Annotated in this window: 51 protein-coding genes (1 of these 51 running past the window's edge); 19 read left to right on the top strand and 32 right to left on the bottom strand. The window is 69.9% G+C overall.

What is annotated here, in order from left to right:
• Window positions 1-243: 243 nt before the first annotated feature.
• A complete protein-coding gene (gene secA, locus ABD808_RS21940; protein WP_344899590.1) occupies window positions 244-3,237 on the bottom strand; it encodes a preprotein translocase subunit SecA in 2,994 nt (997 codons plus the stop codon).
• A gap of 184 nt (window positions 3,238-3,421) precedes the next feature.
• On the opposite strand from secA, the gene ABD808_RS21935 reads away from it, so the two are divergent.
• Window positions 3,422-3,775 (top strand): HGxxPAAW family protein, encoded by a 354-nt coding sequence (locus ABD808_RS21935; protein WP_344899588.1) that lies wholly within the window; start codon window positions 3,422-3,424, stop codon window positions 3,773-3,775.
• A gap of 163 nt (window positions 3,776-3,938) precedes the next feature.
• Here ABD808_RS21935 and ABD808_RS21930 read toward each other — a convergent pair whose 3' ends face one another.
• From ABD808_RS21930 to mtrA, 7 genes are all read right to left on the bottom strand, one after another.
• Window positions 3,939-5,138 (bottom strand): winged helix-turn-helix domain-containing protein, encoded by a 1,200-nt coding sequence (locus tag ABD808_RS21930; protein ID WP_344899586.1) that lies wholly within the window; start codon window positions 5,136-5,138, stop codon window positions 3,939-3,941.
• Between the two features lie 92 nt (window positions 5,139-5,230).
• Complete coding sequence (locus tag ABD808_RS21925; protein ID WP_344900177.1) at window positions 5,231-5,887, bottom strand: response regulator; 657 nt, start codon at window positions 5,885-5,887, stop codon at window positions 5,231-5,233.
• Between the two features lie 502 nt (window positions 5,888-6,389).
• The gene (hpf, locus tag ABD808_RS21920) at window positions 6,390-7,040 is read right to left on the bottom strand and encodes a ribosome hibernation-promoting factor, HPF/YfiA family (RefSeq protein ID WP_344899584.1); all 651 of its coding nucleotides are present in this window, start codon (window positions 7,038-7,040) and stop codon (window positions 6,390-6,392) included.
• Window positions 7,041-7,639: 599 nt separating this feature from the next.
• Window positions 7,640-8,308: a ComF family protein gene (locus ABD808_RS21915; RefSeq protein ID WP_344899582.1), complete on the bottom strand. Its 669-nt coding sequence runs from the start codon at window positions 8,306-8,308 to the stop codon at window positions 7,640-7,642.
• Between the two features lie 63 nt (window positions 8,309-8,371).
• Window positions 8,372-10,162 carry an LpqB family beta-propeller domain-containing protein gene (locus tag ABD808_RS21910; RefSeq protein ID WP_344899580.1) on the bottom strand — a complete coding sequence of 597 codons (1,791 nt, stop codon included), beginning with the start codon at window positions 10,160-10,162 and terminating at the stop codon, window positions 8,372-8,374.
• Entirely contained in the window at window positions 10,159-11,772 is a 1,614-nt protein-coding gene (gene mtrB, locus ABD808_RS21905) for an MtrAB system histidine kinase MtrB (RefSeq protein WP_344899578.1), read from the bottom strand. The genes ABD808_RS21910 and mtrB overlap by 4 nt, the downstream gene beginning before the upstream one ends.
• Before the next feature lie 168 nt (window positions 11,773-11,940).
• Window positions 11,941-12,618, bottom strand: coding sequence for an MtrAB system response regulator MtrA (gene mtrA, locus ABD808_RS21900; protein WP_067453668.1), 678 nt, complete (start codon window positions 12,616-12,618; stop codon window positions 11,941-11,943).
• A 223-nt stretch (window positions 12,619-12,841) separates the two neighbouring features.
• On the opposite strand from mtrA, the gene ABD808_RS21895 reads away from it, so the two are divergent.
• From ABD808_RS21895 to ABD808_RS21875, 5 genes are all read left to right on the top strand, one after another.
• Window positions 12,842-13,975, top strand: a complete 1,134-nt coding sequence (locus ABD808_RS21895) for a hypothetical protein (RefSeq protein WP_344899573.1) — start codon at window positions 12,842-12,844, stop codon at window positions 13,973-13,975.
• A complete protein-coding gene (locus ABD808_RS21890; protein WP_344899571.1) occupies window positions 13,972-14,709 on the top strand; it encodes a DUF4129 domain-containing protein in 738 nt (245 codons plus the stop codon). The genes ABD808_RS21895 and ABD808_RS21890 overlap by 4 nt, the downstream gene beginning before the upstream one ends.
• Window positions 14,703-15,902 (top strand): DUF4350 domain-containing protein, encoded by a 1,200-nt coding sequence (locus ABD808_RS21885; protein WP_344899569.1) that lies wholly within the window; start codon window positions 14,703-14,705, stop codon window positions 15,900-15,902. Before ABD808_RS21890 ends, ABD808_RS21885 begins: the two co-directional genes overlap by 7 nt.
• A gap of 62 nt (window positions 15,903-15,964) precedes the next feature.
• On the top strand, window positions 15,965-16,957 hold the full coding sequence (locus tag ABD808_RS21880; protein ID WP_344900175.1) for an AAA family ATPase: 993 nt from the start codon (window positions 15,965-15,967) through the stop codon (window positions 16,955-16,957).
• 33 nt (window positions 16,958-16,990) lie between these two features.
• Window positions 16,991-18,283 carry a DUF58 domain-containing protein gene (locus tag ABD808_RS21875; protein WP_344899567.1) on the top strand — a complete coding sequence of 431 codons (1,293 nt, stop codon included), beginning with the start codon at window positions 16,991-16,993 and terminating at the stop codon, window positions 18,281-18,283.
• Window positions 18,284-18,310: 27 nt separating this feature from the next.
• Here the strand turns inward: ABD808_RS21875 and ABD808_RS21870 are convergent, their stop codons facing one another.
• The 8 genes from ABD808_RS21870 to ABD808_RS21835 all read right to left on the bottom strand — a co-directional run bounded on the left by ABD808_RS21870 (window position 18,311) and on the right by ABD808_RS21835 (window position 23,082).
• Window positions 18,311-19,096, bottom strand: a complete 786-nt coding sequence (locus ABD808_RS21870; protein WP_344899565.1) for a GNAT family N-acetyltransferase — start codon at window positions 19,094-19,096, stop codon at window positions 18,311-18,313.
• Between the two features lie 140 nt (window positions 19,097-19,236).
• A complete protein-coding gene (locus ABD808_RS21865) occupies window positions 19,237-19,422 on the bottom strand; it encodes a hypothetical protein (protein ID WP_344899563.1) in 186 nt (61 codons plus the stop codon).
• A gap of 190 nt (window positions 19,423-19,612) precedes the next feature.
• Complete coding sequence (locus tag ABD808_RS21860) at window positions 19,613-20,539, bottom strand: radical SAM protein (RefSeq protein WP_344899561.1); 927 nt, start codon at window positions 20,537-20,539, stop codon at window positions 19,613-19,615.
• 174 nt (window positions 20,540-20,713) lie between these two features.
• The gene (locus tag ABD808_RS21855) at window positions 20,714-21,544 is read right to left on the bottom strand and encodes a helix-turn-helix domain-containing protein (protein WP_344899559.1); all 831 of its coding nucleotides are present in this window, start codon (window positions 21,542-21,544) and stop codon (window positions 20,714-20,716) included.
• A 79-nt stretch (window positions 21,545-21,623) separates the two neighbouring features.
• Window positions 21,624-22,160 carry a DUF6879 family protein gene (locus tag ABD808_RS21850; RefSeq protein WP_344899557.1) on the bottom strand — a complete coding sequence of 179 codons (537 nt, stop codon included), beginning with the start codon at window positions 22,158-22,160 and terminating at the stop codon, window positions 21,624-21,626.
• The gene (locus tag ABD808_RS21845; protein ID WP_344899555.1) at window positions 22,123-22,395 is read right to left on the bottom strand and encodes a hypothetical protein; all 273 of its coding nucleotides are present in this window, start codon (window positions 22,393-22,395) and stop codon (window positions 22,123-22,125) included. The genes ABD808_RS21850 and ABD808_RS21845 overlap by 38 nt, the downstream gene beginning before the upstream one ends.
• Window positions 22,396-22,504: 109 nt before the next feature.
• A complete protein-coding gene (locus ABD808_RS21840) occupies window positions 22,505-22,723 on the bottom strand; it encodes a hypothetical protein (RefSeq protein ID WP_344899553.1) in 219 nt (72 codons plus the stop codon).
• Window positions 22,720-23,082 carry an ATP-binding protein gene (locus ABD808_RS21835; RefSeq protein WP_344899551.1) on the bottom strand — a complete coding sequence of 121 codons (363 nt, stop codon included), beginning with the start codon at window positions 23,080-23,082 and terminating at the stop codon, window positions 22,720-22,722. The genes ABD808_RS21840 and ABD808_RS21835 overlap by 4 nt, the downstream gene beginning before the upstream one ends.
• Window positions 23,083-23,298: 216 nt before the next feature.
• Here ABD808_RS21835 and ABD808_RS38565 point away from each other — a divergent pair, with 216 nt between their 5' ends.
• The 3 genes from ABD808_RS38565 to ABD808_RS21825 are packed head-to-tail and all read left to right on the top strand — an operon-like array spanning window position 23,299 to window position 24,363.
• A complete protein-coding gene (locus ABD808_RS38565; RefSeq protein WP_425548960.1) occupies window positions 23,299-23,790 on the top strand; it encodes a Scr1 family TA system antitoxin-like transcriptional regulator in 492 nt (163 codons plus the stop codon).
• On the top strand, window positions 23,726-24,178 hold the full coding sequence (locus tag ABD808_RS21830; protein ID WP_344899549.1) for a Scr1 family TA system antitoxin-like transcriptional regulator: 453 nt from the start codon (window positions 23,726-23,728) through the stop codon (window positions 24,176-24,178). The genes ABD808_RS38565 and ABD808_RS21830 overlap by 65 nt, the downstream gene beginning before the upstream one ends.
• Window positions 24,175-24,363, top strand: a complete 189-nt coding sequence (locus tag ABD808_RS21825; protein ID WP_344899547.1) for a DUF397 domain-containing protein — start codon at window positions 24,175-24,177, stop codon at window positions 24,361-24,363. The genes ABD808_RS21830 and ABD808_RS21825 overlap by 4 nt, the downstream gene beginning before the upstream one ends.
• A 221-nt stretch (window positions 24,364-24,584) precedes the next feature.
• Here ABD808_RS21825 and ABD808_RS21820 read toward each other — a convergent pair whose 3' ends face one another.
• A complete protein-coding gene (locus ABD808_RS21820) occupies window positions 24,585-25,580 on the bottom strand; it encodes a stage II sporulation protein M (RefSeq protein ID WP_344899545.1) in 996 nt (331 codons plus the stop codon).
• Between the two features lie 75 nt (window positions 25,581-25,655).
• Between ABD808_RS21820 and ABD808_RS21815 the strand changes: the two genes are divergently transcribed.
• The 4 genes from ABD808_RS21815 (at window position 25,656) to ABD808_RS21800 (ending at window position 29,243) form a co-directional block, all read left to right on the top strand.
• A complete protein-coding gene (locus ABD808_RS21815) occupies window positions 25,656-26,759 on the top strand; it encodes an RDD family protein (protein WP_344899543.1) in 1,104 nt (367 codons plus the stop codon).
• A gap of 523 nt (window positions 26,760-27,282) precedes the next feature.
• Entirely contained in the window at window positions 27,283-27,780 is a 498-nt protein-coding gene (gene bfr / locus ABD808_RS21810) for a bacterioferritin (protein WP_344899541.1), read from the top strand.
• A 147-nt stretch (window positions 27,781-27,927) separates the two neighbouring features.
• The gene (locus tag ABD808_RS21805) at window positions 27,928-28,599 is read left to right on the top strand and encodes a putative 2OG-Fe(II) oxygenase (protein WP_344899539.1); all 672 of its coding nucleotides are present in this window, start codon (window positions 27,928-27,930) and stop codon (window positions 28,597-28,599) included.
• Complete coding sequence (locus tag ABD808_RS21800; RefSeq protein ID WP_344899537.1) at window positions 28,596-29,243, top strand: hypothetical protein; 648 nt, start codon at window positions 28,596-28,598, stop codon at window positions 29,241-29,243. The genes ABD808_RS21805 and ABD808_RS21800 overlap by 4 nt, the downstream gene beginning before the upstream one ends.
• On the opposite strand, the gene ABD808_RS21795 is transcribed toward ABD808_RS21800, so the two are convergent.
• From ABD808_RS21795 to ahcY (ABD808_RS21785), 3 genes are all read right to left on the bottom strand, one after another.
• Window positions 29,206-29,784 (bottom strand): hypothetical protein, encoded by a 579-nt coding sequence (locus ABD808_RS21795; RefSeq protein ID WP_344899535.1) that lies wholly within the window; start codon window positions 29,782-29,784, stop codon window positions 29,206-29,208. The two genes, ABD808_RS21800 and ABD808_RS21795, sit on opposite strands and share 38 nt — an antisense overlap.
• A 3-nt stretch (window positions 29,785-29,787) precedes the next feature.
• Complete coding sequence (gene ahcY, locus ABD808_RS21790) at window positions 29,788-31,044, bottom strand: adenosylhomocysteinase (RefSeq protein ID WP_344899533.1); 1,257 nt, start codon at window positions 31,042-31,044, stop codon at window positions 29,788-29,790.
• 70 nt (window positions 31,045-31,114) lie between these two features.
• The gene (gene ahcY / locus ABD808_RS21785; RefSeq protein WP_344899531.1) at window positions 31,115-32,545 is read right to left on the bottom strand and encodes an adenosylhomocysteinase; all 1,431 of its coding nucleotides are present in this window, start codon (window positions 32,543-32,545) and stop codon (window positions 31,115-31,117) included.
• Between the two features lie 183 nt (window positions 32,546-32,728).
• Between ahcY (ABD808_RS21785) and ABD808_RS21780 the strand changes: the two genes are divergently transcribed.
• Together ABD808_RS21780 and ABD808_RS21775 are read left to right on the top strand one after the other, a co-directional pair.
• Window positions 32,729-33,082 (top strand): MerR family transcriptional regulator, encoded by a 354-nt coding sequence (locus tag ABD808_RS21780; protein WP_344899529.1) that lies wholly within the window; start codon window positions 32,729-32,731, stop codon window positions 33,080-33,082.
• A gap of 39 nt (window positions 33,083-33,121) precedes the next feature.
• On the top strand, window positions 33,122-33,706 hold the full coding sequence (locus ABD808_RS21775; RefSeq protein ID WP_344899527.1) for a hypothetical protein: 585 nt from the start codon (window positions 33,122-33,124) through the stop codon (window positions 33,704-33,706).
• 25 nt (window positions 33,707-33,731) lie between these two features.
• Here the strand turns inward: ABD808_RS21775 and ABD808_RS21770 are convergent, their stop codons facing one another.
• From ABD808_RS21770 to ABD808_RS21735, 8 genes are all read right to left on the bottom strand, one after another.
• Complete coding sequence (locus ABD808_RS21770) at window positions 33,732-34,406, bottom strand: response regulator transcription factor (RefSeq protein WP_344899525.1); 675 nt, start codon at window positions 34,404-34,406, stop codon at window positions 33,732-33,734.
• 18 nt (window positions 34,407-34,424) lie between these two features.
• Window positions 34,425-35,948: a sensor histidine kinase gene (locus tag ABD808_RS21765; protein WP_344899523.1), complete on the bottom strand. Its 1,524-nt coding sequence runs from the start codon at window positions 35,946-35,948 to the stop codon at window positions 34,425-34,427.
• A gap of 432 nt (window positions 35,949-36,380) precedes the next feature.
• Window positions 36,381-36,830 (bottom strand): enediyne antibiotic chromoprotein, encoded by a 450-nt coding sequence (locus ABD808_RS21760; RefSeq protein ID WP_344899521.1) that lies wholly within the window; start codon window positions 36,828-36,830, stop codon window positions 36,381-36,383.
• A gap of 434 nt (window positions 36,831-37,264) precedes the next feature.
• Entirely contained in the window at window positions 37,265-38,212 is a 948-nt protein-coding gene (locus tag ABD808_RS21755; protein ID WP_344899519.1) for a cation diffusion facilitator family transporter, read from the bottom strand.
• Window positions 38,209-39,366 (bottom strand): SIS domain-containing protein, encoded by a 1,158-nt coding sequence (locus tag ABD808_RS21750; protein ID WP_344899517.1) that lies wholly within the window; start codon window positions 39,364-39,366, stop codon window positions 38,209-38,211. The genes ABD808_RS21755 and ABD808_RS21750 overlap by 4 nt, the downstream gene beginning before the upstream one ends.
• Window positions 39,363-39,545 (bottom strand): Trm112 family protein, encoded by a 183-nt coding sequence (locus tag ABD808_RS21745; RefSeq protein WP_344900172.1) that lies wholly within the window; start codon window positions 39,543-39,545, stop codon window positions 39,363-39,365. The genes ABD808_RS21750 and ABD808_RS21745 overlap by 4 nt, the downstream gene beginning before the upstream one ends.
• A 23-nt stretch (window positions 39,546-39,568) precedes the next feature.
• On the bottom strand, window positions 39,569-40,924 hold the full coding sequence (locus ABD808_RS21740; RefSeq protein ID WP_344899515.1) for a phosphomannomutase/phosphoglucomutase: 1,356 nt from the start codon (window positions 40,922-40,924) through the stop codon (window positions 39,569-39,571).
• A 302-nt stretch (window positions 40,925-41,226) separates the two neighbouring features.
• A complete protein-coding gene (locus ABD808_RS21735) occupies window positions 41,227-41,580 on the bottom strand; it encodes a DUF3499 domain-containing protein (protein ID WP_344899513.1) in 354 nt (117 codons plus the stop codon).
• 238 nt (window positions 41,581-41,818) lie between these two features.
• Between ABD808_RS21735 and ABD808_RS21730 the strand changes: the two genes are divergently transcribed.
• Complete coding sequence (locus tag ABD808_RS21730) at window positions 41,819-42,169, top strand: metallopeptidase family protein (protein WP_425548959.1); 351 nt, start codon at window positions 41,819-41,821, stop codon at window positions 42,167-42,169.
• 1 nt (window position 42,170) lies between these two features.
• Here the strand turns inward: ABD808_RS21730 and ABD808_RS21725 are convergent, their stop codons facing one another.
• The 4 genes from ABD808_RS21725 to ABD808_RS21710 all read right to left on the bottom strand — a co-directional run bounded on the left by ABD808_RS21725 (window position 42,171) and on the right by ABD808_RS21710 (window position 48,401).
• Window positions 42,171-43,616 (bottom strand): DUF5719 family protein, encoded by a 1,446-nt coding sequence (locus ABD808_RS21725; protein ID WP_344899511.1) that lies wholly within the window; start codon window positions 43,614-43,616, stop codon window positions 42,171-42,173.
• The gene (locus tag ABD808_RS21720; RefSeq protein ID WP_344899510.1) at window positions 43,613-46,837 is read right to left on the bottom strand and encodes a glycosyltransferase; all 3,225 of its coding nucleotides are present in this window, start codon (window positions 46,835-46,837) and stop codon (window positions 43,613-43,615) included. Before ABD808_RS21720 ends, ABD808_RS21725 begins: the two co-directional genes overlap by 4 nt.
• 152 nt (window positions 46,838-46,989) lie before the next feature.
• Complete coding sequence (locus ABD808_RS21715; protein WP_021594342.1) at window positions 46,990-47,253, bottom strand: WhiB family transcriptional regulator; 264 nt, start codon at window positions 47,251-47,253, stop codon at window positions 46,990-46,992.
• Window positions 47,254-47,459: 206 nt separating this feature from the next.
• Complete coding sequence (locus tag ABD808_RS21710; protein WP_344899508.1) at window positions 47,460-48,401, bottom strand: hypothetical protein; 942 nt, start codon at window positions 48,399-48,401, stop codon at window positions 47,460-47,462.
• A 237-nt stretch (window positions 48,402-48,638) separates the two neighbouring features.
• Between ABD808_RS21710 and cofD the strand changes: the two genes are divergently transcribed.
• From cofD to ABD808_RS21695, 3 genes are all read left to right on the top strand, one after another.
• The gene (gene cofD / locus ABD808_RS21705; protein WP_344899506.1) at window positions 48,639-49,589 is read left to right on the top strand and encodes a 2-phospho-L-lactate transferase; all 951 of its coding nucleotides are present in this window, start codon (window positions 48,639-48,641) and stop codon (window positions 49,587-49,589) included.
• Window positions 49,589-50,884, top strand: coding sequence for a coenzyme F420-0:L-glutamate ligase (locus ABD808_RS21700; protein WP_344899504.1), 1,296 nt, complete (start codon window positions 49,589-49,591; stop codon window positions 50,882-50,884). Before cofD ends, ABD808_RS21700 begins: the two co-directional genes overlap by 1 nt.
• Window positions 50,885-50,988: 104 nt before the next feature.
• Window positions 50,989-53,035, top strand: the 5' portion of a protein-coding gene (locus ABD808_RS21695; protein ID WP_344899502.1) for a bifunctional FO biosynthesis protein CofGH. Its footprint extends 506 nt past the window's final position; the window shows 2,047 of its 2,553 coding nt (coding positions 1-2,047); the start codon lies at window positions 50,989-50,991; its stop codon lies beyond the right edge, outside the window.

The following is a 53,035-nucleotide window of genomic DNA, read 5'->3' as shown; positions in this document are numbered from 1 at the left end:
CTCCACCACCCGCGCGACGCGCCATGCGTCGAGTGCGGTCGAGCCCGGGGGATGAGACCCGCCCACCAGCCATCGCTCGTGGGCGGGTCTCGGTGTGTAAGGACCGCTCAGGGGTCGCGGCGCTCAGGCCCGGCACGGCGGTCGGGTCATCCCACGCCCCGGACCCGCCCGGGGACGGCGGCAATGGCCTGACATGCGAAAGCGGCCTCCCGGACGTCCGGGAGGCCGCTTTCGTGGTGGTGCCTACTTGCCCTTGCTGCGCGGGTCGCCGTGGCAGCGCTTGAACTTCTTGCCCGAGCCGCAGGGGCACGGGTCGTTGCGGTTCACGCCCGCGTACTCGTCGTCGGTCTTCTCGCTGTGGGTCTCGACGCCGCCCTCACCGTCGACGGACGGGGCCGAGTACTCCAGCTTCGTCGGACGCTGCGGCTTGTCCAGGCCCTTCGCCTTGATCGCCGGGACGTCCTCCGCCTCCTCCACGTCGTCGGCGGCCTCGTCGGCCTCCTCGTCGGTGTCGGTGGCCGACTTGGCGACCGACACGGGGGCGGCGCCGACCGTCGGCGTCGGCGGCTGCTCCTCCACCTCGACCTCAAGGTGGAACAGGTAGCCGACCGACTCCTCCTTGATGCCGTCGAGCATCGCGTTGAACATGTCGTAGCCCTCGCGCTGGTACTCGACCAGCGGGTCGCGCTGCGCCATGGCCCGCAGGCCGATGCCCTCCTGGAGGTAGTCCATCTCGTAGAGGTGCTCGCGCCACTTGCGGTCGAGGACGTTCAGCACGACGCGGCGTTCCAGCTCCCGCATCACCTCGCCGCCGAGCTCCTCGTCGCGCTTGGCGTAGCTCGTCTGGGCGTCGTCGCGGATCTTCTCGGCGAGCGTCTCGGCGTCCAGGCCGGAGATGTCGCCGTCCGCGGCGTCCTCGACCAGCTCGTCCACCGTGATCGAGATCGGGTAGAGCTGCTCGAACGCCTTCCACAGCTTGGCGAGGTCCCACTCCTCGGCGAAGCCCTCGCCGGTGGCGCCCGCGACATAGCCCGCGACGACCTCGTCGATCATGCTGCGGACCTGCTCGTGCAGGTCCTCGCCCTCCAGCACCTTGCGGCGCTCGCGGTAGATGACCTTGCGCTGCCGGTTCAGGACCTCGTCGTACTTCAGGACGTTCTTGCGGACCTCGAAGTTCTGCTGCTCGACCTGGCTCTGCGCCGACCGGATCGCGTTGGTGACGATCCTGGACTCGATCGGGACGTCGTCCGGGATGTTCAGCCGCGTCATGATCGACTCGACCCGGGCGGAGTTGAACAGCCGCATCAGGTCGTCCTCGAGCGACAGGTAGAACCGCGAGCCGCCCGGGTCGCCCTGACGGCCGGACCGGCCGCGGAGCTGGTTGTCGATGCGCCGCGACTCGTGCCGCTCGGTGCCGAGGACGTACAGGCCGCCGCTCTCGACGACCTCCTCGTGCTCGCCCTCCACGTCCGACTTGGCCTTCTCCAGCGCCTCCGGCCAGGCCGCCTCGTACTCCTCGGGAGTCTCCAGCGGGGACAGGCCGCGCTGGTGCAGCGCGAGGTCGGCGCGGAAGTCGGGGTTGCCGCCGAGCATGATGTCGGTGCCGCGGCCCGCCATGTTCGTCGCGACGGTGACGGCGCCCTTGCGGCCCGCCTCCGCGACGATCGCCGACTCCTGCTCGTGGTGCTTGGCGTTCAGCACCTGGTGGGGGATGCCGCGCCGCTTGAGCATCTTGCTCAGCCTCTCGGACTTCTCCACCGAGGTCGTGCCGACCAGGACCGGCTGGCCCTCCTCGTGCCGCTCGGCGATGTCGTCGACGACGGCCTCGAACTTGGCCTGCTCGGTCTTGTAGACGACATCGGCCCGGTCCTCGCGGACCATCGGCCTGTTCGTCGGGATCGGCACCACGCCGAGCTTGTACGTCTTGTTGAACTCCGCCGCCTCGGTCACGGCCGTACCGGTCATGCCGGACAGCTTGGTGTAGAGGCGGAAGTAGTTCTGGAGGGTGATCGTGGCGAGCGTCTGGTTCTCGTCCTTGATCGACACGCCCTCCTTGGCCTCGATGGCCTGGTGCATGCCCTCGTTGTAGCGACGGCCGTGCAGGATGCGGCCGGTGAACTCGTCCACGATCAGGACCTCGCCGTTCATGACGACGTAGTCCTTGTCGCGCTTGTAGAGCTCCTTGGCCTTGAGGGCGTTGTTGAGGAAGCTGACCAGGGGCGTGTTCACCGAGTCGTAGAGGTTGTCGATGCCGAGCCAGTCCTCGACCTTCTCGACGCCGGACTCGGTGATGCCGACCGTGCGCTTCTTCTCGTTGACCTCGTAGTCGCCGGGGCCGTACTCGTCGACCTGACCGGCGGTGCTGACCAGCTCGGCCCGCTTGAGACGTGGGGCGATCTTGGCGAACTCCGAGTACCACTTGGAGTTCTGCTCGGCCGGCCCCGAGATGATCAGCGGGGTGCGGGCCTCGTCGATCAGGATGGAGTCGACCTCGTCCACGATCGCGAAGTTGTGGCCGCGCTGCACGCACTCCTCAAGGCTCCACGCCATGTTGTCGCGCAGGTAGTCGAAGCCGAACTCGTTGTTCGTCCCGTAGGTGATGTCGGCGTTGTAGGCGGCGCGGCGTTCGTCCGGCGTCATCTGCGGGAGGATGACCCCGACCTCAAGGCCCAGGAACTGGTGGACGCGGCCCATCCACTCGGCGTCGCGCTTGGCGAGGTAGTCGTTGACCGTGATGACGTGGACGCCCTTGCCGGTCAACGCGTTCAGGTAGGCGGGTAGGACGCAGGTCAGGGTCTTGCCCTCACCGGTCCGCATCTCGGCGATGTAGCCGACGTGGCGGCTGCTGCGCTGACCTGCGTCGTCGGAGGCGCGCTTCTGGTCGTCGGCGGCCCGCTGCGTGGTCATGTGCAGGGCCGCGCCGCCCATGATCTGGACGTCGAAGTGGCGCTGGCCGAGGACCCGGCGGGCGGCCTCGCGGGCGGTCGCGAACGCGAAGGGCAGGAGCTCGTCGAGGACCTGACGCTCAGCGTCCTTCTCGTCCTTGCCCTTGTCGACGAGCTTCGCCACCTCCTCGGCGAACTCCTCCTTGAACTTGTCGGTCTGCTCGCGCAACTCGGCGTCGCTCATCTCGAGGTAGTCCTCCTCGATCGAGTTGACCTGATCCGCGAGCTTTTTGAGCTTGCGCAGGACTTTGCCCTCGCCCGCACGAAGGATTTTGTCGATGACTGGCGGCACTCTCAGAGGCTCCTTGCAGATCGTGGTTCGCCGCTCCAGCGGCGCGCACACCACATGTACGATGCCATCGTAGGCGAGACCCAGAATGGTCTACGTCACCCCGCAGCGCAATCCATAGCGGCCCTCGTTTGACGCTCGGCGCCACGGAGAGGATCTCTTCCACAGTATGTGGAGGGGAGACACGGTGTCCGAACACTCGCAGTCCGAGGAGTCGCACGGGTCCCACGCGGGTCGCCCCGGGTCATGGGTCGCCGTGGGCATCATCTTCGTCGGTTTCGTCGTCGGTGGCGTGGCGCTGTGCACCGGCCCGTTGTGGATCATGTTCTGGATCGGGGCCGGGATCATCGTCCTCGGCATGATCATCAGCGGTTTCGTGCATCTGTTCGCCGATGTCGTCGTGGACGCGCCCCGGGTCATGCCGGAGATCGTCGACTACTCCCTGTTCGGTTCCCGCTCCGCGCGGCGCCGGGGCGGTCCGGCGGGTGAGGCTTTGGACCGTCCCATCGCGACCGACCCGCAGCAGACGCCGCACGGCTGACGGGCGTCCCGGGGTCGGCGCGGACCCGTTCCGGCCACGCCGCCAACATAGGTCGATAACCGACAACCCTTACATTCATAACAACAAGCCCGAAACCCCCGCCCATTCCGGACGGCGCGCACCCACCTCCGTCCGCGCGCCCGGCTGAGCGGACTCGCTCGCGTCAGGCCGGGGTGGCCGCCTTCAGCGCGGACTCGACGAGGGGCGCCGCCAGATCGGTCCGCTCCACGCGGACGTCGTCGCAGCCGACCCAGGCGGCGGCGCGCCACAGGGCCGTCGCGAGCGCGGCGGCCGACGTCTCCGTCCTGGCCGCCGTGCGGACGGCCCACGGTTCCATCGACACCTGGCGGGCGATCAGGGTGCCGCCCTGTCTGGCGGGGTCGACCCGTCCGAGGATGCGGCCCCCGGCCAGGAGCGGCATCGCGAAGTAGCCGTGGACGCGCTTGCCCTTCGGGACGTACGCCTCAAGCCGATGGTCGAACCCGAAGACGCGTGACGTGCGGGCCCTGTCCCAGACCAGAGAGTCGAACGGGGACAGCAGCGTCGTGGCGTGCCGACCGCGCGGGGCGTCGGCGAGCGCGTCCGGGTCGGCCCAGGCGGGTTGCGACCAGCCCGCGACCGTGGCGGGGACGAGCCCCGTCGCGGCGACCACCCGCTCGACCTGGTCCTGCCTGACGCGGTAGTAGTCGGCGAGGTCGCCTCGGGTGGCGACGCCGAGGGACCGTCCGGCGCGGCCGACCAGCTCGGTCAGGCAGGCGTCGTCGTCGAGGTCGCGGTCGCGGAGCGCGGCCGGGACGGCGCGCTCGGCCAGGTCGTACACCCGGCGCCAGCCGACCCGCTCGACGCAGACGACCTCGCCGATGTCCAGCAGCCACTCGATGCCGATCTTGTGGTCGCTCCAGTCCCACCAGTCGGCGCTCGCCTTGGCGCCGCCCAGCTCCCTGGTGGTCAGCGGCCCGTCCGCCTCCAGCCGGGCGCGGATCTCGTCGCAGACGCCCTCGGGAACCTTGTGCCAGCGCCAGCCCCGCCGCAGGTAGGCGCGGCGGCGGAACGCGAACAGCGGCCAGTCGGCCATCGGCAGCACCGACGCGGCGTGCGCCCAGTACTCGAACGCCCGGTACGTGCTGGCGCCGTCCGGGGCCCAGTAGGCGGCCTCGACCGCGCCGCGCCCGACCGCCCCGAGCCGGGCGTACGGAACCAGCTCGTGGGACCGTGCAAGCACCGAGATCGTGTCGAGCTGGACGGCGCCGAGCCGCTCCAACATCGCCGGCACGCCGCCCTTGCGCCACGCCCCCAGAAATCCCTGGGCGCGCAGCTGGAGCCGCCGTGCCTCGTCCGCGCTGAGCCGTACCGTCTCCACCACGCCCGCGATGCTACGTCACAACACCGACAAAACCGGATGACCGGTCTCACCAGTCGGCGCGGTCGGGGTCGGGGTCGGGGTCTGGGGCGCGATCAGGTGATCTCCAGGAGCTTCTCGCGGACGGCGTAGACGACGGCCTCCATCCGCGAATGGAGTTGCAGCTTCTCCAGGATGTTGCGGACGTGGTTCTTCACGGTGTTCTCGGAGATGAACAGTTCGCGCGCGATCTCGCGGTTGCCGAGACCGCGGGCGACGAGCCGCAGCACCTCCATCTCGCGGTCGGTGAGCCGCGGCGCGGGCACCTGCTGGGTGCGCTCCTCGCTGCGCTTGGCGAGGGCCGCGAACTCGGTGATCAGCTTGGACGCCATCGACGGGCTGATCAGCGACTGCCCGCCGTGCACGGCGCGGACGGCCTGCGGGACCTCGTCAATCGAGATCTCCTTGAGCAGGTAGCCGCTGGCCCCCGCCTTGATCGCCTCGAAGAGGTCCTCCTCCTCGTCGCTGATGGTCAGCATGACGATCTTGGCGCTGGGCGCGGCGTCCTTGATGGCCGTGCACGCCTCGATGCCGCTGCGGCGCGGCATCCTGATGTCCATCAGGACGACGTCGGGCAGCAGGTCGCCCGCCATCTCGACGGCCTCGTGCCCGTCGCCGCCCTCGCCGATGACCTCGATGTCGTCCTCGCCTTGGAGGACCATTTCCAGACCCCTGCGGAACAGTGCGTGGTCGTCGACGATGAGCACGCCGATCGGGTCGGCCGTCCCGGCCGGCCGGGCCGCCTCCCGCCCGGCGGGGTCGGCGCCCGCCTGACGGGGTACCGCCGCGGCGTCGCGAGTCTCGGGATTCTCGCCCACCAGAGTCGCGGCGTGGAGGAACGCCGCTTCCCCCCTTCGGTATTCAGCGATGTGGACCACCGGAGTCGTTGTGCTCCGACGGGTCGTCCACGGGAACATACGGGTTCCCGGGGCCAACCCGGGGGATTTCGGGCCGGGGTGTCCCCCGGTGAACTGCCGTGCGTCCCGGGAGGTTCCCGCATGGCCCGCGGGTCCGGCGACCCGCGGCCGGTGACCGGGTGGGTCCGGCACGGTCGACGCCGTACCGGATCGTCCCCGAATCACCGCGTCCGCGGATCGGCTGGTACGCCTTTTCAGATCATGACATGGTTCGGACGGTCACGTGACGCGAGTGCGGCATCACTGAACACTCTTCGTCCCGGTAGGCGGCTTGGATCCCCCTCCGGACGCGGAACGCTCACTCCTCGACGAGCCTGATGACGCCGTAGTCCCAGCCTCTCCTTCGGTATACGACCGAGCTGTGCCCGGTGGCCTTGTCGCGGTACAGGAAGAAGTCGTGGCCAACGAGCTCCATCTCCAAGAGGGCCTGCTCGATGCCCATCGGCTCGGCCTGGTGGAACTTCTCGCGGACGATGACGGGGCCATCGCCGTCCATGGGGATCGGAACGAGATTCTCCTCGGGGAAGACCCGCACGGGCTCCCGCTCCGACAGGACCTCGGGTTCGGGTTCCGGCTCGGGGGGCGGCGGCGCGACGGCCTCGGGAGGCTCGGGAAGGGTCTCCGCGATCTTGGCGCGTCCCTTGCCGTGCCCCTTGCGCCGTTCGGAGTCGCGGCGCAGCCGTGACTCCAGCTTGTCCAGCGCCAGGTCGAGGGCGCCGTAGCGGTCGTCGGCGGCGGCCTCGGCCCGGATCACCGGGCCGCGGGAGCGGATCGTCAACTCGACCCGTTCGCGTTGGTCGGCCTGCCGTGGATTACGTTCCTCGGACACCTCCACATCAACGCGGATGACCTTCCGGTCGAGCCGCTCGATCTTGGCGAGCTTGTTGTCGACGTGCCGACGGAACCTGTCGTTGACGTCGGTGTGCCGGCCCCTCACGGTGATGTCCACGCGGGACCCCCCTTCTCCCGGTTCTACTCAGGGCCTTCCCGGGGTCCTGGACTGAACACCCCTCGTCCACGGTGGCCCGCACCACTGTGCGGACCGGACGAAGGGCGTTCGCCGCCCCGGATGGGCGCCACAGGACGGTGGGTCGCACCCGCCCGGCCGACCTGGTCTTCGTCCCCACATCCGCCTGCTGAGGGTCTCGCGGCGCTTTCGCCACTACTGCCCTTCTCCCTGCTCGGGGGATGTCGGATCCCTCGACGGGGCAGGACTTACCTCTAAGGCGCACCGTGATCGGTCGACGAGAAGTCGCCTTACGTGGGCCGTTTCGCCTGCGCCTGGCATCGGCTAGCCGGACCGCCTGTCGTGCATCTGGCGAGCACTGCGATCCGACGCAACCACGGACCCGGGCGGGTGCCATGCCACGAACGCTAACCCCTTACGCGACGAATGTCAGGGGGGTGGGCCAAGGAAATACTCACCGACCGTCATCGAAGCCCCGTCCGACGGTCACCTCACCACCCCAACGACTACACAAGGTAACTACCAACACGTCTCGCCCCCAACCCGAAGGATCTCCACCAACGACCCACCCGCCCCGGCCGTCAAGGGGGGCGGTGGCGGGGGGTGGTGGCGATCGTGGCGGTGGCGGTGACTTTCGCGCCCGCGGTGTGGAGGGCTCGGGCCGCTTCGGACAGGGAGGCGCCTGTGGTGATGATGTCGTCCACCAGGATCAGGGGACGGTCGGCGAGGTCGGGGCGGGTTGTCTGGAGGGCGTTGTGGAGGTTTGTTGTGCGTTGGGTGGCGGTCAGGCCCGCCTGGTCCATCACTCGCTTTCGGTGTTTCAGGGCGTTGAGGGCTGTGGCGGAGACGCCGTCTTCGCGGAGGCGTTGGAGGGCTATCGCGACCAGTGCGCGTAAGGGGTCGTGGCCCCGGCGTTTGGTGGCGGCACGGGCGGAGGGCACCCAGACGATCGTGTGCGGCGGGTCTACGTCTGCCACGGCCTTGTGGAGGGACGTGGCGAGCGCTTCGCCCAGAGGGACGGCGAGGGCTGTGCGCCCGTGGTCCTTGTAGGCGGGCAGGATCTTTCGTAAGGGGCCCTCGTACGCGGCGACGGTCCAGGGTGGCGGGAGGCCGTCCGGGGCCGTGCTCGCGGGTCTGGCGGGGCCTCGGAGGGGTGTCGCGCAGCCGTCGCAGAGGACGACGGGCTCATCGCCGCACGCCACGCAGCGCTCGGGGAGAAGCAGGTCGAGCAGGTCACCGAAAATGCTCATGGCACCGACGATGGCGGCTCTGCGCGGGAGCCCTCCCGGGATTCGGCGATTGTGGATAACCGGCTAGCCAGGGTAGTTGGGGTCCTTGGCGGCGGTGGGGCAGATCCACGGGCTGTAGGAGTTGCTCGGGGCGTGCTGGCGGCAGATCTGGTCCTTGCCGGACGAGCGGGTGCCGATGAGGATCGGGGCCCCGGGCGCGGCGGCGATCGTGCGGGGCTCGCCCAGGGAGCCGACGCCCAGCGGGGTGATGGCGCTGCCGCTGATCGGCATCAGGAACGGGAGGGTCTGCGAGTCGCGTTTGGCGCGGCCGAGGACCGCGAGGGTGTTGTAGTCGCGCCACGCGAAGTCGACGGCGTCCTGGAGGTCTGAGCTCACGGGCAGGAAGGAGCCGACGTCCAGGGAACCATCGGGGGCGTGCGCGATGCGGCCGATCTGGACCTGGGAGCGGCCGTCGATGTGCGCGATGACGGCGGCGCGGACGCCGTCGCGGGCGAGGCGGAAGGCGCGGACGTCGCGACCGCCAAGACCCCAGTGCGCGGAACGGACGGCACGGCTGCCGCGCGGACGCACCCACAGCCACGACTCGTCCTTCTTGCTCTCCACCACCCACAACGTCCCGTCGCGGCTCCAGGTCGGGGCTGTGAAGCGGGCGCCCGCGTGGGCGGTGAGCAGCACGCGGGGCGTCGGCGACCCGCTCACGGGCGCGGCGACGAGAACCTGGTCGGCCGCGGGGCTGAGCCCGGCCAACTCGCCGTAGTCGGGGGCGATGGCGGGACGGGACAGGCGACCGGCGGCACCGGTCACAAGGGCCTGCGCACGATCGCCCTCCAGAGGGCCGATGAAGCTGGACGGCCCGACGACATAGGCGTTCGGGTGGTTCTCGCCATGCGGCACCTGACCGTCGGGCGAGTTGGCGTCCCAGGCGTGCACCGGCTGGATGGGTTCCATGCCGTCGGCCGTGACGGTCTGGCCCTCGATCTGGAGCCGCCAGCTCTTGATCTCCGACAGCTGCCGCATCGTCCAACTGAGTTGCGCCGACATCTGTTCGATGCTTCCGGCGCGGGCCTCTTTGCTGAGGTCGACGGTGGCGATGTCCTTGTCGACGTGGACGCCGCGCAGCAACCGGGTCCCGGTGGGGAAGGCGTTGCTGACGGCGCCGTTCAACCAGGACGTCGGACCGTCCAGCAACGCTTGGACGAGCTGTGTCGGCAGGGTCTGCCGGTTCACCACCGGTAGGAAGATGCCGTTCGGCACGAGGGTCTGCTGGTCGGGCGCGAAGAAGAACAGGTTGACGGTGCGCAGAGCGCGATCGACGTCGTCCTTGGACAGGAGAAGCCCGGATTTGTCGTCGATGGGCAGGCCGGTGATGCGCCACACGCCCTGCGACGTCTTCGTGAGCTGGAAGGTGGCGACGAACTCGCGCGAGGACGCGGTGTACTGACCGTCGGACGTGATGGTGCCGAGTTCCTCACCAGTGACCTTGACCGTCGCCTGCGCGCCGGACGCCCGGACGATCTGCGGGTCGGTGATGCGGGTCGTCAGAACGGTCACCGACGGGCGCAGCCCCGGGTTCCAGGAGTTCCGCGCGCCGAGGTACATCTTGGCGACCTTGTGGTCGTCGTCGAAGCTCGCGGACGCGGCCAGGAACCCGGAGACGATCTGGGCCGGACCCCACTCGGGACGCGGTTTCACCGGAATCAGCCGCACGTACGGGTCGTCGACGCGCTCGTCGCGTTCGGCGGGCTTGCCGGTGACGACCTGGCCGCCGCTCGGCACGGTCGCGCACCCGGCACCGAGGAGGAGGACCGCCCCGGCGAGGAGGCACAGGATCCGCCCGTGCGCCGCGCCCGTCACTCCCCGGCCTCCAGTTCCGCGAACAACGGACGCGCGTCACCCGCCCCTGGAGGGACGAGCGGGAGGGGGGAGCCCCGGAGTTCGGCCCCGGCCACGCGAGGCAGCGAGAGACGGAACTGGGAGCCCGCACCGGGCTCTCCCCACGCCTGGAGCCACCCGCCGTGCAGCTGCGCGTCCTCCCGGGAGATCGCCAGGCCGAGCCCGGTGCCGCCGGTGGTGCGGGCGCGGGCGGGGTCGGCGCGCCAGAACCGGTCGAAGACCAGCTGGCCCTCGCCCGGTTTGAGGCCGACGCCGTGGTCGCGGACGGAGACGGCGACGGCGTCGCGGTCGGCGCCGACGGACACCACGATGTCCTCGCCCTCACCGTGCTCGACGGCGTTGACGAGCAGGTTCCGCAGGATGCGCTCGACCCGCCGCCGGTCGACCTCCGCCATGCACGGTTCGCCCGGCAGTTGCAGGACGACCTTGCTGCCCTTGCGTTCGGACAGCCCCTGGATGTCGCCCACGACGCGCAGGACGAGGTCGCGCATGTCGAGGGACTCGACGTCCAGCGTCGCGGCGCCCGCGTCGTGGCGGCTGATTTCCAGGAGGTCGGCCAGTAGGGACTCGAACCGCTCCAACTGGCTCTGCAACAGCTCCGCGGAACGTCCCACCGCCGGGTCGTCGAAGGTGTCGCGGTTCTCGTAGAGCATGTCGGCGGCGATCCTGATGGTGGTCAGGGGTGTGCGCAGCTCGTGGGACACGTCAGAGACGAACTGGCGTTGCACCTGCGACAGGTCTTCCAGCTCCCCGATCTTCTCCTGGAGGTTGGCGGCCATGTCGTTGAAGGACCGGGCCAGGCGCGCGAGGTCGTCCTCACCGCGCACCCTCATCCGTTCTTCCAACCGCCCGGCGGAGAGCCGCTGCGCGCCCTGCGCGGCCAGCCGCACCGGTATGACGACCTGGCGGGTCACCAGCGAGGCGATCGCCGCCAGAAGCAGCACCAGGACGACGCCCACACCGGCAAGGGACCGCCCCACGTTGGTGAGGGTTCGCTGTTCCTCCCCGAGCCGGAACAGGTAGTACAGCTCGAACTGGCCGGTCTTGCCACCGACGATGAGACCCCGCTCGGACGGACGGTCGTCGATGTAGGACAGCTCGCCATACGTGTAGGCACGCGAACCGGCGGGCGCGCTCTTCAGCTCCTTGCGGAGCCGCAGCGGGACGCTCTCCGGACGCAGTTCGTTGGTCGTGTACCCGTCGAAGTACTGCTCCGTGGTGTCGCGGATATAGACCTCGTACAACCCGGACGGGCCGCTGCGGGACTTCAGCCGCTCGATCGTGGAATTGAGCCTGCTGCCGTCCCCCGGTGTGTTGCCCAGGTCGCGCTGCACCTGCGCCAAGCCGTCGTCCAACTGGAGGCGCGCCGCCTTGACCTTGCCGTCCATCAGCGCCGACGACACCTGCTGCATCAGGAACATGCCGAGGATGGCCACGACGATCGCCGAGATGAACAGGGTGGACGTGACGATGCGTACCTGGATCGAGCTGCGCCACCGCGCGTACCCGCTCCCCACCGCGCCGCGCAGGACACGCCGGACCGCCCGCAGGACGCGCCTGACGAACCGCATCGCCCTCCTCACATAGGCGTTCATGAGAGGTCCGCGGTACGGCGTGGTCTCGGAGGCGTGGCTCCGGGAAGGTGCTGGACGGTCATCGGCGTGTCACGAGGGGAATACGGCCCCGGCGAATTACATCGGCGGCATGAATGACTACACGGTGGTTCGTGGTCGGGGAGGTCAGGCGGGACCGGCCTTGTAGCCGACGCCGCGCACGGTCACGACGATCTCGGGCCGCTCCGGGTCTTTCTCGATCTTGGCGCGGAGCCGCTGCACGTGCACGTTCACCAGGCGCGTGTCGGCGGCGTGCCGGTAGCCCCAGACCTGCTCCAACAGCACCTCGCGGGTGAACACCTGCCGGGGCTTGCGGGCCAGTGCCACCAGGAGGTCGAACTCCAGCGGCGTGAGCGGGATGTGCTTGTCGCCGCGCTTGACCGAGTGCCCGGCGACGTCGATGGTGATGTCGCCGATCTGGAGGGTCTCGGGCGCGGGTTCGTCGGTGCGGCGCAGGCGGGCGCGGACGCGCGCCACCAGCTCCTTGGGTTTGAACGGCTTGACGATGTAGTCGTCGGCCCCGGATTCCAGGCCGAGGACCACGTCCACCGTGTCGCTCTTGGCGGTCAGCATGACGATCGGCACGCCGGACTCGGCCCGGATCTGGCGGCACACGTCGATGCCGTCCGCCCCGGGCAGCATCAGGTCGAGCAGCACGAGGTCGGGCCGGGTCTCCCGGAACGCCTCGAGTGCCTTGTCACCGTCGTGGACGAACGAGGGCTCGAAACCCTCGCCCCTCAGTACGATGCCGAGCATCTCGGCGAGCGCGAGATCGTCGTCGACGACCAGTACACGTCCTCTCATGGCCCTCATCGTCACAAAGTCGGGGTTCGGTGGAGTGAATGCTCAGGCGGCGCGATGCTCCGGCCCCACCTCGCCAGGAAGAGACAAGCCTTGGCGTGCAAGGTTACCCGCGTTCGTGCCGTACTTGGCGACCCTCGATCAGGTACGCCGCACGGAATTGCATTCCCGGCGTCTCGCCCGTGACAGGATGACCTGACCGCCAGAGATCGCAGGGAGCCACCAGATGACGGGACCGGACGGCCGGGACGACGCCCCTGACGCTGCCGGTGACACCCTCGGTGAGGCTGCCGGTGACGCCGACGACATCGGTGTTCAGGGCGTTCCGTTCCGCCCCATGTCCATCTCGGAAATGCTGGACGGCGCCATCGCCGGAATCCGGCGCCGCCCGCGCACCTCACTGGGTCTCGCCGTGGGAATCAGCACGGTCATCCAGGTGATGAGCTCGGTCGCCGCGTATTTCTTCATCGGCGACGAGGCCCGCGACGAGGTCACCCCCGACGTGCTGATGGAGTCGCTGGGCGCGCAGCTCACGCTGACCGTCATGGGGCTGGTGCTGTCGGCCTGCGGGATCCTGCTGCTGTCGGGCCTGCTCGCGCCGATCCTCGGCCGCGAACTGGTGGGCATGCCGATCGCGCCGCGTCAGGCGTGGCGGGACGCCAGGCCACGGTTCGGTGGCCTGGTCGCGACCGTCGCGGCCGTCATGGGCATCTCGCTGCTGGCGCTGGTGGTGCCGACGCTGCCGTTCGCCCTACTGATCGTCACCGACGCGCACGCCGTGTTGGTCGTCCTCGCCGGGATCGTCGGGTTCCCCATCGGCATCGGGCTGATGGTGTGGCTGTATCTGCTGTTCGTCTTGGCCGTTCCCGTGGTCGTCCTGGAAGGGCGCACGGTGGGTGGTGCGTTGCGCCGCGCGGTGACACTGTCCAAGGGCCGCTGGTTCCGGACGTGCGGGACGCTACTGCTGGCCTTGCTCGTCACCGTGTTCATGGGCTTCTTCGCCTTGCGGATCCCGTTCGTGGTCGTGCAACTGGTCTTCTTCGGCGACTCCACGGGCAACGACTCGACGATCGGGGCCCTCGCCGTGGACACGGTCGGACGGATCGTCAGCTGGTCGGTCGTCCTGCCCTTCGACGCCGGTGTGATCGCACTGCTCTACATGGACCGTCGGATGCGCCGCGAAGGCTTCGACCTGGAGCTCCGCACCAGAGGACGCTCCACTACCGCGCCCACGACCGCGCTCACCACGCCGCCCACCGCGCCGACCGCTGAGAGCGACGGCGAACAGGCGGAAGGCTTCATCGACCTATGGCGGACGGGCCCATTGCCAGCCCGCCCAGGCACGGGAGCGAATCCATGACGCGCCTTTCCCCCCTCCTCCATTCGGCCCTGCCCCATTCCACGGGGCTCAATTCCGCCGTTCTCGACCCGGTCGGCCGGGACGAGGCCCGCGAGATGGCCCGCCGCGAGCTGGAGAAACAGATCTACCAGCGCGACAAGCCGTCCTGGCTCGAACGCCACTGGGACGAGTTCGCCGAATGGCTCCGGGACCTGTTCAGCAAGTCGCCCACCCCCGACTCGCAGAGCAGCGGCAGCGGCTGGATGTCGATCGTCGTCATCATCGCGGTCCTGGTCATCGCGGCGGCGCTGGTCGCGTGGCTGATGCGGGGCCGCCGCAACCTGCGCTCCCGCACCGACCCGCTGCTGGGCGACGAACCGTCCACCGCGCTCGACCACCGGACCACCGCCGAACAGCACGCGCAGGCCGGGCAGTGGGCGGAGGCGATCCGCGAACGGCTCCGCGCGATAGCCCGCGACCTGGAGGAACGAGCGGTTCTTCCGGCGCGTCCAGGACGCACCGCCGACGAGCTGGCGCAGGAGACGGGCGAGGCCGTCCCGCAGCTCGCCGACGACCTCCGCGCGGCCGTCCAGATCTTCGACGACGTCTGGTACGGCGACCGTCCGGGCACCGCCGACGGGTACGCGCGGGTCAAGGACGTGGACGAGAAGCTGCGCGCGGCGAAGCCGAAGCCGCTGGAGGCCGACGAGCTCACACCGGCCGGAGCCGGTGCGGACGGGGGCCCGCGATGGTGACGACCCAGGCGTCACCGCCGAGCGCCCAGACCGGCGAGCCGTCCGCGCGGCAGGTGGCGGGCCGCCGCTGGCGATCCGCGCGCGGCGTGGTCGCGGTGCTCCTCGCCATGGTCGTGGTCGCGGTGATCCTGGCCGCGCTGCGCCCCACGACGTCGCCGCAGGGGCTCGACCCGACGTCCCCGAAGCCGGACGGCAGCCGTGCCCTCGCCGAACTGCTCAAGCAACGCGGCACGCAGGTGACCGTCGCCAGGAACGCCGAGGACGCCGCCTACGGCGCCGACCCGGGATCGCTCGTGGTGGTGACCCGCACCGAACGGCTCACCAACGACGACCTGTTCATGTTGAGCAATCGGCAGGTCGACCTACTTCTCGTCCAGCCCACATCGTTCGCGCTAGACGAGTTGGCCCCGCAGGTGCGCAAAGATGGTTCGGTGTTCGGTGGCGCCGACCCAGGTTGCTCCCTGGACGCCGCGACCAGCGCGGGCAAGGTCGCGTTCCATGACTCCGACACCTACAAGGTGACCGGCGCCGCGACGCAGTGCTACGGCGTCGGGGACGGCAGCGCGAGGGTCGTCCAGGTGCGGAGCAGTTCCGGCACCGTCACCGTGCTCGGCTCGACGGCGCCGCTGACCAACCGCCGCCTCACCGAGGAGGGCAACGCGGCGCTGGGCATGAACCTGGCGGCGGGCACGGGCGCGTCGATCGTGTGGCTGATGCCCGACATGCCCGAGTCCGGGACCGGAGCGGGTCAGCAGTCGCTCAGCGATCTGCTGCCCTTCGGCGTCAAGCTTTTCTTCCTCGAACTGCTGGTCGCGGTGCTGCTGGTGGCGCTGTGGCGGGCCCGCCGCCTCGGCCCGGTCGTGGCGGAGGCGCTGCCCGTCGTCGTCCGGTCCGCCGAGACGGTCGAGGGCCGCGCCCGCCTCTACCGCGCCGGACGTGCCCGCGACCGGGCCTCCGACGCGTTGCGCTCCGGCGCCCGCGAACGACTCGTCCCGCTGCTCGGCCTCCCCCGCGGCCGCGCGCAGGATCCCGCCGCCGCGCACGAGATCGTCACGGCGGTGGCCCGCCGCACTCCCTACGACGAGACGTACGTGGGCGCGGCCCTGTACGGTCCTGAACCTTTGGACGACGCCGGGCTCATCGCCCTCAGCGACGTCCTCGACGACCTGGAAAGGCAGGTACGCCAGTCTTGAACCACCCAGTAGATCTCGGGAAGGACGACGTGCCCGGCGACAACTCCGAGAACGCGGAGAGCATGGTGAGCGACACTCCGCCGGGCCCGTCCGGCGAGGCCCGGCAGCAGAGCGACGTCGCCCGCGCCGCGCTGACGGCACTGCGCGGCGAGGTCGCCAAGACGGTCGTCGGTCAGGACTCCGTGGTGACCGGTCTGGTCATCGCGCTGCTGTGCCGGGGCCACGTGCTGCTGGAGGGCGTCCCGGGCACGGCGAAGACGCTGCTCATCAAGACGCTGTCGCGCGCCCTCGACCTGGACTTCAAGCGCGTCCAGTTCACCCCCGACCTGATGCCCGGCGACGTGACCGGCTCCCTGGTGTACGACAACCGGACGGCCGAGTTCGAGTACCGCGAGGGTCCCGTCTTCACCAACCTCCTGCTCGCCGACGAGATCAACCGGACGCCCCCCAAGACCCAGGCCTCGCTCCTGGAGGCCATGGAGGAACGTCAGGTCTCCGTGGAGGGCACCGCGCGTCCCCTGCCCGACCCGTTCGTCGTGTGCGCGACGCAGAACCCGATCGAGTACGAGGGCACCTATCCCCTGCCGGAGGCCCAGCTCGACCGGTTCCTGGTGAAGCTGACGGTGCCCGTCCCCACGCGGGACGAAGAGATTGCCATGCTGCAACGGCACGCGGCCGGTTTCGACCCGCGCGACCTGTCGGAAGTACAGCCCGTCGCGGGCGCCGCCGAACTGGCCGCCGGACGGGCCGCCGTCCGGGCCGTCCACCTCGGCCCCGAGGTCGCCGCCTACGTCGTGGACCTGTGCCGCGCGACGCGCCAGTCCCCGTCCCTCCAACTCGGCGTGTCACCGCGTGGCGCGACGGCGCTGCTGGCGACGTCCCGCGCCTGGGCGTGGCTGTCGGGCCGCGACTACGTCACGCCCGACGACGTGAAGGCGCTGGCCCGTCCGACGCTGCGGCACCGCGTCCAGCTCCGGCCCGAGGCCGAGCTGGAGGGCGCGACCGCCGACGGCGTGCTGGAGGGCATCCTCGCCCACGTCCCCGCGCCCCGCTGACGGCGCCGCGACCATGGCACTGACGGGACCGACATGGCACTGACGGGACGTCTCGGGCTCCTCGCGCTGCTCAGCGCGGTGATCCCGCTGTTCGCGCCGAGCTGGTGGACGCTGCTGATCGTGTGGGGCGTCCTGCTGCTCGGCGTGCTCGCCGACCTCACCCTCGCCGGGAACGTGCGCGCCCTGCGCTTCCACCGAACCGGCGACACGAGCGTCCGCCTGGGCGGCACGGCGCAGGTGTCACTGATCGTGGAGAACCTCGGCCGACGCCGCCTCAAGGCCCGGCTGCGGGACGTGTGGCCGCCGAGCGCCGGAGCGACGCCCCGCACCGTCCGGGTGGACGTGCCCGCCGGTGAGCGGCGGCGCGTCGAGATGAGCCTGACGCCGACGCGACGCGGCGACCGCAAGGCCGTCACCGTCGTCGTCCGCTCCGTCGGGCCGCTCGGGCTCGCCGCGCGGCAGCTCTCCCGCCGCGCGCCGTGGACGGTCCGCGCCCTCCCGGCGTTCCCGTCCCGCCGCCACCTGCCCGCCAAGCTGGCGCGGCTGCGCGAGCTGACCGGCGCGCACGTCGCGCTGATCCGCGGGCAGGGCACCGAGTTCGACTCGCTGCGCGAGTACGTCGACGGCGACGACGTCCGCTCCATCGACTGGCGGGCCACCGCCCGCCGGGGCGACGTCGTGGTCCGCACCTGGCGTCCCGAACGTGACCGCCGCATCTACCTGGTACTCGACACCGGCCGCACGTCCGCGGGCCGCGTAGGCGACATCCCCCGCCTCGACTGCTCGATGGACGCCGCGATGCTGCTCGGCGCCCTCGCGTCCCGCGCCGGTGACCGCGTCGACCTGCTCGCCTACGACCGCCGGGTCCGCGCCCGCGTCGAGGGCGCGTCCAGAACCGACCTGCTCCCCGCGATGGTCCACGCCATGGCCCCCCTGGAGCCGGAGCTGATCGAGTGCGACGCCGCCGGAATGGTGTCGACGCTGATGGCCCGCGTCCGCCAACGCTGCCTGGTGGTCCTCCTGACGGAACTGAACACGGCCGCGATCGAGGAGGGCCTCCTCCCCCTCCTCCCCCAGCTCACCGCCCGCCACCTCGTCATGATCGCCGCGGTGTCCGACCCGCGCGTCCAGGAGATGGCGGCCGCCCGAGGCGACCTGGCCTCCGTCTACGACGCCGCAGCCGCCGAACGCGCCCGCGCCGAACGCGGCCGCCTAACCGCCGAACTACGCGGCTACGGCGTGGAAGTCGTGGACGCGCCCCCAGGCGACATAGCCCCCGCCCTAGCCGACGCCTACCTCGCCCTCAAAGCCGCCGGACGCCTCTGAGTAACCCACAGTGCCCGGCGAGATTGTCTACGCCTGACACACGTATCCATACGTCTCCAGCCCCTCGGAAACGTAGAGCCCTTCGGCAGCACTACCCCGCGATGCCTGTAGAACCTTGACCTCGGCCTCTCGGGTGCGGCCCCAACTCATCGACGCCCGCCACAGGTTCCGGCCGTGGCCGAGTCCACGATAGGCCGGGTGGACGGCGAAATAGGCGGGTTGTTGAATGGTTCGACCGTCCGGACCCGCGACGGTCGACAGCGGTCCGACCGCGCCGACGACCCGATCATCGACAACTGAGACGAGAGTGGGCCCGTCTCGCTGTCCGGACTTCATCCGCTGATAGAGGAACTGGAAGCCCTCCGGTCCGATCTCGTCCGCGAAAGCACCGAAGGTGTCGGCCACAGGACAATCGGCGAGAACCTGGATCCCATTGCAGAGACGGTCATCGGCGGAGGAGAAACGCTTGACCATCACCCTGCCGCTTGCACCGTCGGAGCGATCGGAGAACCAGATCACCCTGTTGCCGGCTCCCACGCTGTGGCACTTCGCCAGCCGTTCCCCCAAGCACACCAGCTCGGGCAAGTCGGGTTCGGTCGCACCGTAGTAGTAGAGCTTCACCAGTCCGCCGCCACGCGTACTCAGCGCGGGCACGATCGTCTCCGCAGCCGTGTGAACGATGTCCCCGACGAGGACCCATTCATCCTTCGTGGCCGCCCACCGGCGGTCTTTGTCAAACGGGAGGAAGCGTCCGGAATGCGCGACATCAAGCACGGCATCGAACAGTTCGGCGCAGACCGCCTCGGGCGGCATGGGCCCAAGGGTCGGGACGAATGGGGCGTGCATCACGGGCTGAAGCCAGTCCCACCGAAACCGCATGTCCCGTAGGTTACCGAGGCCCGAACACACGAGACCCCGGATCGCGAAAGCGGTCCGGGGTCTCATCCGCGAGGCTAGAACGGGTTGTCGTCTCCAGCCGCGCAGGAGCAGAGATTGCCCTCCGACAGGTCGTCAACGTTGGCGATCAGGGTCAGGCCTGGCGGCTCGATCGCAACCGGCACGGCCGGAGGCGTGAGGGCCACGGTCGACGACTCGACCGTATCCGACAGGGCCGGGACGGTAAGAGTTTCGGCGGTCATGTAGGAGTCTCCTTCTCACGGTGCTGGCAATACGTGGCCAAGGGCGCCTTGGCCTTGCGGTAGAGCTGCACGAGCGGCATACAGGTACCGCAGGTTCCCTGGAGCTCACAGCCGGTGCAGCCGCCCTGCCGAAGCAACAGGGAGTCAGCGATCGCGCCGAGGCCACGCAGCCCCTCGACGCCTTCGGTGATCAGGTCGATGTTCGGTTCGCGCCCGACTTTGCAGATGGACGCCTTGCCGAACGGGTTGACATGGAAGAACGTGTGCCCGGCGTTGCAACCGGTGAAGGTCTTCCGCTTCCGCAAGAGTGGGCGGTGGACTGGGCCGGGAGCGTTTCGTCGCCGCCGTAGATCGTGGGCACCATGTTGGTGTACTCGTCCATCGGTGCGCCGATCCGCTCGGCCAGTCCGCGCATCAGCCCCACCTCGTCAGCGTTGTCCTGGGTCACGATCATCGACAGCGCGAGGGGCAGCCCGGCCCTGTGCGCGGCGGTGATGCCCTTCGTGAACAGCCGGTAGGCGCCCTGCCGGCCCGTCGTCCTGTCGTAGCTCTTCTCCGTCCCGCCGTAGACGCTGACGGTGATCCGGTCGGGCGGGCGCTTCGTCAGTAGCTCAAGCACCCTCGGTAGAGAGAGCCGTGAGCCGTTGGTGAGCAGAGTGATCATCATGCCCAGGTCGTACGCGGCCTCGTAGGTTTCGACGAACAGCCTGTCCACCATGGGCTCGCCGCCCGTCAACTGGAGCCAGAGCACCCCAGCGTCCCGAAGGGTGTGAAGGAGCTTGACCCGGTCCTCCATCTCCAACCCCTCGAACTTCTTGACGCCGAGGTAGCAGTGAGGGCACTCGTAATTGCATCCGAGGTTCACCTCCCACGACGCCCGCCCGTATCCCAGTCCCGGGTCGGCGCGGACCAGCACTGACGGAGCGATCGGCTTGCCGTCAAGCCGTACGCCCCACGCCTCGCGCGCGGCGGCGGTCAGCCAGATCGGAGCCGGTGCGTCGTGAGCGGCCCCGACAAGGTCCCTGTATCGGTGGGCGGGCATTGTCGCACCCGCCTTGCTGCCCGGCTTCACCATGACGTAGCGCCCCATGTAGGGACTAACGATGAACTCATGCATGGGAGTCCTCCGCTTGTAGCTCGCAGTAAGGAAGCCGACCTGACACCGCACGATGCTGATCATGATGTCGGGCCGGTCGCGCCGCACAACGTTGTTCTGTCACCTGGCTCGACCTTGACGCAGGGCAATGCGGAGAAACCACAATCGTGCAGAACCTTGCAGCGGTTTCTCGTTTTAGGAGTACCGCTCCGAGGCCACGCGGATCAGCACGCGGGACTCGTGACCGAACACCGCAAGGTCGGCGAGAACGTCGAAGGCCCTTTCGTAGGTCTCGATCTCGGACCGCTGAGCGACGGTCACTTCCGCCGTGAGGAGTTCGGTGATCACCCGTTCGGCATCGTAGATCCAGAAGGATTTGGGCACCCAGAGACGACCTGTCCGGTCTGTGGAGAAGGGAATAATGCCCACCAGAACGTTGGGCCACTCGGTGACGGCCGACAGGTGGTCGAGCTGCTCCCGCATCACACCTGGGCCACCGAAACCTACCCTGAGCGCGGCTTCTTCAATGAGGAAGACGAAGGTCCGAGCACCCGAGCGCAGAACACGCTGCCGGTCCAACCTGGCCGCAACAGCTTCGGGTAGGTCATTCCGGAGATTCTTGAACGCTATGATCGTTCGAAGCATGGCTGCGGCGTAGCCCTCAGTCTGAAGCAGCCCCGGTATAACGCTGGTCTCGTAGATCCTGAAGCGCTCGGTACGCTCCCAAAGCGGGACGTAGGAATCTTGAATGCTCCGCAGCCCTGCTCTCTCTCGCCGCCGCCATTCGATGTAGGCCGAGGAAACGCTCAGCATCTTCTGAATTAGGTCGTCCGCTCGCCCCGGAGCGCCGCAGTACGCGCACCAGATACGGATATCATCCACACTCGGGGAGGTGACGAGCGTCAAGATCTTAGACGGCTTCGAAACATCCCACCCGGCATGGCGCGCCAGCTCAGCCCCGGACGAACCCGACCGCTTGAGAAGCTCGCGCAGCTCGTCGGCGAGCGCTTTGCGCGCCTGCTGCACCGGCGAATCTGGCGGTGGCCGCCGAGGGTAAAGACGGCCAGGTTGTTTGGACGGCATGGCGGACGGAGTCAGGGGTAAATCAGATCGCGAATTCCTCGTGCGGCGTCGCCAGCTCCCATAGCGCTTCGAACGCCCCGCTGATGGCCTTTGCGACGAGGACCTCGTCGGTCAGGAACCTGCCGTTCGGACGGCCGTCGCCGTCGAACAGGTTGAACATGATCCGCTCGCTGTCAACCAGCCAAAAGTCATTCGACGGCGCGAGCAGACCGGCGGCTTCGTGCCGAGGCAGCCAACGAACGCTCTCGCCCGCTTCGACGGTCTGCCACGTGCCAGCGTGCTCGAACCGGATGTATTCGGTTGGGGGCAGCGATACGACCCGGAGCCGCCGAACGATCACACCACGCTGGACGGTATCGGCGATGAGGCCCTGCCAGTAGCTCTCGCGTGGAGGGCGCGGCCTGTCCTGGTTCTCACGCCAGAGGCGGTATGCCGGGCTTTCAGTGTCCACGTTGTAGCTGTCCCGGAGTTCGAGATGGTCAAGCCTCGAAGAGGCCGACTCGAAGAGCTCTGTCCAGCCTTCACGGTCCAGCAGTGGGGGAAGCTTCTCCAACTCCATCGCACCTTTCCAACTCGTCCAGTGCCCGGCGCAGCGCGGGGATCATTCGACCTGGCACGCGGATGACCGTTTCGTGACCGGGCACCGGCCGGAATAGTTTCTCGACTTCCTTCACGGTCTCACCGTCGGCAGCCCACGACTGCATCACGATCTCTCGTTTGACACGGTCGATGAACACGGTCGGCGACTGGCCCTCTTCGCTGTCCGGGTCGGTCCCTATGAACTCTAGAGGCATGTTCGTCTCCAAATTTTCACATCACCGCAGGGTCACACGAATCCCTCACGTCCGGCACCGGCCTCGAAGTATCCCCCGTTCCTTCCCGGCCGCCATACATGTCTGCTGCTCATCGGAAGGGTTCCTTGTCGTTGAAGGTGACCTCGGCAGGCACGTCTTGGGGAAGGAGGGTGCCGCGCATTGCCAGGACGAGCCTTGCATGCCGGACTCGCGCCAAGGCTCTGAGGCGTTCGGGACCGGGGATGATGTCCGACGTCAGCCACGAGCCGTACACGCGCAGGACGGCGCGCTGGTAGAGCGAGTCGGCGGCGATCTGCTCGGGAGTCATGGCACGGTCCACTCCGCAAAGACGGTCTTGCCGCCCTCTCGGTCGTCATGAACAACACCCCAGCGGGTGACGAGTTTCCCGACGATGATCAGTCCTCGGCCACCCAGCACCTCCAGGCCGGGACGGCACACCACCGGCAGCGTGGCATCGCCGTCCCAGACCTCCACCACGCATAGGTGACCGTCCAGGTAGGCGTCCACTCGGACTTCATCAGTGCCCGCGTGCCGGATCGCGTTGGTGATCAACTCCGAGGCCACCACCCGCACCAGATACTCATCCACCGGCCAGTCCGCCGCGATCCTGGCGACGTGATCCCGAGCCATCTTGATCTTTTCCATGTCCGGCTTGAACGCGATCATCGAGTGTTCCCTTCTCGGGGCGGAATCCCCTGGGAACGGTGGATTCGGGGCGCCACTCCGGCCAATTCCCTCCGCGCTCGTGCGTGCCTTGTGTGGTGGCCCCATGCCAGGTATCACCTCGCCGAACAGGTATTTATGCTGTCGGCCCAAGGATGCGCTCCAGAGGGTTAGTATTTCTACGTTCCTGGAACGTCGGTCAACAACAAGGATCATGGAATGCCACAACCTCGGGAGTCGGTCAACCAGCAGAAAGCCACCATCGGCCAGCAGGGATACAAGCGGCGGACCCTGGATCCAGCACGCTCACTCTGGGATCTAATCTCTGTGGAGTTGCGCAGGCAGATCTACGCGCAGAGCACGTCCCAAGCGCGCATATCGGAACATCTGGACTGCACACGCTCACACGTCACACGGCTAGTGAATGGGACACGCCGCCTATCTCCGACACATGCCACAATTCTCGATAATTTGTGGCAACTGCGAGGGCTTTTCACGCATCTGGTGGCCCACGCACTTGCGCGTCCTGACGACGATTGGCTCACGTCCCTGGCGGCATACGAAGCCACGGCGACCCGCATCCGCACGTGGGACCTCGGAGCCATCCCAGGACTGTGGCAAACACCGGACTACGCACGCGCGACGTTTGAAACGAGCGCACGCGGCGGGGCTGCTCGCGGATCTGGACACGGCACTTGCTGTCCGGCTTGAACGCCAGACCGCCGTGTGGGACCGTCCGAACCCTCCCCGCGTCTCCGCCGTCCTGTCGTGGATGACACTCGCAACCGCACCTGGCGACGGTCAGATCATGGCTGGGCAACTTGCGCATATCCTGACACTTGTTGAGCGCCCAGGCGTTAGCGTGCGGGTTGTCGGTCAACACATGGGATGGCACATCGGCCACGACGGGTCGTGTCAGCTTCTCACCGTGGGTGCCGACATGGCATTCGCGGAAGCCCCTGGCATGGTCGGGCACCTCGTCCTCGACCCGGATCGCGTGGAGCGCTACGCCCGACGCATGGAACAAATCAGTGATCTAGCCTCGAACACGGTGGACAGCCGTGAAATGATCGAAAAAGCGATGAGGTCCTACGCATGATCAAGTGGCGCAAGGCGAGCAGGAGCACATCCGAAGGTGGGGCGTGCGTGGAGGTGGCGAAGTTTCATGGGGCGGTAGCTGTGCGGGACAGCAAAGACCCGGACGGCCCTGCATTCGCACTCCCCATATCTGCCGCGCGGACACTGCTGGAGACTGTCAAGCGCGGAGAACACGACGCCCCCTGACGCACCGCACGCGACGAGTACGGCACCGGCTATGGCTGTGCTGTGTCGGGATCATCTCCGCGTAGGTCGAGGGCGCGCGCCGATCGGCGCGCGCCTTCGCGCGTGGTGGGCCGATGGATCCACCTCCGGGAGAGCGGGGACGCCCCACCGAACGTGACCGCCTTGCCAGCGCCTACCTAGCGCTCAAGGCCGCGTGCCGTCTGTGACCCTACCGATCACGGTCAGCCGGACACGGGGGCGAGGTCGGGGCGGAGGTCGGCGTCGCCGGTTTCGCCCTGGCGGGTGGCTCGGCGGCCGAGGACGATCACGTAGGTGAGGAACGCGGTCTCGGCGACGACGCCGATACCGATGCGCAGCCAGGTGGTGTGGACCCAGCCGGTGACGAAGCCCTCGATGAGGCCCGACACCAGCAGGACGGCGATGAGGCCGAGGGCGATGCTGACGGCGGCCCGGCCCTCCTCGGCGAGGGCCTGGCCGCGGCTGCGGCGGCCCGGGTCGATGACCGTCCAGCCGAGTTTGAGGCCGCCCGCGCACGCCAGGTAGACGGCGGTGAGTTCGAGGAGGCCGTGCGGGAGGATCAGGCCGAAGAACACGTCGCCCTTGCCGTAGGCGAACATGAGGCCGGCGCTCAGGCCGAGGTTGACCTGGTTCATCAGCAGGACGAACACGGTGGGGATGCCGAGCATGATGCCGAACATCAGCGCGGTCGCCGACACCCAGGCGTTGTTCACCCACACCTGGAACGCGAACGACGACGCCGAATGCTCGGTGTAGTAGTTGGCGAAGTCGTGGTCGACGAGTTCGCGGATCTCGTCCGGTGTCGCGATGCTCGCCTGTACCTCCGGACTGTGCACGATCCAGATCGCCAGGGCGAGCGCCAGCAGGTTTCCCAGGACGGCGTTGCCGAGCCACCACCATTTCATTCGGTACGCGGCCGCCGGAAACGATACGGTCGCGAAGCGGGTGACGTCGCGCCAGAGTGGAGCCTGCGCACCGGCCACGGCGGCTCTGGCTCGGGCCACCAGGGACGACAGACGACCCACGAGTTGGGGGTCAGGTGAGCTGGACCGGACGACGGACAGGTGTGTCGCCGTCCGCTGGTACAACTCGACCAGTTCGTCGGCTTCCGTGCCGCTCAGCTTGCGGCCGCGGTTGATGAGCCATTCCAGGCGCTGCCAGTCGGCGTTGTGCGCGGCCACATAGGCGTCGACGTCCACCCGAGGGAGACTAACGCGTCGGCCCGCCGAACCGGCAAAATGGACCGGACCCCAGCCCCATTGGAGGATCAGGACATGGCCGAACTCGTCACCGGCGAGGCCGTCGCGCTCGACATCAGGGTCGCGCGCCTGGCCAGCCGGGGCTGCGCCATTCTGCTCGACCTGCTCCTCCAGCTGGTGATGCTCAACGTGGCCGTCTACGTCACGGCGATGACGTCGCTCGTGGCGGACGACGCGTGGGCGGTCGGGTTGACGCTGCTCGCCGTCGTCGCCGTCCTCGTCGGGTATCCGTGCCTGTTCGAGACGCTGACGCGCGGGCGGACGCTGGGCAAGATGGCCCTCGGCCTGCGCGTCGTCGCCGACGACGGCGGGCCGATCAGGTTCCGGCAGGCGCTGGTGCGGGCGCTCGCGGGGTTCATCGAGTTCTGGACGTTCTACGGTTCCCCCGCCCTCATCACCTCGTTCTGCAACCGGCGCGGCAAGCGGCTCGGCGACCTGTTCGCGGGGACGATCGTCATCCAGGAGCGGGTCCCGGCGTCGGTGCTGTTCGGCCCCGTCGCGGTGATGCCGCCGCAGCTCGCCTGGTGGGCCCGGTCCCTGGAGCTGTCGATGCTGTCGGACGAGCTGGCGATGACGGCCCGGCAGTACCTGTCCCGGTTCTGGGAGCTGCTGCCGGAGGTGCGCGACTCGCTGGGGCAGCGGATCGCGGCGCAGGTCGTGGCCGTGGTGAGCCCGCCTCCGCCGCCGGGGATCCGTCCGGAGATCCTGCTGTCGGCCGTCCTCGCCGAGCGCCGCCACCGCGAGGAGTGGCGCCTCGCGCAGCGCCGCGCCCGCCGCATGCGCCGCCTCGGCTGGACGTCCTGGGCCCCGGCGATGCCCATGGGCGGGGCGCCCGCTCCGGCGATGGCCGGGCCGCCCATGGCTGGACCGCCCATGGTGGGGCCGCCCCGGCAGGGCCCTCCGGCGCCGCCGCCGTTCAGTCCGGCCGTTCCGGGGCGTCCGCAGTTCCTGCCGCCGCCGAACTACGGCTCGGGGCCGTACCAGAACGTTCTGAACGCGCCTCGTCCGCCCGCTCCCGGCCCGTACCCGCCCGGCCCGCACCCGGTCACGGGTCCGCCGCCCGCGGGCCCGTACCCGCCTCCTGGGACGACGCCGCCCGGCCCGCCGCCCCGCCGCTGACGGGACACCGGCCCCGGCTCGACCGACACGGGAAACACCGCCGCCACTCGCGGCCGCACGCTTCGAGAAAACCATGCGCGGCGGCCGCCCTATTGGCGATCCGGACACCGCGTCCGGGAAATAGGAATGCGTCAGAATGCCTTGACGATCCTGACTGTCCTGACAGTTTTCAGTCAATTCTTAGGGTAGCCTATCCTTAATTAGGAGAGCCTAGCCTAAAGGATGGGAATGGCCCTTCATTTACAGTAGAACTGTAGGTCACATAGAAGGAGCATGCGTCGGCGGATCAGCGAATATGGCATGAACATACGGTCTGACCTGCAAATCTAGCGGTCTCACCCATCTCGGGTGGCGAAGATCGACCCTTTGCTGAGAATCTCTTGAGCGATCATGAACGGCGTCTTTTCGGAAAGATCGTCCGGGGGTCGCCGCAGCACGGGCCGTGAATTCATCACGGCGCGGAGGTTCAACTCGAATTTTCTACTGTGGCCGGGTTCCGCCACGCCGTGTCAGCATGTGCCGCATGGAAGGCGACAGAGAGGTCATCGGGCTGCTCAACGAGCAGCTCACCGCGGAACTGACGGCGGTCAACCAGTTCTTCCTGCACGCGAAGATGCAGCAGGACTGGGGCTACGTACGACTCGCCAAACACACCCACTCCGAGGCCCACGACGAGCTGAAGCACGCCGCGCGCCTCACCGAGCGGATTCTTTTCCTGGAGGGTGCCCCCGACTACCAGACGCTCAACAGGCTCCAGATCGGACAGAACGTCCCCGACCAGCTCCGGTCCGACCTGGCCCTGGAGATGGAGGTCGTGACCAGGCTGCGGCCCGCCATCACGCTGATGCGCTCGCGCGGCGACATCACGTCCGCCCGCGTCTTCGAGGACATCCTCGCGGACGAGGAAGAGCACGTCGACTATCTGGAGACCGAGCTCGGCCTCGTCCAGTCCCTCGGCGAGCACAACTACCTGCAACGCCTGACGGACGCGCCCGGAGAGGACTTCACCGAGCCCGTCTAGAACACCCCGCCGATCGCTGGGCCCCCACGGCCTGCGTGACACCGGTGCCGGAGAAGCAGCTCCCACCCGGAAGGAGGCGCGACGCGCGCCTCCTTCCGGCCTCCGGTGACCGGTCGATCCCCCCGCTGCACACGAAGGAGCGCCCCCGTGACCGACACCGAGATCAGCCCTGCCGGCGACACTGTCGCCGCAGCCCCCCGCCACGCGGATCCAGCGGAAAGACTGGTTCTGGAGATGTGGCGGACCCCCGTCTACCAGGCCGACTGCACCGGAGCCGCCGAGCACCTCCCGGATCTTCGGAAACTCGTCCTCGACGCGGAGCACGCCGACGCGCGGACCGGCGCCCTGATCGGGTCGTCCCAGACGATGCTGAGCTGGGACGACCCGTCGATCGACTGGCTGCGGCACCAGATCGGCATCGCGGGCGACACGCTGGCCCGCGCGGTGCTGGGCGAGGCCGCCGAGGAGATCGACGACCGGGACGTCCACGCCGAGGCGTGGGCCCTGGTCTGCCACCCCGGCGAGTCCCTGCGCCCCCACACCCGCCACGACTCGGCCTGGTCGGGGCTGCTGTCGGTCGCCGCCGACCCGACCGGCGACCGCGACGCCGGAGACCTGTACCTGCTCGACCCGCGCCCGGCCGCGACGGGCCGGGCGAACTCCCCCGGAGCGGTCCGCTACTCCCCCGTGCCCGGCCGGATGATCGCGTTCCCCGGCTGGCAGGCGCACTGGATGCGGGCGACCGCCGCCGACTCCCGGCTGCGGATCGCCATCGCCTGGAACATCACCTACCACGGACCCTGGAGCCGGACGTCATGACGATCACCACCCCCGCCCCGGTCCCCTCGTCCGGCCAGGCGCGGCGCAGCTGCGGCAACGCCTGTCCGGCCGTCCGGCAACACTGGGGGACGCCCGTCGCCTTCGCCACGCTCGACCCGGCCGGGCTGCTGTCCCCCGCCGCCGCCCGCATCGGCCCCGAGGGGCCCGCGCTCCAGATCGTCCCGCCCGACGAGGTCTTCACCGATCCGGCGGCGGCGACCGCGCTGTTCCGGGCCTCGTTCGACGCATTGACCGCAGACTTCGGTCAGGACCTCGCGCCCCCGGCGGGGCGCGTCGACGTCGAGGTGCGGATCTGGCGGCACGGCTACGCGCTGCCCGCCGCCGCGCATCCCGCCGACCTCGTCGCGTGGTGGGTGCTGGCCGCCGGTTCCGCGCCCGAGCGCGGCGAGTCGGGCGCCCTGACCTTCGCCGACCCGCGGACGGGGTCCCCGCTGACCCCCATTCCCGGACGGCCGTGGGGACGGCACCTGATGATCCGGCCCATTCCCGGCGCGCACATCGCCGTCCCCGGGTGGCTCGCGTCGTCCGTCGTCCCCGTGGAACGCCGCCAGCACGTCCTGGTGGCGTTCGCGTCGACCGGCGGCACTAACCCAGAAGATTGGGAGGAGACTCCAGTTCGGTGAGCTCCACGCCGGGTGCGGCCACGACGACGTCACCCGCGATGTGCACGGCTTCGACTTCGCCCGTGGACAGGTCGGTGACCTCGTACTGCGAGACGGGGAGCGGTTCCGTCTCCGTCTCGTGGTACGAGGTTCCGGCCCGATGCCAACGCCACGTAGTGGTGAGTGGTGAAAGAGACGCGCCGCTCATCTGGACGAGACGGACGTCGGCCTGCGCCATGTCGTCCAGGCCAAGGGAACGGGCGATGGCGACAAGGAAACCGGGTGAGTCGCTGAGGAAACCGGACGCTCGTTCCGTGTGTTCGGTGCCCGTCTCCCCGGCGGCGCGCACCCAGGCGACCTCGGGACCGGTGACGCCGCCCCGCACCCACCAGGACGGGGTGACGAGTTCGACCCGGAGCTGACGCCAGCGCGCGTCCACCACCAGATCGGTGCGAACGCCGTCCGGGCGGTGGGACGTGTAACGCCAACCGCCCGGACCTGGCGCGCACTGGAAACGCTCCACCAGGCCCTCGTCCACATGCAGATACGTTCCGGACGGCACGGGTCAGGACCCGATGCGCCAGGAGTGCAGATAGTCCTCCTGGTCCTGGGTGAGGCCGTCGATGGCGATGGACATGGACGCCAGCTTCAGCCGCGCCACCTCCGTGTCGATCTCCTTCGGAACGTCGTGGACGGCCACGTCCAGCCCCGGATGGGCGGTCGCCAGCCACGCGCACGTGAGGGCCTGGTCGGCGAACGACATGTCCATCACGGCCGCCGGATGACCCTCCGCGGCCGCCAGGTTGACGAGCCGACCCTCGGCGAGCAGCACGAGACGCCGCCCATCGGCCAGCACGTATTCGTCGGCCAGCGGTCGGACCCCGCGGTGGACCTCAACCGCCATCTCACCCAGCACGCGGACGTCGATCTCGACGTCGAAATGCCCGGAGTTCGCGAGGATCGCACCGTCCTTCATGGCGGCGAGGTGCTCGCCGTTCACCACGTCGCGATTGCCGGTGACGGTGATGAAGACGTCGCCGTCCACAGCCGCCTCCGCCATGGGCAACACAGCGAAACCCTGCAACGCGGCGTCCAACGCCTTGACCGGGTCGATCTCAGTGATGACGACGCGCGCCCCCAGACCACGCGCCCGTTCCGCAAGGCCACGGCCACAGAAACCAAAACCCGCGATGACGACGGTCTTCCCCGCGAGAAGCGTGTTGGTGGCGCGGATGATGCCGTCCAGCGTGGACTGGCCCGTGCCGTAGCGGTTGTCGAACATGTGCTTGGTGTCGGTGTCGTTCACCGCGACCATGGGGAAACGCAACGCGCCCTCGCGCACCATCTGATGCAGACGGATGACACCCGTCGTGGTCTGCTCGCACCCCGCCTTCACCGTGTCGAGCAGGTCGGTGCGGTCGATGTGCAGCGTGTTGACGAGATCGCACCCGTCGTCCAGCACGATGTCCGGCCCGGTCTCCAACGCCTGATGAATGTGCGCGTAATAACCCTCGCGGTCAGTTCCGGCGCGGGCGAACACCTCCGCGCCGTACTCCTGGACGAGCGCCGCCGCCGTGTCGTCCTGCGTGGACAGCGGGTTCGACGACGCCAGCGCGACACTGGCACCGCCCGCCTGGAGCGTCCGGATGAGCCCCGCCGTCTCGGTCGTGATGTGCATGCACGCCGCGACCTTCAGACCGTCCAGAGGGCGCTCCTCAGCGAACCGTTCCCGGATCTGCCGCAGTACGGGCATGCTCCGGTCGGCCCACTCGATCCGCTTGACACCCTCATACGCAAGCGAAACATCCGCAATATCGCTCATCGCTTCCCTTAAAGGCAGAACCGCCGCACGGCCACTGCGCGGCCGTGCGGCGGTCGAACGCTACCGAATCTCAGTAACGGTAGTGGTCGGGCTTGAAGGGGCCCTCGACGTGGACGCCGATGTAAGCCGCCTGCTCCTTGGTCAACGTGGTGAGCTTGACGCCGAGCGCGTCCAGGTGGAGGCGGGCGACCTTCTCGTCCAGGTGCTTCGGCAGGACGTACACGCCGACCGGGTACTCCTCGGTCTTGGTGAACAGCTCGATCTGCGCGATGACCTGGTTCGTGAACGAGTTGGACATCACGAACGACGGGTGGCCGGTGGCGCAGCCCAGGTTCATGAGGCGGCCCTCGGCCAGGACGAGGATGGAGTGGCCGTCGGCGAACCGCCACTCGTGCACCTGCGGCTTGATCTCGACCTTCTCGATGCCGGGAAGCTTGGCGAGGCCCGCCATGTCGATCTCGTTGTCGAAGTGCCCGATGTTGGACACGATCGCCTGGTGCTTCATCCGGCTCATGTGGTCGGCCGTGATGATGTTGAAGTTGCCGGTGGTGGTGACGAAGATGTCGGCGATCTCGACGACGTCGTCCAGGGTGGAGACCTGGAAGCCGTCCATCGCGGCCTGGAGCGCGCAGATCGGGTCGATCTCGGTGACGATCACGCGGGCGCCCTGGCCGCGCAGCGCGTCCGAGCAGCCCTTGCCGACGTCGCCGTAGCCGCAGACCACGGCGACCTTGCCGCCGATCAGCACGTCGGTGGCGCGGTTCAGGCCGTCGATCACGCTGTGCCGACAGCCGTACTTGTTGTCGAACTTCGACTTGGTGACCGAGTCGTTGACGTTGATCGCCGGGAACGCGAGCGTGCCCGCCTTCGCCATCTCGTACAGGCGGTGGACGCCGGTCGTGGTCTCCTCGGTGACGCCCTTGATCGCGGCGGCGGCCTCCGTCCAGCGGCCCGGCCGCTCGGCGATGGTGCGGCGGAGCGTCTCGAGGACGATGCCCAACTCCTCCGGGTCGTCCTCGCCCGCGGTCGGGACGGCGCCCGCCTTCTCGTACTCGGCGCCCTTGTGGACGAGCAGGGTCGCGTCGCCGCCGTCGTCCAAAATCATGTTCGGGCCAGCTCCATCCGGCCACTGGAGTGCCTGGTCGGTGCACCACCAGTACTCGTCGAGGGTCTCGCCCTTCCACGCGAACACCGGGACGCCCTTCGGGTCGTCCTTGGAGCCGTCCTTGCCGACCACGACCGCTGCGGCCGCGTGGTCCTGCGTGGAGAAGATGTTGCAGGACACCCAGCGCACGTCCGCGCCGAGTTCCACCAGCGTCTCGATCAGCACGGCCGTCTGGATCGTCATGTGCAGCGAGCCCATGATCCTGGCGCCGCGCAGCGGCTTGGCGGCGGAGTACTCCGCGCGCACCGCCATCAGGCCCGGCATCTCGTGCTCGGCGAGCCGGATCTCCCGGCGCCCGAAGTCGGCCAGCGACAGGTCGGCGACCTTGTAGTCCATGCTTTCGTTGCTCCTTGGTCCGCGGGTGGCGGGTCGGTACGCGCGCTCGGTACTCGGGGTTGCTCGGTACTCGGGGTCGACGCCCCGTGGGCGCCTGGGTCAACGCCGTGAGTCTAAGCGCGGCGGGTGCCTCCGGGCACGGCCGGAGGCGACTTTCTCACACAAATTTGTCAGAATTGCCGGATGCGCATCACGGAGGCCGCCCGGCGGCTCGGCACCTCGCCCCGCATGCTTCGCTACCGGGAGGCGCTCGGGCTGCTGCCCGCCACCCGCGAATCGGGCCTGACCAGGCACGGAGGCGGTCACCGCCGGTTCGGCGACGCCGAGCTGCGGGCCGTCGCGCTCGCCCTCGCGCTGGAGAAACGCTACGACGTCGGGCCCGCCGAACTGGCGTTCGGGCTGCGCGTCCTGGCCGAGCCACAGGTCCAGGCGCACGTCCGTGAGCTGGGCGAACGCATCGGACGGCTGTCCGCGCCGCCGACCCGGGCACTCGACTTCGAGAAGGAGAAGGCAATGCGCCTGCTCCGTCGGCGGTAACCGCTAATATCCCGCCGTTGGACGGACGGAGGGCGGCACATGCGCGCCAAGTTCTACGGGGTGCTCGGCATCCTGGTCGGCATCATCCTCTTCTTCGCGGGCGTCGTGACCAGCGGCGACGACGAGGTCAAGTGCGGTAGCCAGACGATGTCGCCCGGTGACATCTGCAAGACCACGAGCGACGGAAGCTCGGTCGAGCGGAGCTATGACGAGCAGAAGTCCCAGAACGGGCGCGAGAGCATCATCATGATGATCGTCGGCCCGGTGGTGGGCCTCGGCGGGCTGGTGCTGCTCCTCGGCTCGTCCGGTTCGCGGCGCCGCCACCGCGCGCACCGCGTCGCGTATCCTCCGGCCGCACACGGCGCCCCGCCGCCTCCGGGCCACTACGGCCCTCCCCCGGCACCGCACGCCGCCGCACCGCACGCCGCGCACGTCCACCCACCGGCGGCACCGGCGTACCCGCCCGCGCAGCCTGGATACCCGCCCGCGCAGCCCGCGTACCCGCCTGCCGCCCAGCCCGGTTACCCGCCCGTGCCGCCCCCGGCGCAGCCCGGCTACCCGCCGCCCGCCCAGCCGTACCCGCCACAGCCGCCCCCGGGCGGTTACCCGCCCTACCGAGGCTGACGGGGGCCCACCGGCGGGACGCGCGTCAGCCCGGCGCGCTCTCGCCCGGGACGACGACGCCCGACTCGTAGGCCAGCATCACCGCCTGCGCCCGGTCACGGACGCCGAGCTTGGTGAAGACGCGGGCCACGTGCGTCTTCACGGTGTGCTCGCTGACGAACAGTCGCTGCGCGATCTCGCCGTTCGACAGCCCGCCCGCGATCAGCACGAGGACCTCGGTCTCGCGGGCCGTCAGCGTGGCCAGCTCGGACGGCGCCTGCGGCCGGTTGCGGCGCTGCTTGGTGAACTCGCGGATGAGCCGCCCGGTGACCTGCGGCGCGAGCAGCGAGTCGCCGCGCGCCACCACGCGGACGGCGGAGACGAGTTCATCGGCCGTGGCGTCCTTCAGCAGGAAGCCGCTGGCGCCGACGGCGAGCGCCTCGTACACGTACTCGTCCACGTCGAACGTCGTCAGCACCAGCACCCGGACGTTCTCGGAGCCGGGCAGCGCGAGGATGCGGCGGGTGGCCTCGATGCCGTCCATGCCGGGCATCCGGATGTCCATGACGACGACGTCGGGACGGCCGCGCTCGGCGATCCGGACCGCCTCGCGCCCGTCGCCCGCCTCGCCGACGACGGTGATGTCGTCCTGCGCGGCGAGCAGGGCCGCGAACCCGGCCCGCACGATCGTCTGGTCGTCGACGATCAGCACGTTGATCACCGCTGCCGCCAGGCGGGGTCAGCCGCGGCCGGGAGGCCCCTCGGAACCGTGTCCACGGGTGGAATTCCCTTCGCTCGTCAGCGGAAGCTCGGCCTCCACCAGGAACCCGCCCTCGGCGGCCGGGCCGGCGGAGAACCGCCCGCCCAGCATGGTCGCACGTTCCCGCATCCCCACGAGGCCATGTCCACCACCTGGCCCCCCACCAGGCCCGCCGGGCCCCGACGACTCCAGCCGCGTCTTCCCGGCGTCCACCGAGGTGGGACCGGCGGGATCCAGCACGGCGGTCCGCGACGCGCCCTCGTCCCGGACGCGGACGGCGAGCCGGTCGGGCAGGAACATCAGATCGACGTGGACCCCGGCTCCGGGCGCGTGCCGCCGCGCGTTCGTCAACGCCTCCTGCACGATCCGGTACGCCGACAGCTCCACCGTCGTGGACAGCGCTCGCGGATCACCGTGCACGGCGAGGTCGACGCGTCCACCCGCGCCCCGGTGCTGCTCGACCAGGTCGGGCAGGCGGTCCAGGCGCGGCTGCGGCGAGTTGGCCGCGTCCGGCTCCGGTTGGGCGTCGGCGCGCAGCACGCTGAGCAGCCGCCGCATCTCCACCAGCGCCTCCCGCGCCGTCTTCGCGATCTCGGTGTAGCCCGCGCGGGCCTCCGGCGACAGGCTCTCCATCGTGTACGGCGCGGTCTCCGCCTGCACCGCGATCATGGAGACGGAGTGCGCGACGACGTCGTGCAGCTCGCGGGCGATGCGGGCCCGTTCCCGCATGACGGCCTGCTCCCGCTGGACGGCGGTGAGCCGGGTGAGGGTCTCGTTGGTGCGCTCGGCGGCCTCGGCCTCCGTCCGCCCGGCGGACTCCACGACGCGGCGCGCGTCGCCGAGCCCGATCGCGGCCAGCACGGCGATCAGGACGGCCGGGAACGGGACGTCGTCCAACGTCGACGTCGCCGTGTACACGACCGCGACCGTGACCACGCTGCCGAACGCGAGAACGCCCGTGGACTGCCGGGGCAGGTGCCGCGCCAGCGCGTACAACGTGTACAGGGCCGCGAAACCGGTGGTGACCAGCTGGGACTGCCCCGTCAGCAGGCTCGCGGCGACGGCGCCGAGCACGATCGCCGCGACCGGACGCAGGTTCTCCCGCCGCCAGACGAGCGGGAGCGTCGCGGCGACCGCGAACCCGCCCGCCAGGCTCAGCGGCGAGTCGGCGCGCGGCGCCAGCTCGGCGAGGGCGGCGACGGTGAGGGCGAGCCCCGTCAGCGGCGCGAACCACCAGGAGCCGACGACCTCCCGCCACGTGCCGATCCAGCGGGGCAGCGGCGCCGTGTCCGTGCCTTGGCCGCGTCCGGTGCCGCCGTTGAGCCGTCCGACCAGCCGCACCGCGACGGGACGGAGCAGGGTGCCGATGCCGGTGAGGATCCACAGCAGCAGCTGCCCCACGCCCGCCACGATCCGGCCGGACAGCCGCCAGGCGTGGTGCGCGAGGGCCGGGCCGAACCCCGCGGGATCGGGTCCCGGCCGGGCCTTGTCATCGGGAGTCACCACTCAATACTGACCGTTGAGGGGGGCGACCACCTCAGCACACGGGTGTATGCGGGTGACGGGGATCCGCCTGGAGTACCACCCGTTTTCCCTCCTTAAGAGGGACGTGCCGGAGGGCCCCGCGACCGTAGTGTTCTCAACGTGACCGCAACGGCGGCGCCGTCGACGTAGGGGGTTCGGCGGGCTGCCGCGGTCACACCAGAACCGCCCGGTTTTCAGGGGTCCGGGCGGGGAGGCATGGGAAAGCACCTCGCCGGACGGCCGTGGTACGCGCCTCTTCGGAGGCACTCGCCGGTCCTGCCTGGGCTGGGGTCGGCCGGCGCGCACGGCGGCGGTCGCCCGGCGAGGGGTCCCATTGCCCTCGGACCTTCAGATGACGCCGCGCGCGGCCGCCGGAGCGGACCGCGCGCGGCGCCGTCATTTCGCGGACGGTCAGCCGAAGGTGATCGGCACCGGCGGAGCGAAGACGCCCGACGGGTCCGTCTGGCTGCCGCCGCGGACGTCGCACCCGGGCGCGACGGTGCAGTCGACGGTTCCGGCGGGGTCGCCCGTCGTCGGGTCGGCGCCCTCGAAGCTGGAGCGGACCGTCAGCGTCAGCGCGGCGGCGCCGTTCGCGTCGGCCGTCACCGGCGTCGGAGCGTCCGCCAGATCACATTTCACGTTCGGCCACTCACCCGTCGAGCACTGGACGGCGGTGACGGAGTCGCCGGGCGTGAACCCGGTGGCGTTCACCGCCACCTGCTGGCCGTCCGTCAGGTTCGTCGAGGGCGTCACGGTGAGCTGGGGAGCCGCGTCGGCCATCGCGGCGGGCGTCGTCGCGAGCAGGGCGCCCGCGGCGATCGCCGCGATGCCTAAGGTCCTGCGAATCGTGCTGGCTGCCATTGTCTTTCACACCTCCGGTCAAGCATGGGCGCGTGGCCCATGTATCGGTTCTGTCTGTGTCGGACTCGTTGGGCCAAACAAGATCAGCGGGGAGTTCCAGGGAGCTGTCCGCATCACCTCCGGGTCCTGTTCCGCAGCATGTCAGGACGGGTTGGAACGGCCCACAACCTCGTCCGGCGGCCGAGTCTAGTGTCCGGACGCGCGTTTTTGATCTCCGTCTGGAGCGCGGCACCGACCCGACCGGCGGCACGGAAGAACAGATGTTTTGGCCCACGGCGGCTTTGAGCGACCGGGCGCCCCGACCGGACCATCCACCAGAACGCGAGGTCCCGGCAGCCGTGACCGGACGAGCACGGTAAGACACCGTTTCGTGTCTCGGAATGGTCCGCCGGGGCCGGGTCAGTGTCGTGACTGTCCGGATCCGGACGCGGCACTCAGGACGAGGCGGGCGTCTCCGGCACCGTCTTGCGGTACGCCTCGTCGAGGGCGGGCTCCAGGTAGATCAGCTTCGCCTCCGGGAAGCGCTCCCGGATCCTCGCCTCCGCCGCGTCGATGCCGCGCGCCACGTCGGCGGCCGTGTCGTCGTGGTGGACGGCGATCTTGGCGGCGATCAGCAGCTCCTCCGGGCCGAGGTACTCGGTCCGCATGTGGATGACGTGGTCGACCTGGTCGACCGACTCCAGCGCCTTGATGATCGCGCGCTCGTGGTCGGGGGCGACGCCCTCACCGATCAGCAGGCTCTTGGTCTCGATCGCCAGGATCGTCGCGACGGCGGCGAGCAGCACGCCGATCGCCACGGTGCCGACGCCGTCCCACACGCCGTCATCGGTGGCCACGGCCATCGACACGCCGAACAGCGCGAGCAGGAGGCCGATCAGGGCGGCGAAATCCTCCAGCAGGACGACCGGCAGCTCCGGCGCCTTGGCGTGCCGGATGAACGCCCACCAGGACTGGTCGCCGCGGATCCCGTTCGACTCCTTGATCGCCGTCCGGAAGGAGAACGACTCCATCCCGATCGCGGCGATCAGTACCGCGAACGCCCAGATCGGCGACTCGACCTTCTCCGGGTGGGAGATCTTGTGGTAGCCCTCGTACAGCGAGAACACGGCACCGACGGTGAACAGGACGACCGCGACGACGAACGCGTAGAAGTACCGCTCGCGGCCATAACCGAACTGGTGCTGCTGCGTCCGCGCGCGTCTGGACCGCTTGCCGCCGAGCAGCAGCAGCCCCTGGTTCCCCGAGTCCGCGACCGAGTGGATCGACTCGGCCAGCATCGACGACGAGCCCGTGAACACGAACGCGACGAACTTCGACACGGCGATCCCGAGGTTGGCGGCCAACGCGGCGACGATGGCCTTCGTTCCACCCTCAGCACTCATCTCTCAGCAATCCTCGCTTTTAGCTCTTGAATGGCAGGCACCGGAGTGGGATCCACACCGAGCGCGATAGCCAAGTAAACCGTGACGTAGTCCCCGAGCGCGATCAGAGTCGCGATTCTCTCCAGCGGGTGCCCGCCCTCGGCGCCGATCTCGGTGACCGCGACGCCCCGCTCCCTCGCCACCTCGACGGACACCTCGCACCGCCTGCGCACCTGCGGATGTTCCTGCACGTCCCGAAGCAGGACGAGGTGCAGCCCGTGCTCGGGCTCGTCCGCCCGGTCACGGAAGAAGTCGTCCAGATCGGACGTCTCACCCTCCGTCGACCCACCCCGCGCGAAGTGACCGTCGAACGCCATCACCTGGTTGTGACCCGCCTCCGGGACCTCGCCGAAGATCCCCGGATACTTGGCGTTCTCGTTGAGCTGGCAGCACAGCCGGTACGCCGCCGTGGCCGCCAGCGCGGACGCCCCCCACACCAACGGCACGTCGCCCGCGATGTCCAGCGCGATCCGCTTGGCGGGGTTCACGAACGGCTCACTGGACGGACGGCAGCGGTGCGCGACGTCCTCCAGCCGCGCGGCGGTGGACTCCAGGACGAAGTCGGGCACGTCGGCCAGGCCCAGCGTGCGCGCCGCCAGGATCAGCGGGACGGTGAGCCCCCACAACGTCGAACGCGGCTGCCCCACCGACCGCACCGGGACGAAGACGCCCCGGCTCCTGTCGGACAGGTCGGCGAGCGGGGAGTCCGGGCCGCCGACGAACAGCAGCCTGCATCCCCGCCGGGCCGCCTCCGCCGCGACCTCCAGGGTCTCCTCCGTCCCCCCGGAGCACGACACGGCGATCACGAGGTCGGCGGCGCCCACCCAGCCGGGCAGCCGGTAGCCGCGCACCGTCGTCACCGGCACCGCGCAGCCCACACCGCACACGGCGGCGAGCACGTCACCGGAGATGCCGGAGCCGCCCATCCCGACGACCACGATCGCGCGGGGCCTGCCATCGTCGGCGAGGACGGAGATGCCCGCCTCGTCCGCCGCCCGGCGCGCCTCCCGCACCTGCGCCGCCGACGACGCCACCTGCCGCAGCATCCCGGCCGGATCGGCCGCCTCGGCCGCCGCCGCGTCGTCCAGCCGCGAAGGGTCGAGCCCTCCGCTCACGGAGCGGGCGTCCTCGCCTCGTCGACCAACAGCACCGGAATGCCATCACGGACGGGGTAGGCGTACCGGCACGAACCGGTGCACACCAGCTCGTCGGCCGCGTCGTCGGTGCGAAGGTCGCCGCCGCAGTTCGGGCAGGCGAGGATCTCCAGCAGCCAGGAGTCGAGCTTCATCGTCATGGCGGCGTCATTTCCCCTCTCGGTCACTTCTCCCTCACCAGGGCGAGGACTTCGTCACGGATCGCCGCCATCGCGGGCTCGTCACCCGCCTCCGCGTTCAGGCGCAGCAGCGGCTCGGTGTTGGACGGCCGCAGGTTGAACCACCATCCGGCCGCCTCGTCGCGTACGGTCAGCCCGTCCAGCTCGTCGATCTCGACCCCGGCACGCCCCGAGAAGGCGTCCCGCACCCGCGCCGTGACGGCGTCCTGGTCGGCGACCTCACTGTTGATCTCACCGGACGCCACGTAGCGGCTGAACTCGTGCAGCAGGTCGGACAGCGGCCCGTCCTGCCCGCCCAGCGCCGCGAGGACGTGCAACGCGGCGAGCATCCCGGAGTCGGCGAACCAGAAGTCGCGGAAGTAGAAGTGCGCGGAGTGCTCGCCACCGAACACCGCGCCCGTCTCCGCCATCGTCTGCTTGATGAACGAGTGCCCGACCCGCGTCCGAACCGGCGTCCCCCCACGCTCGGCGACGATCTCCGGCACGGCCCACGACGTGATCAGGTTGTGCACGATCGACGACCCCGGATACTTCGCCAGCTCCCGAGTAGCGACCAACGCCGTAATGGCCGACGGCGCGACAATCTCCCCACGCTCATCGACCACGAAGCACCGGTCGGCGTCCCCATCGAACGCGAGCCCGATATCAGCCCCGGTCTCACGCACCTTCGCCTGAAGATCTCGCAGATTCTCCGGCTCGATCGGATTCGCCTCGTGGTTGGGGAAGCTTCCATCCAGCTCGAAGTACAGCGCCACCAGCTCGACGGGCAGCCCCTCGAACACGGGCGGAACGGTATGCCCGGCCATCCCGTTACCGGCGTCCACCACGACCTTCAGCGGCCGAATGGACGACAGGTCAACGAGCGTCTTCAGATGATCCGCGTACCCCTTCAGCAGATCACGCCGAGAAACAACCCCAGGCTCCCCCTCAAACCCAGGAACCCCGCCATCGACCATGTCGCGGATCTCGGTAAGCCCGGTATCCCGCCCCACCGGCCGCGCTCCCGCCCGACACAACTTCAACCCGTTGTACCGGGCCGGGTTGTGGCTGGCGGTGAACATGGCCCCGGGCAGGTCAAGGCTCCCGCTCGCGTAGTAGAGCATGTCGGTGGACCCGAGCCCGGCCTCGATCACGTCCGCGCCCTGGGACGTCGCGCCCCGCGCGAACGCCTCCGCCAGCGGCACCGACGACTCCCGCATGTCATGCGCGGTCACGACCGCCCGCGCCCCGGTCACCCGCACGAACGCCGCACCCACCGCCTCAGCGGTCGCGGCGTCGAGCTCGTCCGGCACGACACCACGAATGTCGTAAGCCTTGAATATCTTGGCGAGGTCGCCCACTCCTGCTCCCTGATCCGCTGAACCCGTACCCCCCAAGGAACGGGTTCCCGAGCCTACCGTTGTCTATTGGGGGGCGACCCCCCCAAACCCCCCGGCTGCGCGGCACGGGTCTCCTCACTCCGCTGGCGCTCCGCTCCGGGGACGCGGCGCGCCGGGCATTCCCGCTCCGCTCGCTGGCGCTCGCTCCACGTGACTACCCGTAACCCTGTGGCTGGCCTTAGAACCCGATGGCTGGACCTAGAACCCAGCGGCTGGGATCAGAACCCTGTGGTTGGGTTCAGGCGTTCGGGGTGGGGGGTGGGTTAGTCGGAGCGGAGGACCCTCAGGTGGCCGCGGCGGCCTACTTCTGTGCCCTGGCCTACGGGTTCGGTGGGGGAGCCGGGGGCGGGTTTGGCGGCCTCGCGGACGGCGTCGGCCAAGGCTTCCAGGTCGTCGGCGCTGGGTTCGGTCTCTTCTTCGACCGGGAGGCGGACCAGTTCCCAGCCCATTGGGGCGGTGAGCCGTTCCGAGTGCTCCGCGCACAGGTCGTAGCAGTGCGGCTCCGCGTACGTGGCGAGCGGGCCCAGCACCGCGGTGGAGTCGCGGTAGACGTACGTGAGCGTGAACACTGCGGGCGCCTTGCAGGCGGTGCGAGAGCAGGTGCGGACGGGGCTCACGATGGCTGACCGTACCCCGCTCCCACCGGCTCCGCCACCACCCCTGCGAACGTGTCGCCGTTACCGGGCGATTTCCGAGGCAACGACTACATTCCGTGTCTCCACGAACCCTTGGTGTGCGGTCCGGCGGTGCCGGTCGGGGTGGAGGTACGCTTGTGGCGTGCGATCCCGTGTGACAGGTGTTCGGCGGCGTGATCGCCACGGTCGCGGCGTTCGTGGTCCTTTGACACCCCCGCAGGTGCCGGTCTCCCGTACCCGCGCGGAGCGGTTCGACGATCTCGTCGACGATGAGGTGCAGCGACTCAAACAGCGTTGGGGCCGCGAGCTGGCTCAAGTGCGGTTCGTTGTTGACGACGTCCCCGCCGTGGAGCCATCGTTCGACGGGCCCGTGCCGTTGGGGCAGACCGTCGCCGGGGAGGACGACCGGTCGGTTCAGATCCTGGTGTTCCGGCGTCCGGTCGAGGCGCGGGCGAAGGGTGAGGCGGAGTTGTCTCGGCTGATCCGCGACCTGCTGGTCGAGGAGGTCGCCGATCTGCTCGGGCTGTCCCCCGAATCGGTCGATCCCAGTTACGACTCCCCCGACGACTAGGTCAGGGGATCAGCGCGGTCTGGGAGTCCGCCGTGGTGGGCAGGTGGACGGTCGTCGCGGCGGGCACGATCGGCAGGACCGTGAACAGGTAGTCGTCGCCCTTGCCCTTCGCCAGGACGCGGGAAGCGTGGACGGGCCCCGAGCCGGGCTTCGGTGTGATCACGGCGCCGTAGGCGGTGTCGTCGCCGTCCTTGCCGTCGGGGTCGGTCAGATCGGTCTCGATGGTGCGGCCCGCCGGGATCCTCACCTCGTGGGAGGCGCTCTTCCCCGCCGCGTTCACGGTCGTGACCTGCACGGTCGCGGCCCCGGCCGGTGCGGTGAGGATCAGTGACGAGTCGAACCGGTTGTCGGCGGCGATGCCGGGCGCCGTCGCGGTGAGCGGCGGCGTGGACGTCCCGTAGGCGATGTCGGCGCCGCGTTCGGCGGCGAGGCCCGCGACGATGGGGCGGTCCGCGACGAGCCGGACGGCGGCGGCCCGGCCCGTCAGCGCGTCGAGCGCGACGGACGTGACGGTCTGCGCGGGCGCGTCGATGACCCCCTGGCCCTGCGGCGCGTACGAACCGTCCTTCGTGATCACCTGGACGCCGACGCGGGCGTCCGCCTCCCCTGGCACCGCGACCAGCAGCCGACGTTCACCGGAGCCACTGGGCACGCCCGGCACGAGGACGGACGACGCGGGCGCGGGCGACCGGGGCAGCCACTCGACGCCCTTCTCCTCCCCCGCGCGAACCCGCAGCGACGCGGCGACCCGTCCGCTGCGGCTGTGGACGTGCAGGGCCATGACGGTGGCGGACTTGACGACGTCCCCGAGACCCTCGGCCGACTCGCCGATCTTCACGACCTTGGTGGTGTAGGGGTCGACGCGAGTGCCGCGGCCGTCCACGGTGTCGAGCGGCCCTTCACCGGACAGGGCGGTCAGGTCGACGGACGCGGGCTGGGAGTCGACGTTGCTGAGAGACAGCTCGAGTTCGTCGGCCGCGACGGGACCCGGGCCGACGAACCACAGGTCGGTGCCCGGCACGGCGCAGCTGGCCCCGGCGAGGCCGCGGTCGTCACCGTCGTCCTGGTAGACGGTCTGTTCGGCCTCCAGTCCGGCGGCCATAGCACCGGCGGCGCGCACGGTGGCGGAGTCGTCGCCGGACTCGGCGTCCTTGGTCCAGTTCTGCCCCGGCGACGTCAGGGTCGCCAGCGCGGCGCCGCCCTTCGTGGGCGTCACGCTCGCGCGGCCGCCCTTCCCACGGGCGGCGGACTGCACGGCGAGCCGCGCGTCCTGGTGACCGGGGCAGACCGCCACCGCGGACGTGACCGGCGCCTGCCTGCCCTTCGCGGTGGCCTCTTCCGGACGCGAGAACGTCGCGGCGCCGTAGAGCGCGACGATCCCGACGAGCATGAGGGCCGCGGTGGCGTAGCGCATGCCGAGGAGGCGCAGGACCCCGTCCGCCTTCACGAGACCTCCTCCGGGCTGGGTTCCATCGCGGGCGGCGGTTCCTCGTGCTGGACGCGGACATGGCTTCCCCGGCGGCGCCCACGCCGTCCACGACGCGGCTCGCCCTTGGCCTTGCCGGTGGCGGGCCGGAAGGTCTCCGCCCGCGCGCCCGGCAGCGCCAGGACGGCGACGAGCAGCACACCAATGCCTTGGACGGCCACCCAGAGGTGCCGCGTCGTCATCGAGCGGGTCAGCTCGAACTCTCCCCCGGCGGCGGGGATGTCGTAGCCCTGCGCCCAGCCGTCGACGGTCCGTTCCTTGAGGTCGCGGCCGTCGAGGGTGGCGTTCCAGCCGCCGTCGGACGGTTCCGCGAGCAGCAGGGTTCGGGTGCCGGTCCCGGCGGGGATCCGCACGCGGGCGTCGATCCGTCCCGATGACAACGGCGTGACGGTCGCGCCTTGCAATAGCATCATCCGGCCGGACGTCGACTGGAGCCCCCACACGGCGAACGTCTTCGTCCTGCTGAGGCGGGTCAGTTCGGGCGCCGCGTCCAGGACGTCCGTGATGGGGTCCTTGGTGGGGTGCGGAACCAGGATGTACTGGACGCCCATCCGGGTCAGCGCGGGCCCGTCGTCGCCCTCGCGGTTCACCGCCAGCCCGGCGACGAGGTCGTCCAACCGGTCGCGGGAACGGCCGCCAACGGCGACCTCGGACTCGCCGATCCGCGGGCGCGCGTCCCGCAGGACGGTGTAGGAGACCCGTCCGGTCGGCTCCTTGTGCAGGACGAGTGTTCGCTGCCCGCCCCGCCCGTGGACGTAGGCGGGCACCGTGTCCGGGTCGACCTTGCCCAGGGGGCCGTCCGCGCCGTCCACCATCCAGAACCCGGCGGCCAGGACGGGCGCGGTGAGCGCGGCCAGCGCGAGGAGCGTCCCGCCCGCCCGGTAGACGAGGTGCCTGCCCGCGGCGGCCTCGGCGGCGCCCTGCACGGCGGCGGTGGCCGCGACGAGCGCCCCGGCCCCCGCGCAGATCAGCGCGACGCCGGGCCAGACGGGCGCCTCGTCCACGCCCTTGGTGACGGTGACGGCGCTGGTCACGACGGCGACGAGCAGCCCGTAGACGCCGAGCAGCCAGCCCGCCAGCGCCAGATTGCGGCGACGGCGCAGCGGCAGCGCGAACACGGCCACGGCGAGCAATCCGGCCAGCGCCCACCGCGCGGGCGCGCCCGGCCCACCCGGATCGAGCGCGAGCAGGTCGGCCGCGGCGGCGGGCTCGAACGGCCGGTGCAAACCAGGCTCAAGCAAGAACCGGGACGGATGCAGCAACAACCCGACCGTCCACGGAAACATCAGCAACGGCGGCACCCCGAGCGCGATCGCGACGCCCCGCCGCTCCCGCCGTCCGGGACGGTCGAACAGCGCCCACACCGTCCCCGCCGCGATCACGACGACCAGCCAGGTGAGCGGGACGAACGCCATCGCGACGGCGAGCAGCAGCGCCGCCGCCCACGACGCCCGGCCCGCCCGCTTGCGCCGCGTCCGGACGTCGAACGCGGCGGCCTCCGAACGCGGCAGCCCGTACACGCGGGCGAGTTGCACGGCGATCAGCGGAAGCAGCACGTGGACGATGGCGGTCCCGAGGCGTCCGCCCGAGATGGCGCCGGTGGCGGCGGGCAGCAGCGCGTACGCGGCGGCGAACCACGCGCGCACCGCCGTGGCGGGCAGGCGACGCCCCTTCGCGCGGGCCCGGCGCCCGGCGAGCGCGACGTCCGACACCAGCAGCCGCGACGCGCGGTAGGCGGTGAGCCCGGCGAGCGGCACGCTGCCGAGCAACAGAACCGAGACCACCAGCCACGGCTTGCCCAACGTCACCGTGGACAGGACGGCGAGGACCCCCACCGACGGCGGGCTCCCCGCGTCGCTGCCGAGCCCCACCGGATGCCAGCCGGACAGGTACTGCGCCCACAGGTCGCTCGCCCCGCCCCACGCGGGGACGAGCGCGTCGCCCCCGAGGTCACCGGCGGCTGTTAGCAGCGACCGTTCCGCCGCGACCGCGACGGCGACCAGCGCCAGCACGACCATGACGCCCGGGTGGGAGAGCAGCCTCCGGAGCACTCCCGGCTCGTCGGGGACGGTGGTGTCGTCGTCGCGGTCCTCGCGGTCCCGTTCGTGGGCGGCGAGGTACTCCGAGACCGCCTCGACCGTCCGGCGTGCCACGACCCACCGCGGCTGGAAGCGGCGGATGCTGCGGTGCACGCGCTTGCGTCCGTCCGCACGGGCCGCCCGCGCCCGCCGCAACCCGCCCGGGTCGCGCAGGACGTCGCCGAGCGCCCGCGCCTCCGCACGCGCCGCCGCCGGACGTTTCGTGACCGTGAGCCACAGGGCGTGGACGAGCGACGCCCACACATTGCGGACCAACGATCGCAACATCGCCCCGAACGGCTGGTTGGCGAGCAATGTGCGGAGGGCGTTGCGACGGTCGCGGCGGGCCGGATGCTCCGCCGTCATCCCGATCTCGCGGAGCCCGCGCCCGGACGCCTCCGCGTGGTACACGACGGCGTCCGTCGCGGTCACCACCCGGTGGTCCGCGGCATGGACCCGCCAGCAGAAGTCCAGGTCGTCGCGGAAGATGCCGTAGTCGACGTCGAAGCCGCCGAGCCGGTCCCACACGTCGCGGCGGACGAGCATCCCGGCGCTGCCGACGGCCAGCACGTCCCGGATCCCGTCATGCTGGCCCTGGTCGAACTCGCGGCGGTCCAGGCCCGTCTCGCGGCGCCCGGCGGCGTCGACCGTGACGCCGACCTCCCGCAGGACGTGCCGGTCGGCCCAGTCGCGGACCTTCGGGCCGAGCACCGCGACGCTCGGGTCCGTGTCGGCCGTCCGCAGCAAGTGGGTGAGGGCGTCGTGGTCGGGCGCCGAATCGTCGTGCAGCAACCACAGCCATTCCGTGCGGGCGGTGCCGGGCTCCTCGTCGGGGACGGACTCGGACGCGGCGTCCTGCCGCAACGCCTCCGCGACCGCCTCCCCGTACCCGGTGGTACGCGGCAGCGTGAGGACCTTGTCCGCGCCGACGACCTCCGCGAGCACGGCGGGACCACGGTCCTGACTTCCGGTGTCCACGACCACGAGACGTTGCACGGGACGCGCCTGGGTCAGCAGCGCCTTCAACGTCTCGGGCAGCCACCGCGCGCCATCATGCGCGACGAGGACGGCCGTGACGACATGGCGATCGAGAGTGGGGGACAAGGATCGCTCGATCTGTGGGACGACGGGTTCATGGCTGAAACGGCGTCAGCCGTGCCGGCCCAGGGGCCGACACGGCTGATAACTGTACGCGCGGGCGCGTGCACACGCCTCAGATCCGGCAGATCCGAAATGCGGTGCTGCCGCCCGGCGCGTCAGACGGCCTGACGCTTCAGCTTTCGCCGTTCCCTCTCCGAGAGCCCTCCCCAGATACCGAAACGTTCATCGTGCTGTAGCGCGTACTCCAAGCACTCCGTACGCACCTCGCATGCCCGGCACACCTTCTTGGCCTCGCGAGTGGAGCCGCCCTTCTCCGGAAAGAAGGCCTCCGGGTCCGTCTGCGCGCACAGGGCGCGCTCCTGCCAGCCCAACTCTTCACCGTCTGTGCCGTGCGCCAGCGGGATGACGACCTCGCTCACAGCGCACCTCCCTGCCCGTGGAACCCCCTGGTCAACGCCTTCGCTCCGGTTCCTTCCCCCGAGAAGGCGTTGAAACTACACCGACGAAATTACACGTGTGTAGTACCCGTCCCGTCAAGCCGGATAGCTTTCCGGGCGACATGGAGGCTTAAAGCGGGATGACCGCGATGACCTTTTAACCGGAACGCGGGGCTACCGCGGGGTGATCACTGCGGTGGCGGCGGACGGTTGTCCCGGTACCAGTCGCCGCCCTCCTCGGAGCGCTGCTCCCCGGCACCCGGTTGCGGCGGCGCGGGCTGCGTCCCCTGCGGGCCCTGCTCCTGGCCGCCGTACGCGCGGGTCCACTCGCCCATCTCCTCCTGCTCGCTGGGCTGCTGACCCTGCTGCGCCTGCTGGCCGTACTGCTGGTACGGCTGCTGACCGTAACCCTGCTGGGCCTGCTGCTGACCATAGGCCTGCTGACCGTAACCCTGCTGCGCCTGCTGCCCCTCGGCACCCGGCTGCTGGCCGTACTGCTGCCCCTCGGCACCCGGCTGCTGCCCGTACTGCTGACCTTCCGCGCCCGGCTGCTGCCCGTACTGCTGGTACTGCTGCTGGCCGTAACCCTGCTGGGCCTGCTGCTGTCCGTAGGCCTGCTGACCGTACGCCTGCTGGCCCTGCTGGTAGCCGTACTCGCCGCCGTACCCCGGCTGCACCTGCTGCGGACGCGCCGGCTGCAGCGTCTGGAAGACGGTGAAGACGTAGTACCCGCCGATCCCGACCACGGCGAGCTTGCCCGCCCCGACCAGGAACACCGAGAGCTTCGTGAGCGACTTCACGGCGTCGCCGTCGGCGAGCATCCCGCCGAGCCAGCAGATGACCCCGAACAGGGCGACACCGCCGAGGACGCCGAGCGCCCCCATGGCGATCGTCCGCGCCTGCGGCGTGGGAGTCTCCCCCCACGTCACCAGAAGAACGGCCAGGACGAGAAGACCGGCGGTACCGATGTGGAGGAACAGTCCGTCACGGGTCTCGGCCAAGGCGCGGAACGTGAACTCGCCGTCGTCGCCGAGAAGCGTGATGATGCCCGCCAGCAATTGCAGCCCCGCCGAGGCGATCAGTACCCAGGCGGCCGGTTCGCGCAGGCGCTGAACGGCTTCCTTGTTCACGGTGAATACTCCAGACCGAGGCAATCCGATTACAGGCAAAGCTTTGCATACTTTGTTGGCCCTGGGGGGCGACCCCCTGGAACCCCCGTTGCGACGCAGACGATCCTCACGCCGTTGTCTTGGTTTTTGGGGCCTGTCGCGGTTTGCTTGCGTCGCTGCGGTCGCCTGCGTCGGCGGGTTGTGGGTGTGTGGGCTGGGGTCGAGGGGAGGGGGCGGGGGTTGAATAGGGTGATCGGTATGAAGATCGTGGCGTTGGCGGGTGGTATCGGGGGGGCTCGGTTTCTGCGCGGGCTGCGGGCGGCGGCGCCGGAGGCCGAGATCACCGTGGTCGGTAATACCGGGGACGACATCTCTCTGTTCGGGTTGCGGGTCTGTCCCGATCTGGACACCGTCATGTACACGCTCGGTGGCGGGATCAACGAGGAGCAGGGGTGGGGGCGGGTCGACGAGACGTTCGTCGTCAAGGAGGAGCTTGGGGCGTACGGGGTCGGGCCCACCTGGTTCGGGCTGGGCGATCGGGACTTCGCCACGCATATCGTCCGGACCCAGATGTTGGAGGCCGGATACAAGCTGTCGGCGGTGACGGAGGCCCTGTGCGATCGGTGGAAGCCGGGGGTGCGGCTGATCCCGATGACCGACGACCAGGTCGAGACGCATGTGGTGATCGAGGACGAGCAGGGTCGGCGCGCGGTCCACTTCCAGGAGTGGTGGGTGCGGTTGCGGGCGTCCGTCCCGGCGCTGTCGATCGCGGCGGTGGGGGCGGAAGAGTCCACGCCCGCGCCGGGGGTGATCAAGGCGGTCGAGGACGCTGACTTCGTGTTGTTCCCGCCGTCCAATCCCGTGGTCAGTATCGGGACGATCCTGGCCGTGCCCGGCATTCGGGACGCCATCGCGGCGAAGACCATCGTGGGGGTCTCGCCGATCATCGGTGGGGCGCCCGTGCGCGGCATGGCGGACGCCTGCCTGACGGCGATCGGCGTGGAGACGTCGGCGCGCGCGGTCGCCGAGCTGTACGGGCCGGGGCTGCTGGACGGCTGGCTCGTCGACGACGCCGACGCGGACGTGCGGGTTCCGGGCGTCGACGTGCGGCCGCGGCCACTGCTGATGAGCGACGCGGACACCACGTCCGCCATCGCTCAGGCCGCCATTGATCTCGCCCTGGAGTTGAGGAGCGCGGAGGAGAGCTGATGACCGTGACGCGGGTGGAGGTTTTCGGTGTTTCGGGGTTGCCGGAGGTCGTGGAGGGCGATGACATCGCCGCGCTGATCCCGGCCGAGGCCGTGCGGGACGGCGACGTGCTCGTCGTGACGTCCAAGATCGTCAGTAAGGCGGAGGGGCGGGTCCTGGTCGCGGACGACCGGGAGAAGGCCATCGACGCCGAGACGGTCCGGGTGGTGGCGCGGCGGACCCACGCGGGCGGCGAGACCCGGATCGTGGAGACGCGGCACGGGCTCGTGCTGGCGGCGGCCGGGGTGGACGCGTCCAACACGAAGCCGGGCACCGTGTTGTTGTTGCCGGAGGACTCCGACGCCTCCGCCCGCCGTATTCGTGCGGGTGTGCGTGAGCGCGCGGGGGTGGACGTCGCCGTGATCGTGTCCGACACGCTTGGGCGGCCCTGGCGGAACGGGCTCACGGACGCGGCGATCGGTGTCGCGGGCCTGGAGCCGCTCAGCGATCTGCGCGGCCGCGACGACGCGCGGGGGAACCGGCTCGAATCGACGATCACCGCCGTCGCGGACGAGATCGCCGCGGCGGCCGAGCTGGTCAAGGGCAAGCTGGACGGGGTGCCGGTCGCGGTCGTGCGCGGGCTGTCCGGGCTGGTCACGCGGGAGGACGGGCCGGGCGCGCGGGCGCTGGTCCGTCCCGCGGACGAGGACATGTTCCGGTACGGGTCGGCGGAGGTGCTGGGGGCGCGCCGGACGATTCGCGAGTTCACCGAAGACCCGGTCGACCCGGCGGCGGTGCGGCGGGCGGTCGGCGCCGCGATCACCGCCCCGGCGCCGCACCACACGACGCCGTGGCGGTTCGTCCTGCTGGAGTCGGCGGAGTCGCGGACGCGGCTGCTGGACGCGATGCGCGACGCCTGGGAGGCCGACCTGCGCCGCGACGGCTTCTCCGAGGAGTCGATCACCAAGCGGCTGCGGCGCGGGGACGTGCTGCGCCGCGCGCCGTATCTGGTCGTGCCATGCCTGGTCATGGACGGTTCGCACGACTATCCGGACGAGCGCAGGGCACGGGCCGAACGCGAGATGTTCGTGGTGGCCGCCGGGGCGGGGGTGGAGAACCTGCTGGTCGCCTTGGCGGTGGAGGGGCTCGGCTCCTGCTGGGTGTCGAGCACGATGTTCTGCCGCGACGTCGTCCGCGAGTCCCTCGACCTGTCGGACGACTGGGACCCGATGGGCGCCGTCGGCATCGGACACCCGGCCGCGCCGCCGCGCGAACGCCCGCCCCGCAGCCCGGAGGCGTTCATCGAGGTGCGCTGAGCGGGAATAGACCATGGGTGGTCGGGGCTGATCACTGCGTGCCCGGGGTTCTTCCCGGGGGTCCGGCGGGGCGCGGATTATGACGATTGGCATAGAGTGCCCGCATGGACGGCATGAGCTCCGCGCTGCGCCGGGCGCTGGCCCGCGCGCGTGACGGCAAGACACTGGACCGATCCGAGGCAACGACACTGCTGGGGGCCCGCGGTCCGCAGCTCGACACCCTGCTCGCCCACGCGGCCCGCGTCCGGGACGCCGGGCTGGACGCGGCGGGCCGTCCGGGCGTCATCACCTACAGCCGCAAGGTCTTCATCCCGTTGACCCGCCTGTGCCGGGACCGCTGTGGGTATTGCACGTTCGCGACCGTCCCGCACAAACTGGACGCGCCGTATTTGAGCCCCGACGAGGTGCTGGAAATCGCGCGGCAGGGCGCGGAAATGGGCTGCAAGGAGGCCCTGTTCACGCTCGGCGACCGTCCCGAGGACCGTTGGAAACAGGCCCGCGAATGGCTGGACGCGCACGGCTACGACGACACGCTCTCCTATGTGCGCGCGATGGCGATCCGGGTGTTGGAGGAGACCGGGCTGCTGCCGCATCTGAACCCGGGTGTGCTGACCTGGCGTGACTTCCAGCGGTTGAAGCCGGTCGCGCCCTCGATGGGCATGATGCTGGAGACGACGGCGACGCGCCTGTTCAGCGAGCGCGGCGGCCCGCACTTCGGGTCGCCGGACAAGGACCCGGCCGTCCGCCTGCGAGTCCTGGAGGACGCGGGCCGGACGAACGTGCCGTTCACGACGGGCATTCTCATCGGCATCGGTGAAACGGTCGAGGAACGCGCGGACGCCATTTTCGAGATCCGCCGAACGATGCGGGAGTACGGCGCGATCCAGGAGGTGATCGTCCAGAACTTCCGGGCCAAGCCGGACACCAAGATGCGCGACACCCCCGACGCCGAGTTGGAGGAACTCGCCGCGACGATCGCGGTGACGCGGCTCATCCTGGGCCCGAAGGCGCGCGTCCAGGCACCGCCGAACCTGGTCGCCGACCAGTTCGCGCTGATGTTGCGCGCCGGGATCGACGACTGGGGCGGCGTGTCCCCGCTGACACCCGACCACGTGAACCCGGAACGCCCCTGGCCGCAGATCGACGAGCTGGCCGCCAGAACGGCCGAGTCGGGCTTCGACCTGCGCGAACGCCTGACGATCTACCCCGACTACGTGAAGCGCGGCGAGCCCTGGCTCGACCCGCGCCTCACCGCCCATGTCGCCGCCCTCGCCGACCCCGCGACCGGCCTGGCCCGCGAGGACGCCGTGCTCACGGGCCGTCCCTGGCAGGAGCCGGACGGCGGTTTCGAGTCCTCGGGCCGCACCGACCTGCACACCGAGATCGACACGACCGGCCGCACCTCCGACCGTCGCGACGACTTCGACGAGGTCTACGGCGACTGGGACGCGGCACGCGAACGCATCTCCGCCCCTTCACGTTTCGACGCCGACGTGAAAACAGCACTGGCGCGCGCGGAGCAGAACCCCGCGGGCCTCTCCGACGACGAAGCCCTGGCCCTCCTCCACGCGGACGGCCCGGAACTCGACGCCCTCGCCAAACTGGCCGACGACCTGCGCCGAGACACGGTCGGAGACGACGTCACCTACGTCGTCACGCGCAATATCAATTTCACGAACGTCTGCTACACCGGCTGCCGATTCTGCGCATTCGCCCAACGCCGCACGGACGCCGACGCCTACACCCTTTCGCTCTCCCAGGTCGGCGACCGGGTGGACGAAGCTTGGGAAGCGGGCGCCACCGAGGTCTGCATGCAGGGCGGAATCCACCCCGACCTCCCTGGCACGGCCTATTTCGACCTGGCCCGCGAGGTGAAGCGCCGGGCCCCCGACATTCACCTGCACTCGTACAGTCCGATGGAGGTCGTGAACGGCGCATCGCGCACGGACATGTCGATCCGGGAATGGCTGGAGGCCGCACGAGAGGCCGGAGTCGACTCCCTCCCTGGAACGGCTGCCGAGATCCTGGACGACGACGTCCGCTGGGTACTCACCAAGGGCAAACTACCCACCGACCAGTGGGTCGAGGTCGTCACCACGGCCCACGAGATCGGCATCCCCACCACATCAACAATGATGTACGGCCACGTGG

Source organism: Actinomadura meridiana (genome assembly GCF_039537545.1).
GTDB lineage: Bacteria > Actinomycetota > Actinomycetes > Streptosporangiales > Streptosporangiaceae > Spirillospora > Spirillospora meridiana.
The sequence above is the reverse complement of the archived record's forward strand: the minus strand, read 5'-3'. Positions and strand labels throughout refer to the sequence as shown.

What these genes read in the sequence shown, in the direction of transcription:
- ABD808_RS21825 (WP_344899547.1), top strand. Translation starts at nt 24,175, where the DNA reads ATGATCAAGTGGCGCAAGGCGAGCAGGAGCACATCCGAAGGTGGGGCG.
- ABD808_RS21915 (WP_344899582.1), bottom strand. Translation starts at nt 8,308, where the DNA reads ATGAGCATTTTCGGTGACCTGCTCGACCTGCTTCTCCCCGAGCGCTGC.
- ABD808_RS21775 (WP_344899527.1), top strand. Translation starts at nt 33,122, where the DNA reads ATGCGCGCCAAGTTCTACGGGGTGCTCGGCATCCTGGTCGGCATCATC.
- ABD808_RS21870 (WP_344899565.1), bottom strand. Translation starts at nt 19,096, where the DNA reads ATGCCGCCCGAGGCGGTCTGCGCCGAACTGTTCGATGCCGTGCTTGAT.
- ABD808_RS21895 (WP_344899573.1), top strand. Translation starts at nt 12,842, where the DNA reads ATGACGGGACCGGACGGCCGGGACGACGCCCCTGACGCTGCCGGTGAC.
- ABD808_RS21800 (WP_344899537.1), top strand. Translation starts at nt 28,596, where the DNA reads ATGACGATCACCACCCCCGCCCCGGTCCCCTCGTCCGGCCAGGCGCGG.
- ABD808_RS21875 (WP_344899567.1), top strand. Translation starts at nt 16,991, where the DNA reads ATGGCACTGACGGGACGTCTCGGGCTCCTCGCGCTGCTCAGCGCGGTG.
- ABD808_RS21755 (WP_344899519.1), bottom strand. Translation starts at nt 38,212, where the DNA reads ATGAGTGCTGAGGGTGGAACGAAGGCCATCGTCGCCGCGTTGGCCGCC.
- ABD808_RS21700 (WP_344899504.1), top strand. Translation starts at nt 49,589, where the DNA reads ATGACCGTGACGCGGGTGGAGGTTTTCGGTGTTTCGGGGTTGCCGGAG.
- ABD808_RS21840 (WP_344899553.1), bottom strand. Translation starts at nt 22,723, where the DNA reads ATGACTCCCGAGCAGATCGCCGCCGACTCGCTCTACCAGCGCGCCGTC.
- ABD808_RS21885 (WP_344899569.1), top strand. Translation starts at nt 14,703, where the DNA reads ATGGTGACGACCCAGGCGTCACCGCCGAGCGCCCAGACCGGCGAGCCG.
- ABD808_RS38565 (WP_425548960.1), top strand. Translation starts at nt 23,299, where the DNA reads ATGCCACAACCTCGGGAGTCGGTCAACCAGCAGAAAGCCACCATCGGC.
- ABD808_RS21745 (WP_344900172.1), bottom strand. Translation starts at nt 39,545, where the DNA reads ATGACGATGAAGCTCGACTCCTGGCTGCTGGAGATCCTCGCCTGCCCG.
- mtrA (WP_067453668.1), bottom strand. Translation starts at nt 12,618, where the DNA reads ATGAGAGGACGTGTACTGGTCGTCGACGACGATCTCGCGCTCGCCGAG.
- ABD808_RS21835 (WP_344899551.1), bottom strand. Translation starts at nt 23,082, where the DNA reads ATGATCGCGTTCAAGCCGGACATGGAAAAGATCAAGATGGCTCGGGAT.
- ABD808_RS21780 (WP_344899529.1), top strand. Translation starts at nt 32,729, where the DNA reads ATGCGCATCACGGAGGCCGCCCGGCGGCTCGGCACCTCGCCCCGCATG.
- ABD808_RS21815 (WP_344899543.1), top strand. Translation starts at nt 25,656, where the DNA reads ATGGCCGAACTCGTCACCGGCGAGGCCGTCGCGCTCGACATCAGGGTC.
- ahcY (WP_344899531.1), bottom strand. Translation starts at nt 32,545, where the DNA reads ATGGACTACAAGGTCGCCGACCTGTCGCTGGCCGACTTCGGGCGCCGG.
- ABD808_RS21890 (WP_344899571.1), top strand. Translation starts at nt 13,972, where the DNA reads ATGACGCGCCTTTCCCCCCTCCTCCATTCGGCCCTGCCCCATTCCACG.
- bfr (WP_344899541.1), top strand. Translation starts at nt 27,283, where the DNA reads ATGGAAGGCGACAGAGAGGTCATCGGGCTGCTCAACGAGCAGCTCACC.
- ABD808_RS21865 (WP_344899563.1), bottom strand. Translation starts at nt 19,422, where the DNA reads ATGACCGCCGAAACTCTTACCGTCCCGGCCCTGTCGGATACGGTCGAG.
- ABD808_RS21845 (WP_344899555.1), bottom strand. Translation starts at nt 22,395, where the DNA reads ATGCCTCTAGAGTTCATAGGGACCGACCCGGACAGCGAAGAGGGCCAG.
- ABD808_RS21880 (WP_344900175.1), top strand. Translation starts at nt 15,965, where the DNA reads ATGGTGAGCGACACTCCGCCGGGCCCGTCCGGCGAGGCCCGGCAGCAG.
- ABD808_RS21850 (WP_344899557.1), bottom strand. Translation starts at nt 22,160, where the DNA reads ATGGAGTTGGAGAAGCTTCCCCCACTGCTGGACCGTGAAGGCTGGACA.
- ABD808_RS21860 (WP_344899561.1), bottom strand. Translation starts at nt 20,539, where the DNA reads ATGCATGAGTTCATCGTTAGTCCCTACATGGGGCGCTACGTCATGGTG.
- ABD808_RS21760 (WP_344899521.1), bottom strand. Translation starts at nt 36,830, where the DNA reads ATGGCAGCCAGCACGATTCGCAGGACCTTAGGCATCGCGGCGATCGCC.
- ahcY (WP_344899533.1), bottom strand. Translation starts at nt 31,044, where the DNA reads ATGAGCGATATTGCGGATGTTTCGCTTGCGTATGAGGGTGTCAAGCGG.
- mtrB (WP_344899578.1), bottom strand. Translation starts at nt 11,772, where the DNA reads ATGCGGTTCGTCAGGCGCGTCCTGCGGGCGGTCCGGCGTGTCCTGCGC.
- cofD (WP_344899506.1), top strand. Translation starts at nt 48,639, where the DNA reads ATGAAGATCGTGGCGTTGGCGGGTGGTATCGGGGGGGCTCGGTTTCTG.